Source organism: Rhizobium sp. rho-13.1 (assembly GCF_007000305.1).
Taxonomy (GTDB): Bacteria; Pseudomonadota; Alphaproteobacteria; order Rhizobiales; family Rhizobiaceae; genus Rhizobium; species Rhizobium rhododendri.
This window is the reverse complement of record NZ_SCFL01000002.1, coordinates 1-55,518: the sequence shown is the minus strand read 5'-3', so window position 1 is coordinate 55,518 and position 55,518 is coordinate 1. Positions and strand designations below refer to the sequence as shown.

Below are 55,518 nucleotides of genomic sequence, written 5' to 3'. Positions count from 1 at the left end.
ATGTCCGGCCTTTTATACGCCGCTTAAGGAAGAACCTGTGAATGCCCCCTGAGAAGAAAATCAAGCCGGCGAAAACAACGGCACAGCGGCTCGACAGCCTCATCAAGTCCGCGCGCAACAAGATGCGCAAGGACAGAGAGCTGAAGACCGACCTCACTCGGCTGCCTACGCTCACCTGGCTGATGTTCCTGAAATTCGTCGACGACATGGAGCGCGTCCATGAGGACGAGGCGGTGCTCGCCGGTGAACCGTACCGCCTCCTGATCGATGCGCCTTACCGCTGGCGGGACTGGGCTGCCGATCCGGCGGGCATCACCGGGCCGGACCTGCTTTCGTTCATCAATGGCGAGCAGTCCGTTCGCGCGGACGGTACTCAGGGCCCAGGTTTGTTCGCCTTTCTTCGCAGTTTGCGTGGCAATGGCGCCGGTCGCCAGCGTCGCGACGTGGTCTCCGCGGTGTTTCGTGACCTCCGGAATTACGCGACCAGCGGGTATGTGCTGCGGGACGTCATCAACCTGATCAACGGCATCCATTTCGACAGCACGGAGGACATTCAAACCCTCGGCCGGATGTACGAGACCATGTTGCGCGAGATGCGCGATGCCGCCGGTCAGAACGGAGAATTCTACACGCCGCGTCCCGTCGTGCGGCTCATGGTCGAGATGATCGATCCCAAGCTCGGCGAAGTCGTGGTCGATCCCGCCTGCGGCACGGGCGGTTTTCTGGCAGCGGCCTTCGATCATATGAAGCCGCAGGCCGGTACGGTCGAGACGCGCGACATCCTTCAGCGCAAGACCTTGCGAGGCGGCGAGGATTCCTCGCTTCCCTTCCTGCTCGCGCAGATGAACCTGCTGTTGCACGGGATCGAGGCTCCCGACATCGAGTTCGGCAACGCGCTGCGATTCAAGCTGACCGAGATCGGCGAACGGGACCGGGTCGAAGTCATCCTGACCAATCCGCCGTTCGGCGGTGAGGAAGAAGCCGGCATCCTCACGAACTTTCCGGACGATCGCCGGACCGCCGAAACCGCGCTTCTGTTTCTGCAGCTCATCATGCGGCGGCTCAAACGCGGTGGCCTCGGGCGTGCCGGCGTCGTCGTGCCGCACGGCATTCTGTTCGGGGACGGCATCGCGGCGCGGATCAAGGCCGACCTCCTCGAACAGTTCAATGTTCACACCGTCGTCCGGCTGCCCGAGGGCACGTTCGCGCCCTACACGGACATCCCAACCAACATCCTCTTCTTCGATACGTCGGGTCCGACGCGCGACATCTGGTATTGGGAGCAGCCGCTTCCGGAAGGCCGGCGGAAATATTCCAAGACGCTGCCGCTGCAATATGAAGAGTTCGCCGATTGCTGTGCCTGGTGGTCCGACCGGAAGGAAGGATCGCAGGCCTGGAAGGTGTTCGGTCCCGATTTGATCAAGCGCGACGACCAGGGGCGGGTCGTCGCGGTTGATTTGGACCTGCGGAACCCGCACGCGAAGGCGGTGACCGATCATCGCTTGCCGGCGGAGATCGTCGATAGCGCCATCGCCAAAGAACAGCAGGTGCTGGCCGTCCTGAACGAGATCAAGGCGCTTGTGGTGGAGCGCGCATAGGTCATGCCGAGCTTTCCGCTTGTCCCACTGGGTGAGCTCCTTACCTTCTCGCCCGATCCGCACGCCGTGGATCCCGACGGCTCCTATCCGATCGCGGGCATCTATGGCTTTGGTCGCGGGATGATTCGGCGCTCGGCGGTCGCCGGGCGGGAAATGGCTGCCACGCAGTTGTTTCGGATCCGGGCGGGCCAGTTCATCTATAGCCGCCTCAAGTCGTTTGAAGGCGCTTATGCGATCGTTTCTCCAGAGGTCGACGGCTATTTCGTCTCGAACGAATTCCCGACCTTTGATCTGCATCGTGAGCAGCTCGAGCCCGGATTCCTCGGCTGGTATTTCAAGCAGGACCGCGTCTGGCATCAACTGGCCTCAGACGGGAAGGGCATCGGCGCTCGCCGAGAGCGGCTACATCCCAGACGTCTTCTCGATCATGCCATCCCGCTTCCTCCACTCGATCAGCAACGCCGGATTGTCGCGAAGCTCGACGGCGCGGCGTTGCAACTTACGACGATGGGTCGGAGCGCCGATGCCGCGCGCGCCGAGCTCGAAGCAACAATGGAGGTGGCGTTTCGGAAGGTGGTCGCGGGCGCGCCGCGCGTCGCCATGGGGGGCATCGCACCCATAGTCCGTCGACCTGTCGAGCTTGAAGCGAATGGCGTTTACGCAGAACTTGGCGCTCGGTCCTTCGGCAAAGGACTGTTCAAGAAGCCGGACGTCATTGGCGGCGAGTTAACATGGCAAAAGCTCTTCCGCATTCACTGCGGCGACATTGTCTTCAGCAATATCAAGGCGTGGGAGGGGGCTTTCGCCGTTGCGAAAGCGGAGCACCACGGCAAGGTTGGCTCTCACCGCTACCTCACTTGCGTTGTCGATACTGAGAGGACGACACCAGACTTCCTGTGGTACTTCCTCCAGAGCGACGAAGGCCTTGGCCAAGTTCAAACGGCTTCGCCGGGCAGTGCAGATCGAAACAGGACCCTCAGCCAGAAAAAGCTGGCGGCTATCTCGGTTCCATTGCCTTCCCTGGACGCGCAGCTGTGGTTCGACGCGCTTCGTGAAAAGGCTGGTGCTGTCCAGGTGGGGCAGCGTGAGGTCGCGGCGGAACTTGGTCACTTGATTCCGGCCCTGATGGATCAGGCCTTCGGCTGAGCGCGCCGCTAATCTGCACCGATGAAGCTCACCGTGCATCGCGCAGCGCCACGATGCCGAACTCGCCAGAGATCGAGCCCGGCTGACTTCGGTTTGTGGTCTCCAGTATCGGCCCTCGGGCCATCCGCTTGGCCACCGGGGTTGACTTCAGGATAAATTAGGAGAAAATAGGTCCCAGAAAAATATGGAGGCCATGATGGCGAATCCGCAGACCTCAGCAGCGTCGACCGTGCGTTCCAGTCCCATTCACCACCTTCATCCCGTCGACGACGTCTGTCCGGTTTGCGAGCAGGCCATCCCACACGATCGCGCCGACGAGGTCGCTGAGCGGCTGCAGGCGCGTGAGCAGGCGCAGTCCGCCACTATCACCGCGCGGCTGCAGGAGAAGTTCGACACCGAGAAGACAGAGGCGCTCGAGCGTGCACGGTTAGAAGCTGACCAAAAAATCACCGAGGCCAGAGAACAGGCCCGCCTGGCTGCTGAGCTCCAGTCGAAGGCGCTGGTGGAAGCGGCGGAAGCGGCGCGTGTCGCAGCCCAGGACGCGCTTCAGGCCAAGACCGTCGAGGCCGCGACCGAGAAGGCCGACGCTGACGCGGCGAAGGTTGCGCTTCAGGGCCAACTCGAACAGGTCCAGCGTGAATCCGCCGCCGCGATCGAGATGGTGAAGGCGGACGCGGCGGCGCAGGAAGAAGCGATCCGCTCAGAGGCGGCGCGCATCGCCACGGAAGCGGCTGCGAGTCGGCTGGCGGAAGTGGAGGCTCAGAAAGTGATCGCCGAAAATGCCGGCGAGGCACTGAAGGCCGAACTGGCGCAGGCCAGACTGACCAGCGAACAAGCCCTGGCGGACGCCCAGGCAAAAGCGGCCGCACGCGAAGTGGAAGTCCGTGCTGAAGTCAGTGCGGCCGCTGAGGCCGCGGCCCAGCTGCAGATTGGCGCCGCCGAACAGGCCAAAGCTGACGCCGAAGCCAGGGCGGCCGCTGCAGAGACGACGGCGAAAAGCCTCCAAGAATCCCATGAAGCCCAACTCAATGAGCGGCTGCAAGAACAGCGTGAGGCCCTCGAGGCCGACAAGGTAGCGGCCGTCAACGCCGAGAAGTCGGCCACGTTTGAAGACCGCCAGAAGTTGGCCAACAAAGTGGAAGAACTGCAACGCGCCCTTGAGAAGAAGACCGCCGAAGAGCTCGGCGAAGGCGCCGAAATCAATCTGTTTGAAGCGCTGAAGGCTGAGTTCGATGGCGATCGCATCGTGCGCGTGACCAAGGGCCAGCAAGGCGCAGACATCCTGCACACCGTTATTCACAACGGACAGGAGTGCGGCACGATCATCTACGATTCGAAGAACCACAACGCGTGGCGGAATGATTTCGTGACCAAACTGCGGTCGGACCAGCTAAGTGCGCAGGCCGACCATGCCGTCTTGTCGTCCAGCAAGTTCCCGGCCGGCGCCCGGCAGCTGCATATCCAGGACGGCGTCGTGATCGCGTGCCCGGCGCGGGTCGTCGCCCTCATCCAGCTCGTTCGCGCCCATCTGGTTCAATCTCACACCCTGCGCATGAGCAACGCCGAACGGACCCAGAAAACCGCGGCCCTGTACAGTTTCATTACTTCCCAGCAGTGCGCCGATTCATTCTCGCGGCTGGACGAACTGGCGGAGTCGCTACTGGATATTCAGACGAAGGAGGTCAAAGCCCACGAAAACGTCTGGAAGCAGCAGGGTCTTGCCATCCGCGCCGCCATGAAAGTGCAGGCTGAATTGCGCAATCAGATCGACTCCATCATCGGTACGGCGTCCGCGCCGGAGAGCCCTCAATGAAGAGCCCGCAGGTCATCTCGGACCGCGACAATGTCATCAATCTTCAGGAGCGCCGGCTGGATCGTACAGTCCTGCGCACATACCGGACCAAGGCCGATATCGACGACATCGTGCCGAACGAAAAGCAGCCCCGCATGGGCCCGAAGATCGATGAAGAGCTGCAGCGGCAGATCGAAGCGAATGGCGGCCTCTTCGAACCCCTGCTTGTCGAGCCCCATCCTGACCTACCGGGAAAATTCCGGATCATCGACGGCGACCGCCGGTGGACCAATTCGCGGATCCTGGTGGAACAGGGGAAGGAAGATTATCGGCAGATCCCAATCGAGGTTACCGACCGAACCTTGAGCGAGGAGGACCGACTTCGCGTCTGGATTTACATCCATCGCCAGCGGAAGGAATGGGACGCCAAGGAAAAGGAAATGGTGGCCTATCGCCTGGTCGACATGATGGGCCGGTCGAGCGCCGCCAACATCCTCGGCATCACGGTGCGTGAGCTCGACAAGCTGGTCGATGTATTTGAGCTCTCAGAAAAATTCATCAGTCTCCGTGACCCGAGCGCTGCAATCACCTGGTCGCGTGAGTTGATGGGGGTGAGCAAGAAGCTACTGACGCCGGCTGTCATCGAGGCGGTGGTCAAGAAGGTCAACCAGAAGCGCATTACCAATTCGAAAGACCTTCGAAAACTCCGCACGATCTTGCCCGATCCAGTCGCGCGTTCGCAGTTTCTGAGCGATGCGGGAGATTTGGAGTCGGCGATGCTGCGTCTTGGGCCCGCGCCTAAGCCGGTCAAGGGCGGCCTATCCGGCGATCTTGAAGCTGCGGTAGACGCGATGAAAAAGGTCCCTTTCTCGACCCTGCAGGAACTCAAAGGGGACGTAGATATCTTGAAGAAGATCGACGAAGCGGAGGCGTTGTTGCAATCGCTCCGCGACGCGCTTGCCTAGAATGGGGATTGTCGGCGCGATTTCAGTAAGCAGGGCGGCTAATTTATTCAGAACAGCTAGAATTGCGAGTCGTTCCTGGCGAAAAGTCCTGCGTTATAGCTATCGGGTGTGAAGAAATATTGGTCGTCGCAAGACTGCCAGAGCGTCGACTGCGGGGGAAACTGAAGGTGATACTGACCGACAACGAAACGAAGGTCGATCTTCTTATGGGACCGATCGGGCGAGGCTCGGGGAGGGTGCCGGCATGAAGCTGGAGGCTGACGCGCACCGTGCGGACGAGGCGGCGGTGACGCCGCTGCGAAAACGGCGCCTCACCGGAGAGCTTTATGCGCGCGACCCGAAGATAGAAGCGCTCATCGCCGAACTGGCGGTCCTGCCGCGTGACGCGTTGATCGCGAGGGCCGCGATCACGAAGCGCGCCGACCCAGGCTATATCCCCAGCGAATGTCTCGTCTATTTCCTCCGCGCGAGCCGCCATGACAATAATGAGGCGGGGTTCGAGCGCCTCTATCGGATACTGACCGAACGGGTGCTGCGTAGTCTGCCTAGAGCGGAAAGCTTCGACCGCGAGACGGAGTCGCTGACGCGCGGAGTCATTCGCGACAAGGTGTTCGGCCGGTTCGTCGAGCTGCTTTCGGCGGATCGCGCCGGCTATGTCGACAAGGTCGACTATTTCGAGGTGCGCTTCGACGGCGCGCTGGCAAGTCTGCGGCGCGACGCGCAGGAGCAGGCTTGGCGCGACGAGAACCGTTCCCAGCCCCTCGAATTTGACGAGGAGAGCGGCGAGCTGTCGCCGGAGGTCGAGGCGGCCGCGGGGGTCTACGACCCGTTCGCGGCGTCGGATTTCGACGATCCGGCTTACCGGTTGCGTCTGGATGCGGCGATTGAGGCTCTACCGACAGAACAAAGCAGGATCATTCACATGCTGAGGCAAGGCTTTCCCATCGACTCCAAGGAGCCGGACGTCATGACCATCGCGAAAGCCCTGGGCCGCTCCGAAAAGACTGTTCGAACCTATCGTGACAAGGCCTTTGCCGCGCTACGGGCGGCCATGGCCGAAGGAGATGAGCGGTGAGCCCCGCTGGCGCACGTCCCTCCCGCGAATCTGTGCTCGACGCGTTTGCGGTCGAGAGCGAGCCTGGTCGGTCGACCTTGGAGCGCTATCTGCGGCTCTACCCGGAATATGCCGGGGAGCTGATCGACCTCTCGCGCGAACTCAGTCGCGAAGCCTGCGACGATGCGGCACCACTTTCCGGTGCCGACCAGGCCTTGATCGACACGGCATGGTCGCAACACGCCGCGGCTTCTTCGGCGGCGGCGGCCGACCCTTTTGCGGCGCTGACGGTCGATGACTGGCGCGCGGTGGCCCGAGGTCTGGATGTGCCTCGACAGGTCGTGACCGCATTACGCGAACGGCGGGTATCCCTCGTGAGCATCCCGCGGCGGTTTCTTCAGCGATTCGCCGAGGCGGCGAGAAGCTCCGTGGCGCAGTTGGAAGCGTCTTGGGGGCCGGGTCAGCTGGCCGGGGCGCGCAGCTACAAGGCGGATGCCAAGCCGACCGCCGGCGATCAGGTCACCTTCGAGCAAGTGCTGATCGACGCCGGCGTCCCGGCCGACAAGCGCGCCCGGCTGTTGGCGGAGGCGGACTGAGATGGACGGCGTGGAGCTCGCCAGGCAGGTCGCCGCCGAGCTCCATGCTCGCCTCGTCGCCTCGGGCGTCGATTCCTGGTCACCCTATGACTTTGCGGTCGCCGAGGCCAGGCGGCGCGGGATCGATGTCGAACCGACAGCCGTTGGCGCGGCCGTCCTCAACGGCGGCCGCGCGACCTTCGTCGCCGCCGACGATCTGATCCTTCACGAGAGCGCGGGGTCTCGCTTCGAGCAGGCCTTCCTCGTGGCGCACGAGATTGGGCATGTCGAGCTCGGCGACGATTCCGACAGCGAGCCGGCGCCGACGATCGATCCGGCGCGCGCGGCAGAGCCTTCGCCGGTCGGGATGGATCGGGTCGTCGATTATGGACGCCGGCAGCGCCGCGAGGTCCAGATGGACCTGTTCGCGCGCGAGCTGCTGCTCCCGCGCACTGTCGCGCGCGCGCTCCATGTCGACCAAGGACTCTCTGCCTCCGCCATCGCCGCGAAGCTCGGCGCGCCATTCGAGGTCGTCGCGCAGCAGCTGTTCGACGCCCTGCTCCTCCCAATCGTGCCGCCCGCCGCGGCCGCGACGCATGTGGAGCGGCCGCTCAATCCCTTGCAGGCCGCGGCCGCGGCGCATCGCGGCGAAGCCTATCTGCTCGAGGCGGGCCCCGGCACCGGCAAGACGCAGACGCTGATCGCGCGCGTCGAAGGCCTTCTGGAGGAGGGTGTCGATCCGCGGCGCATCTTGCTGCTGACCTTCTCGAACAAGGCCGCGGGCGAGATGGCGGAGCGCATTGCGCGCAAACGGCCCGAGGCTGCGGCCGCGATGTGGATCGGTACGTTCCACGCCTTCGGTCTCGATATCATCCGTCGTTTCCATGCCGAGCTCGGGCTGCCGAAAGACCCGCGGATGATGGATCGGACTGAGGCCGTCGAACTCCTCGAGGAAGAGTTCCCGCGGCTGAGGCTCGCGCATTACCGCAATCTCTATGATCCGACTCAGATCATCGCCGACATGCTGGCCGCCGTCTCTCGGGCGAAGGACGAGGTGGTCGACGCCGAAACCTACACTGGGCTCGCCGACGCCATGCTTGCCAAGGCGGCGGACGCCGAGACGCGCGAGGCCGCCGAACGCGCCGGCGAGGTGGCCCGCGTCTATGCCGCCTACGAACAGCTCAAGCGCAACGCGCATTGCGTCGACTTTGGCGATCTTGTCGCCCTGCCGGTCAAGCTGCTCGAGACCGAGGCGGCCATCCGCGCAACGCTGCAGGCGCAATATGACCACGTCCTGGTCGATGAGTATCAGGACGTGAACCGCAGCAGCGTGCGCTTGCTGAGCGCGCTGCGGCCAGACGGCCGCAATCTCTGGATGGTCGGCGACGCCAAGCAGTCGATCTATCGGTTTCGAGGCGCGTCATCCTTCAACATGACCCGGTTCGGGAAGGGGGACTTTCCCGGCGGCAAGCGCGGCCGCTTGAAGCGCAACTATCGCTCAGTGCCGGAGATCGTCGCCAGCTTTTCCGGCTTCGCGATCACGATGCGCGCGGGCGACGCGGACAGTGGTCTCGACGCGGAGCGCGACGGCAATGGCCAGAAGCCCGAGCTGCGCACGGTGCAGCGCGCCGAGCAGCAGCAAGTGGCGCTGGCCGACGTGATCGAGGCGCTTCGCGGCGAGGGATACGCCTATCGCGACCAGGCGGTTCTCTGCACCGGCAATGAGAAGCTGTCGACGATCGGGCAGGATCTCGAGCGGCTCGGGGTGCCCGTCCTGTTTCTGGGCAGCCTGTTCGAGCGGGCCGAGGTCAAGGATCTCCTCGCCTTGCTCTCCATCCTTGTCGACCGTCGGGCCATGGGCCTGGTTCGCATCGCCTGCTGGCCCGACTTTGCGACTTCTTTCGCGGACGTGGCGGCGATCTTCGAGGATCTGCGGGCGGCCGACCACGCCCCGGGCAGTTGGCTTCAGCAGGTGGATGCGATCCCTGGCGTCAGCGACGCCGGTCGCCAGGCGTTCGCCAAGCTAGCGGCCGCGCTCAGCGGCTTCGACCAAACGGCCTCGCCCTGGATCGTGCTCGCAACGCTGCTGCTCGATCGCACCCGCATCGCCGCGCGCCTTGGCGTGTCGGCGGACCTCGCCGATCGCACGCGCGGCATTGCGATCTGGCAGTTCCTCAACTTCCTGCGGGTCCAGCCGGCCAGCCGCGGCCTGCCGATCACGCGCGTGCTCGATCGGGTGCGCCGGCTGGTCCGCCTCGGTGACGATCGCGACTTGCGCCAGTTGCCGGCGGCCGCCCAGCATCTCGACGCCGTGCGGCTGATGACGATCCACGGCGCCAAGGGCCTGGAGTTCGGCGGCGTCCATATTCCAGGGCTCAACAGCGACACCATCCCGCGCACGCCGCCGGCGCCGCCCTGTCCGGCGCCCGACGGCATGATCGCGGGCGCCGAAGGCAGTGCGCTGGAGGCGTTTCGCGCGGGTCAGGCCGAGGAGCAGGAGTGCCTGTTCTACGTGGCGCAGTCTCGTGCCCGCGACCGCCTGATCCTTTATGCGCCGACCGAGAAGAGCAACGGCCACAATCGACCGCTATCGCCCTTCCTCGATCGTCTCGGGACCAACTTGACGCGCCGTTCGGTCGTGCCGGCGCGGCCGCTTCCCACGGCGGCGGAAGCCCAGGGCATCGAGTTGATCGTCGATGGATGGCTGCAGTTCGGGGCCGCGCAAATCGCCCTCTATGAGTCCTGCCCGCGCCGCTTCTTCTACACGCATGTCTTGCAGGTCGGCGGGCGGCGGACCGCGACCGCCTTCATGCACCTGCACGAGGCGGTGCGCGCGGTGGTCGAGGGGGTGATCACTTCGGATAGCCCTATAACCGAGCGCGACCTGGAGGACAGCACCGACGCGGCGCTTGCCGGCCAGGGGCTCGCCGATCATGGCTATCGCGCGGAATTCCGCGACCTGGCCCTGGCGATGCTGCGCTTCCTCCTAGCCAATCGCGCCGATGCGGTCGCCGAGGCGCCGGTCGCGCTCAGCCTCAATTTCGGCGGCGAAGAGATCATCGTTCGGCCGGACGAAGTGCTGGTGCGGCCCGACGGCGTTCGCGCCGTGCGCCGCATCCGCACGGGCCACAGGCGGTCGGCCGAGAGCAAGGATGTCGGCGCGGCGGCGCTGATGCTGGCGGTCCAGCAGGCCTTCCCTGGCGCCGTCGCCGAGCTTGTCCATCTCTCCGACGGCGAGACGCATGTGCTCGCCTTGTCGGATCGGGAGCTGAAGGGTCGCAAGGATAAGCTCGCCAAGTTTCTCGGCGACATCCGCGCTGGGCGGTTTCCGGCCGAGGTCTCGTCGCGCACCTGCCCGAATTGCCCGGCCTTCTTCATCTGCGGGCAGACCCCCGACGGCCCCCTGCAAAAAAAGTTCGCCTGACCTTACCGGTCGGCGGATCCCGCCCCGATTGGACCCTTAGAGCCGCGGCGTCGCCTCGGCAGAACCTAAGGACCCAATCTCATGAACGCCGAAGAACTGCTTGATTACGACGACCTCGGCGACGCCCTGCGCGAAGGCCGGGCGCTGCGTCCGGCGCGGGCGTATCGCTTTCTCCTCGCGCAGGGCGATCTCAACTTCCAGTCCCGTCAGGTGAGCGATCCCGTGCCGCTCGGCCGTCAGTTGCTCGAGGCCGGCACCCTGGACCCGCGGGACGGCTACAGCCTGTTCGCGATTCTGCCCTCGGGCGACTTCGAGGACGTGCGGCTGAACGAGCCCTTCGACCTGCGCGAGCACGGCGCCGAGCGGTTCGTCGCCTTCCTGACGGATCGCGACTTCAAGTTCACGCTGAAGGACGACGAGCTGCGCTGGGGTAAGCCGATCATCAGCGGCGCGGTGCTCTACGATCTCGCCAAGCCCGGCGAGGGAGAGGCTGTTTTCCTCGAGGTCCCCGGCGGCGAAGATCGCCTGATCAAGCATGGCGAGCTGATCGATCTGGCCGAGCCCGGCATCGAGCGGTTCATCACCGCGCGGGTGACGTTCGAGATCATCGTCAATTCGCGGCCGCGGACGGTGAACGCCTGCACGGTCACGTTCGAGCAGATCGTCCAGCTCGCTTTCCCGGGCCAGCACGAGCCGAACGTCGTCTTCTCAATGACCTACCGGCACGCGGCGTCGACGCCGCACGCGGGTGAACTCGGGGCTGGCGGCTCGGTCGACGTCAAGAAGAAAGGCACGGTGTTCAATGTCACGCGAACTGTTCAGTCGTAGTCCCGACCTCAAGCGGCTGCGGGACGAAGGCTACTTCGTCCTGCGGCAGGGCGGGCATCTCGTCATGCGGGAGGTGCCCTATGTCGATGCGCGTCGCGAGGTGCGCATCGGCACCCTCATCTCGAGCCTCACGCTAGCCGGCGATGCGACGCGCAGGCCCGACACCCATGTTGTCCATTGGGACGGCGACTTTCCGTGCCGCGCCGATGGGACGCCTATCCAGGGGATCTCGCATCAGGCCGGGGCCTTCGACCTCGGCCATGGTCTGAAAGCCACGCACAGCTTCTCGAGCAAGCCGGATGGCGGCTACACGGACTACCACCACAAGATGACGAGCTACGCGAACATCATCGCGGGCCCGGCCGCGGTGCTGAAGCCCGGCATGACCCCCCGCACCTTCCGCGAGCCGGAAGAGGAGGAGGACAGCGTCTTCAACTATGTCGAGACCGCCTCCGACCGTGTCGGTATCGGCATCCTGACCGAGCGGCTCGTCAACGAGCGGGTCGCCATCATCGGCGGCGGCGGCACCGGCGGTTACATCCTGGACTTCGTTGCCAAGACGCCGGTCCGCGAGATTCGGCTCTTCGACAGCGACGAGTTCCTGACCCACAACGCCTTTCGGGCGCCGGGCGCGCCGACCCTGGAGGAGCTGCGCGAGGCGCCGAAGAAGGTCGACTATCTGAAGCGCATCTACAGCCGGATGCACCGCAACATCGTGGCGCACGATGTCGAGCTCGGGGCCGACAACCTGCACCTTCTCGACGGCGTCACTTTCGCCTTCCTGTCGCTCGACGCCGGCGAAGCGAAGCGGTTGATCGTCGAGAAGCTCGAGGCGATCGGCGCCGCGTTCGTCGATGTCGGCATGGGCCTCGAACTCGACGAGGGGTCGCTCGGCGGTATCCTGCGGGTGACCGCCAGCACGCCGGAGAAGCGGGATCATGCGCGCCAGCGCATCTCCTTCGTCGGCGGTGGCGCCAAAGACATCTACGCCTCCAACATCCAGGTCGCGGACTTGAACGCCTTGAATGCGGTCCTCGCGGTGGTGAAGTGGAAAAAGATCCGCGGTTTCTACCGTGATCTCGAGGGCGAGCATCACTGCACCTACACCACCGACGGCAACATGCTGATCAACGGAGACCTCGGGTGATACGGCACAAGCGGCTAGAGCATCGTTTCGTAGAGCACATCCCGGAGCGCCTTGAGGCAGGCATTCTTTATGTCTCGATGGAATATGCGACATCGGCCCACAGCTGTTGCTGCGGTTGCGGCGAGGAGGTGGTGGCGCCCTTCACGCCGACGGACTGGAAGATGACGTTCGACGGCGAGACCATCTCGCTGCGCCCGTCGATCGGCAATTGGACGCTGAATTGCCGGTCACATTATGTGATCGACCGCGGCAAGGTGGTCGAAGCCGGTCCTTGGAGCGACGAGCAGGTCGAAGCCGAGCGCCGTCGGGATCGCACCGCCAAAGCGCGCTTCTACGGGGACTCGCCGAAAGTCGAACCTTTGGCACAGCCTGCGCCGCCCAGGGAGGAACCGGGCTTCTGGCGCCGTGTCTGGGCCCGAATATCTGGCGGATCGTAGACAACAAGCCCGGCGGTCACGCGCCGCCGGGCTTGTCAGACTTCGGTGCTGCAGGGCTGGGGCTCGGGTAGAAAGTTGCGATCCAGCGCTGCTTGAGCTTGGCGAAGGCGAGCCGGCTCGGAAGGCCCTGCGGCCAGTCGGCCGGAAAGAAGAGGTTGAGCTGTTCGCCAACCTGGATCGCGAGGCGGCCCATTTCGGAGACGACGGCCTCCAGGGTCGTCGCCTCCATGAACGGGCCGATGGCCGCGTCGCCGTCGCGCTGCGGGCGCATCATGAAGGCGGACTTCATTGTGGGATGCCCGGCGAGCTCGGAGAACATTTCGTACATTGCGAAGCGCTTCTTGTCGGTGAAACCGTCGCGGGCGTCGAGGGCCTCGCGAACCTTCACTGGTCCGAAGTCCCTTAGGCGCGCCTTCTTGTCAGCGAAGCGCCAGCGCTCGATCAGGGTCCGGTCACCGGCGAAATAGTCGATCAGAAAGACCGTCTCCAGCACGTCACGCAGGATGAGCGCGCTGTTTTGGCTGTAGCCCGATAGAGCAAGCTTCACGCTCGCGCCGAAGGCATTGAAGGTGCGCATGCCGAGGAGCTGGACGACCTTGAGGTCCTCGTCGGCGGTGTCGAACTGGCGGAGGACATCTGCGAGATCCATGGCCGCTTCGGTGATGGCCAGGTGCAGCCGCAGGCGCTCGTCGCTGGCGATAAGGCCGATCGCCTTGCTGCGCAGGAATTCTTCGCCGGCATGAAGGCTGGCGAGGTTTGGCGGGATGGCGTCGTTGGTGTCGGGCATGGACAGCTCCGGCCGTCGGGGGCGTGCGCGGGCGCTCTTATACGTCAGCGAGCGCGCCGTGCAGTTCGAGCACCTTCATGAGCACATCGTTCGCGGTGCTGAAATTGCCGAGCTGGCCTTGCAGCTTGTACTGCCACTTCACCCCGTGGAAGAGGTTGTTGCGGTAGCGGAAGACGATGATGAGGACGGCCGCGACGCGGCTGCATGGGTCGTTGTCGCCGCCGTCGATCACGACGCGCACCAGGGCCTCTCGGTCGGGATTCCTGAAATGCAGATGGTCGAAGTGATAGGTGAAGGCGCCATCGGCGTAATAGCGTTGCCGGAAATAGGCGAGTTCGGCGTCGAAGGCGTCAGCGTCGAGCATCCCGGCGTTCTGCCAAGCCTCGACTGTATCGCAGATCGCCTTGACATTGCCCTGGGTGTTGAGGACCCGCGACTCGAACAGGCTCCAGAGTAACGCGAAGTCAGTAATCGCGGCCTGCTCGTCTTTGGCGAGATGATTGAATCCGGGCGCATTCGCCTGCAGCCATTTCATGCTCTTGGTCATGGGCTGGTCTTATCGCAATATTGCGGGATCGTGTAGAGAGCGGCGGCTTGATACAACAGGTATAGAGCGTCGCGGCATCGATGCCGATCCCGACGATTTTGCTGCGGACCGGACGCGAAACCGGCTGGTGGATGGGCTTAGCGCACCGAGCCATTACGCCGCTGCCTTCTCGTCACCATCTCGGACCTTTGCTGGCCATGTGTCCTTCCACATCGCCGCAGCCAGAGGCGTTTGCCTATCCGCTCATTCGCTTTGCATCAAGTCACCCGGCCCAGGGAGTAGATCCGGAGGGGGAGAGACGTTGAGTGCATGGTGAGTACGAACGTCCTGTGCTATGAACGGTGACGGTCTTTTCTCGCATCGGCGCGTAGTGCCCTGAATGGGTGATGGCGCGAAAAATTGACCGATCGTTGTCGATAGACGATGAAACCGCGCTAAATCCAAATCGCGCGAATTTCCCTTTGAAATCAAAAGCGAAGAATTTTGACGGTTCGACGGTCGGGCTTTGACCGTCAGAGGAAAGATTTTGCGCTTATAAATCAGCGCGTTACGATGGTTTGAGAGAATCGAGTGGGAATGAGATCACTCGCCTGGCTGGTTCGTTTGAAGGAAGCTGCCTAAACGTCGATCCGCCAGTCAGCGAACCGAGTAGATTGTCTAGTGTTTCGATCCTATGAGCTCGAACTTAGCGACATAACAAATTTGCGCGCATAGATATATTACAGCTTAGTCCGGTCCGATCCGTCTCACAGCGCTACCGCCCGCTTCATATCATCATGCTCGAATGCGCTTGCCATCCGGGTCACGTCCGCGGAGTGGGCGCGCTTACGTATCGAAGTAAGCGTCTGAGAATGTTTCAAGTCCCTTCGAACCTCTGACCTGCAGACATCTAGCCTGCGAGCAAGCGCAGTCTTGCCGTCCCCGGAGACAGCGGTGCGGCGGTCTTTCTCCCTGATATCCCGCTTGGGATGCGCACTACCCGAGATAGTGGATGTGCGGCCTCTGGGTGTGCGGCGACAGTTCCACCCTGGCGTCGACGGAGAATACGTCGCGCAGCAGCGTCTCCGTCAGCACCTCCTCGGGAGTGCCTGAGGCCACGACCTTTCCTCGCTCCAGGACGATCAGTTCATCGCAGAACATGGCGGCGTGGTTCAGGTCGTGGAGTGCGATGATGCTGGTCATCGGCAGGCTGGAGACGAGCCTGAGCAGGCCGATCTGGTGCTGGATATCAAGGTGGTTCGTCGGCTCGTCGAGGATGAGCTCTTTCGGCGATTGTGCCAGCGCCCTGGCGATCTGGGTGCGCTGCCGTTCACCGCCGGAGAGGCTATGCCAACGGTCCTGGCGCTTCTCCCCCATGCCTGTGCGCGCTAGGGCCGCTTCCACCGCCTCCTCGTCTGCGATCGACCAGCCCGAAAACATCGAACGGTGGGGAAAGCGGCCGAGCTTGACCACATCGATGACCCGAAGACCGGCATTGGTGGTGGCATGCTGCTCCACGAAGGCGACGCGCTGGGCGATGTTGCGACGGCTGACCGTGCCGATGTCCTGCCCGTCGAGTGTGACTTGCCCCGTATCCGGTTGCTTGAGGCCCGCCAGCAGGCGCAGGAGGGATGTCTTGCCGGAGCCGTTGGGGCCGAGCAGGCCCAGCATCTTGCCTGATCGGGCACTGAAAGAGATCCCGTCCAGGATCGTCTTCCTGCCAATGCTCCAGATGAGATTTTCAGCTGCAATGCTCATGATGCCCGCTGGAACCGGTAGAGAATGAAGGAAAATACGGGCACGCCGACGAGCGCGGTGACGACGCCGATCGGTAGCACCTGATGGGGGATCAGCACACGCGAAGCGATATCCGCCAGCACCATGAAGATCGCACCGAAGATGGCGCAGGCTGGCAGCAGCCGGATATGCAGCGGCCCGACGATGAAGCGTGCAGCGTGGGGCACCACGAGGCCGACGAAACCGATCGAGCCGACCATGCTGACGATCGTTGCCGTCATGACCGCCGTCAGGGCAAACAGGACAATCCGGGCGCGACCGACGTTCACTCCCAACGATGAGGCTGTCTCGTCGCCGAAGGCGAAGGCATCCAGCACGCGCGCATAGGCAAGGCAGGCAACTAGCGAGATGCCGATGACGATCGAAACCAGCGTCAGTTCCGGCCAGCGCACGCCGCCAAAACTGCCGAGCAGCCAGAACATCACGTCGCGCGCCTGCTGCGCGTTGCCCGAGGTGGTGACGATGTAGGATGTGGTGGCATTGAAAAGCTGCGAGGCGGCGACGCCAGCAAGGATCGTGCGATCGGCGCCGCCGCGCGCGCCGTTCGACAGTAGCGCCACGAACAGGAAGGCCGCGAAAGCGCCGGCAAAGGCGCCCGAGGATAGCGACACCGCGCCCGATCCGATGCCGAGAATGACGATGGCAACTGCGCCTGTGGAGGCGCCGGCCGAAATCCCGAGCACATAAGGTTCTGCCAGCGGATTGCGCAGCAGCGACTGCATGATGGCCCCTGACAGAGCCAGCCCCGCACCGCAGAATGCCGCCACCAGCGCCCGGCTGAGGCGGTAATCCCAGATCACGGTTTCATGGATGCGGTTGAGTTCGATCGCCGTCATGCCGAGGCGGTTGGTGACAGCGGCAAACGTCGTCGCAAGCGGGATCGGCAGATCGCCGATGCCGACGCTGATGCCGACCACCAGGCCGATGGCGGCGAGCGACGCCAGCACAAGCAGGCTGACTGTCGCCAGCTGTCTTAGAGACCGGCGCGTCACGGTCACTTCAGCAGGCCGACGGCTTTCAGCTGGGTCTCCACCTGTTCGGCACCATAGATGGTGCGGATTGTCGGGTTCATCGCCTGACCGTCCATGACAACGATGGCCTTGTTCCTCACGGCTGCGATCTGGCTGACGGCAGGATCGCTGGTGAGGAACTTGATCTTCGCTTCCGGCTTGTCGAGTTCCCAGCGATTACGGTCGAGATTGGCGACGACGATGACGTCCGGGTTGGCAGCGATGATGCTCTCCCAGCCAAGCGTTGGCCATTCGGCTTCCGCCTCGATTGCGTTTCGGCCGCCCAGCGCATCGGCAATGAAGCCGGATGCGCCGTTCTTGCCGCCGACATAAGCGTCTGCCGAAGGGCTGGGGCTGGAGAACCAGAAGACGTAGGACAGCTTTTTTCCGTCCTTTGAAACGCTGGCGCGCAGGGCTGCTTCACGCGTCTTCAGATCGGCAATCAGCGCCTGGCCACGATCTGCGACATCGAAGATCTGGGAGAGCTCGTCGATCTCCTTGTAGAGCAGATCCATGTTCCACAGCTGGTCGCGGCTGCCATATTCGTTCTTGACCTTCTCGGTGCTGAGGCAGGTGCTCGGCGAAAGGTATGTGGGCACGCCGACCTTGTCGAAATCCTCGCGCTTGGCGACCTTGCTGCTCGGCCCGATCAGGCTCGGCAGGGCGGCGGCCACAAAATCGGGATTTTCGGCGAGGATCGATTCAAAGGTCGGGAACTCTACCGTCAGGAGTTTTACCTTGGCGTTGGCCTCGGCGAGCTGGGGAAGGACCTTGCTCGGCCAGAACGCGGTACCTGCCATCCTGTCCTGCAGGCCGAGCAGCAGCATGATCTCGGCGCTGTTTTGCCCGAGCCCGATAGCCCGCTGCGGCGCCTTGCTGATCGTGATCTTCGCACCGCAATTGTCGATCGTAAGCGGATATTTCGTTGCCGCGGCGAGCGCCGGCTGGCTGACGAAAACCTGCACGAGGCAGACGCCAATTGCGGTCAGGAACGATCTGAATACGGTCACGGAAAACATCCTGCTCTTGGCCTTGCGGCAATGTGAGATTGTCAGCGCGGTATAACCATTCCGTCGGGATAAAAACAAGAGTTGTGCGCTCATATTTACTCCAGTTTAGCAGCACCACCTCAGCTGCCTGCCCGATTCATACCGAAAGCGCTTGTCGGCGGGGGAGCCTGCTTGCTATTGAACCTCTCGTCATCAGCCAGGGAGCCGCATCTATGGACGTTACCGAGATCGTCATCGAGGGCGATACGCCGGGCATCGCCTGGAAGCTGCCGGTGCTGCATTTTGCCGGCTCCGATGCTTCTGCGCCAAAGGTCTATATCCAGGCGGCGCTGCATGCCGGCGAATTGCCGGGAACCGCGCTGTTGCATTTTCTCTGCGAGAAACTGCGGGCGGCGGAGGCCAGCGGCGGCATCCAGAGCGACATCGTCGTCGTCCCGCATGCCAATCCCATCGGTGCTGCCCAATCGCTGTTCGGCGGCATGGAAGGCCGCTTCGAGCTCGGCTCGCGCACCAATTTCAACCGTGACTTTCCGCTGATCGCACTTGGCGACCGCGACAAGTTGCTGGAAAACCTCGACCGCCTGCCGGCCGTGGTGCGGCTGAAGCGCCAGCTGATCCACATGGCGCTCGGCGCAGATCTGGTCATCGATCTCCATTGCGATGATGAATCGCTGCAATACGCCTATATCGACAGCGCCTTCTGGCCGGAGTCTTCCGACCTTGCCGCAGCGCTCGAGATGGAGGCGGTGCTTTTGTCCGACGGGGAAAGCTCCGCCTTCGAGGAGGCGGTGAGCTATGCCTGGAAATACGAGGTGCCGGGCGAAAAGAAGCAGCGGCTCCCAGGGAAACTGTCGGTGACCGTCGAGCTGCGCGGTACCCGAGACGTCTATCCCGAGATGGCGAGAAAAGATGCCGATGGCCTGTGGAATTTCCTTGCAGCCCGCGGCATCGTCCGCGACGACGATGTCCGTCTTTCCGCCTTTACCGGGCCGGCCGTTCCGCTCGACAATATCGAAATGATCCGAACCCCTGTCGCCGGCACGGTGCTCTTCCACCGCAATATCGGCGAGCGCGTTGAAAAGGGAGACCTTCTGGCGACGATCATCACTGCACCCGGCATGCCCGACAGTACGCTGGATATCGTCGCGCCGCAGGGCGGACTGATCGTCACCCGCGTCTCCGACCGCCTGGTGCGGCGCGGCGCAGACCTCATGAAGATCGGCTGCGACGCCCCGAGCAGCGTCGTTCGCAAGCCCGGCACATTGGAGGACTGAGCGTGAGCGTCACGATCTACGGTATCAAGAACTGCGACACGATGAAGAAGGCGCGCAGCTGGCTGGACGCCCACGGCATCCCGTACCGTTTCCATGACTACAAGGCCGAAGGCATCGACCGCGAACATCTGCAAGGCTGGATCGGGCAAGCCGGCTGGGAGACGTTGCTCAACCGCGCCGGTACCACCTTTCGCAAGCTCGACGAGGCCGACAGGACCGGTCTCGACGCCGAAAAAGCCATTGCGCTGATGCTGGCCCAGCCCTCGATGATCAAGCGGCCGGTGCTGGAAGCTGAGGGTAAATTGCTGGTGGGATTCAGGCCTGGCGAATACGACGCCCTTTTCAAGGTTTGATCCATGTCAAAAACCACCCGGGCGACGCAGGTCCTTAGCCAGGCAAAGATCGCTTTCACTACCCATGTTTACGACTACGACCCGAACGCCGAGCGTATCGGACTGCAGGCGGCGGAAGCCTTGGGTGAGGAGCCGCATCGGGTTCTGAAGACGCTGATGGCGGAAGTCGATGGCAAGCCGGTTTGCGTTGTCGTACCCTCGGATCACGAAGTCAGCATGAAGAAGCTGGCCGCTGCCTTCGGCGGCAAGCCGGCCCATATGATGAAGCCTGTCGATGCCGAGCGGCTGACCGGCTACCACGTTGGCGGGATCAGCCCTTTCGGCCAAAAAAAGCTCGTGCCGACGGCCATCGAAGTCAGTGCCATGGACGAGGCCTATGTTTTCATGAACGGCGGACAACGCGGCCTGCAAGTTCGGCTCGATCCGAAGGATGCTCTGGCGGTTTTGAAAGCCGTTGCCGTGCCGCTGGTCGCCTGATTTTTTTCTGCCGATACCGCTGGCGATTTGGCAGCCAGCAAGCTTCATTTTCGCCGCAATGGGGTTTAAGTCTTCTGCCTTCGCATTTCCCAGCAGGCAGGTTCCCATGACATCCGTTTCCCAGAGCGCCCACACCATTGATCCCGTCAAGCTCGACAAGCTTGCCGAAGTGGCCATCAAGGTCGGATTGCAGCTGCAGAAGGGCCAGGATCTGGTCATCACCGCGCCGGTCGCCGCCATGCCGCTGGTCCGCCGTATTACCCGGCACGCCTATATCGCCGGCGCCGGGCTGGTGACCTCCTTCTATGCCGACGAGGAAGCAACCCTTGCCCGCTATGAAAACGGCAGCGACGAAAGCTTCGACCGCGCCGCAGGCTGGCTTTATGACGGCATGGCCAATGCCTTTGCCAACGGTGCTGCCCGGCTCGCCGTCTCCGGCGACAACCCGATGCTGCTTTCCGGCCAGGATCCGGCCAAGGTAGCCCGTGCGAACCGCGCCAATTCGACGGCATACAAGCCGGCGCTCGAGAAGATCTCCAATTTCGACATCAACTGGAACATCGTTTCCTACCCGAACCCATCCTGGGCACGACTGGTATTCCCCAACGACCCCGAGCCGATTGCGGTTGCCAAGCTCGCCAGGGCGATCTTTGCCGCCTCGCGCGTCGATGTCGAGGATCCGATTGCCGCCTGGGCGGAGCACAATACCAACCTGCGCGTCCGCTCCAGCTGGCTGAATGACCAGCGCTTTGAAAGCCTGCATTTCGTTGGCCCGGGCACCGATGTCACCATCGGTCTTGCCGACGACCATGAGTGGCATGGCGGCGCCTCGACGGCGAAGAACGGCGTGACCTGCAACCCGAACATCCCGACGGAAGAGGTTTTCACCACGCCGCATGCCCTGCGAGTGGACGGCTACGTCTCGAGCACCAAGCCGCTGTCGCATGGCGGCACGCTGATCGACGATATCCGGGTGAAATTCGAAGCGGGCCGGATCGTCGAGGCCAAGGCCAGTCGTGGCGAGGAAGTGCTCAACAAGGTGCTCGACACCGACGACGGCGCGCGACGGCTGGGTGAAGTGGCACTGGTGCCGCATTCGTCGCCGATTTCCGCCAGCGGCATCCTGTTCTACAACACGCTGTTCGACGAGAACGCATCCTGCCATATCGCGCTTGGCCAGTGCTACTCGAAATGCTTCCTCGACGGCGCGTCGCTGACGCAGGAACAGGTCAAGGCGCAGGGCGGAAATTCCAGCCTGATCCACATCGACTGGATGATCGGCTCGGACAAGGTAGACATCGACGGGGTAAAGCCGGACGGCACGCGCGTACCTGTGATGCGCAAGGGCGAATGGGCCTGATTTAAGAGCGTTGCGCGCGTCATTTCGGCCCTTGGGCACGAGACGCGCGCTGGCTTGCCCAGACGCTGGCCAGCACGACGGCAACACCGGCCAGTTGCACCGCATCGAGTGCTTGTCCCAGCAGGCTCCAGCCGAGAAGGACTGCCACGAGAGGGCTCAGGAAGCCTAGCGCTGATGCCGCCGGCGCGCCGATGAGGCGGAGGCCGCGAAACCACAGGATATAAGTGAAGGCCGCGCCGACCAGCCCGAGATAGAGAAACCCGGCAAGATTTGCGATCGTCAGCGGCGGCAAACCCGGCTCCAGCAGAAGTGCCGCAGGTGCCAGCATCAGACCGCCAGCTGTGAGTTGCCAGGCCGTGAAGGTCAGCGGTGATACAGGCGGCTTCCAGTGGCGACTGAGGACCGTGCCGAAAGCCATTGAGAGAGCGCCGGCAAGTCCCGCAGCGATGCCGATAGGATCGAGCGACGCACCCGGCCGCAGCACCAGCAGTGCGACGCCGCAAAGTCCCGCCATGCCGGCCACGATGGCAATTGGGCGCACCGAGGTGCCCATGACGAGGCGCGAGAGGCCGATGACGATCAATGGCTGCACCGCTCCCACGGTCGCGGCCACGCCGCCGGGCAAGCGGTAGGCGGAGACGAAGAGAAAAGCCCAGAACAGCGAGAAATTGAGCAGACCGAGCACGAGGCTTTTCCACCACCATGCGCCCTGCGGCAATTCCCTCACCATTACCAGCAGCAGAAGCCCTGCCGGCAAGGCACGCAGCGTCGCTACCGTCAGCGGCACTCCTGCCGGCAGCAGTTGCGTCGTGACGATGTAGGTCGAACCCCAGATGGCGGGAGCAAGCGCCGTCAGGCCAATATCGCGGAGGCGGGACACGGCATATCTCTATTTATCTTGACTTCAAGATAGATCCATAAATCTTGACGTCAAGATAAATTTTGCCATAGTGGCTGCATGGATCATGTCGATAGAATTCTGGAACAGTGGAGCCGAGAGCGGCCGGATCTGGACACCGCGGCCATGGGCCTGCTGGGGCGTCTCGGTCGCCTTCACAGCCATCTCATGCGCGAGGTCGAGACGACCCTTGCCGAACATGGCCTGTCACCCGCGAGCTTCGACGTTATGGCGACGCTCCGGAGAGCTGGTGCACCCTATCGTCTTTCTCCGGGCGATCTGATCGCCGCCACCATGGTGACGTCAGGAACCATGACAAACCGCATCGACCAACTGGAGAAGCAGGGCCTTGTCGCCCGCCTTTCCAACCCGCAGGACGGCCGAAGCGTGCTGATAGGCCTAACGGACAAGGGACTGTCGGTGATCGAGGATGCCGTGACGGCGCATGTGGCGAACCAGCAGAGGATCATCGCATGCCTTAGCGCGGAGGAGTTTGCAGCGCTGGACGGACTTCTTGCTCGCTATCTCGCGCATTTCGAAAGGGCCGCTGTGGAGTAGCGACGCAAATCTCAGAACAAGGTACCCTGTTTCTCACCATCGGCAGGTATCGCCGCCGGTTTTGCGGCGCGCTTCTTCGTCGGAGGAACAGGCGCGGCGGGCGGCGGCATCGTATCCATCCCCTCCCCTGCGGTGGCAGCCACACGGCCGTCTGCAAACTCCAGCGAGATCGCCTGGCCGGCCGAGATCAGCGCTGCCGACGAGAGCGGGCGATCCTCCTCATCGCGCACGACAGCATAGCCGCGCTTCAGGACATTCTTGTAGGACAGCGACTGCAGCATGCGGTCCTGCGCAGAGATGGCACCCTTGGCCATGCTGAGCCTGTGCAAGATGGCAGTATCGGAATGCCGGCCGAGATTGGCCAGGCGGTCGCGAAAGCTGCGGGTCTGGGCGGTCAACCGCGCGGGCACGCCGCGCATCGCAACATCGGCGTTGGAAATACGCTTGTGGCCGTCGAGGAGCAGGCGCTCGACGCGACGCTCGGCGCGCACCATCCGCTCGTTGAGTTTCTGACGCTTCTCGGCAATCCGGGTCGACAGCACCTCGGGGCGCAAGTGAGCGGCAGCGCGCTCGAAACTGCGGCGCTTGTTGAGGGTATTCAGTTCGAGACCGCGTCCAAGGCCTGCGGCCGTCTCGTCGAAGCGGCGACGCGGCAATGCCAGCAGTTGATCGAGCGACGGAAGGGCGCGCACCAGCGCCCGCACCGACTGGCCGTGATGATCCATATGGCGACGGATGCCTGTCTGCAGACGGGCGGAAAGGCCTGCTGCCTGCGCCTCAAGGTCGGCTTTCACCGGCACGGCCATCTCGGCAGCGCCTGTCGGGGTCGGCGCGCGCACATCGGCCGCATAATCGATCAGCGTCCAATCGGTCTCGTGGCCGACGGCAGAGACCAGCGGGATGGTGCTCTCGGCTGCAGCACGCACGACGATCTCGTCGTTGAAACTCCAGAGATCCTCGAGGCTCCCTCCGCCCCGCGCAACGATCAACACATCCGGACGCGGCATCGCTCCGCCGCGTTCGAACGCATTGAACCCACGGATGGCGTTGGCGACTTCCGACCCGGATCCCTCGCCCTGGACCTTGACTGGCCAGACGAGCACATGCACCGGAAAGCGATCGGCGATGCGGTGCAGAATATCGCGGATGACGGCACCGGTTGGCGAGGTGACGACGCCGATCACCTTCGGCATGAAGGGCAGCGGCTTCTTGCGATCGGCGTCGAACAGGCCTTCGGCGCCAAGCTTGCGCTTGCGTTCCTCGATCAACGCCATCAGGGCGCCGGCGCCGGCCGGCTCCAGGGTCTCGATGACGATCTGGTATTTCGAGGATCCGGGGAAGGTGGTGACCTTGCCGGTGGCAATGACTTCCATACCCTCTTCCGGGCGGAACTTGAGTTTGGAGAAGCTTCCCTTCCAGATGACCGCGTCTATGCGTGAACGGTCGTCCTTCAGCGAAAAATAGGCGTGCCCGGAAGAATGTGGACCGCGATAGCCGGAGATCTCGCCGCGAACCCGCACCTGGTCGAAGGCATTTTCGACCGTACGCTTGATCGAGCCGGACAATTCGGAGACCGAATATTCCGCGAGGTTCGATGGCGAATCATTTTCGAATAAGCTGCTCATGCATTCTTTTAGCGCAACTGTGCGCCAAGATCAGCCATCCGACCGCCTTCACCCGCAGTTTTCAGCCATCCGGCAAGCCATTAACAAGATCAGAAGATTGGGCTTGTCCTGTTATAGAACGACGCAGTTTTCAGCCGTTGCAAACACTTTGAACGAGCTGTTTCAGTGTTTCTTAGTGAGATCCGGGTATATCCGGGACTATCTTCTACAGGAGTTTCCCAGATGGTCTTCGTGGTTGCCTTGGCAATCGGCGTTGCCGTGTCCCTGACACGGTCCGTTGCAAGCATAGTGCTTTCGGCCGCCTTGATAGGTGTCGCCTTCGCTGCCGCGGCATTGCTGTCTCCGGCAGGAGCTTCCCTTGTTTCATTGTTGCTGGCGATTGCAGGCTTCAATTCAGCCTTTGCAGGGCAGGTTGCCCTGCTTCTCCTGCTGCAGAAGCCCCGCGTCGCCTAGGTTGGCCGACGCCATCGGAAAACCGGAATTCAGGGCTGCCTGACGCGAAAGAACTTTATGTCCGGACCCTGTTTTACCGAGAGTGGCTCCAGATAGGCAGGCACGTTACCCTTTGCTAGTTGCGCATAGAGGCCGTCAGGGCTCCGCTGCGAGAGCTTTTCGACTTGCGGATCAATTGCGCAATAGGCAAGCAGCGTCACACCGGCCTGCTGCAACAGGGCCTGCGCATCCTTCGGCGTGGCAAGGCCGATCTTCATTTCCGCCAGCATACCATCGGCGTCCCGATGGTATGGGCCCGACAGCGTACGATGCCGCGTAAAGCGCAGGATCGGTGAGCCCAGGTTGGAGGCCGCGACGACCACGCCCGGATCGAGCGCTGCGAGCGGAGCGAGGGCGTCCTTCGAGGAGCATTTGCTCTGGTCGGCTGCGACATCTGCAATGGCCGGCGTCTTCGAGAAGATATTGCCGACATTGCTATCGGCAAGGCCACCGCCGACCGCCCAGACCGCAGGTACCGAGATCAACACTCCGACCACGTAAAAGAATGCTGCGCGAATGTCCTCGGAATCGGCATTGGAAACACGCCTGAGGTCGAGGACGAAAAGCGTCAGCGGCGGAATGGCGAGCAGGTTGGCAAAGACTGCGCCGCGCACCTGCACCAGCGCAATGATCCAGTTGACCGCGAGCAGCGCCAGCAAAACAGCGTGCAGTTGCGGCCTCTCATGGCGGACAATCCTGAGGACGCAGACCGCGATTGCGAGCAGGCCGACGGCGTAGAACGCGCCAAGCGCTGTCGGTTCTGTAACGCTGAGCGTCACGATGGACTGCGCCTCGCTGACGCTGTTGAGCCAGAGTTCGACCAGCATCGGATCGAGGCCACCCAGCGGGTTACCTAGGCACTGCGGGGCAAGCAGCACTGTGGCGACTGCCACGGCAACACCGTTTGCAACCAAAACTGCAAACCGTGCCTGGCGTGGCAGGTGGCTGGCAAACAGCGCTGAGAGCAGCAGACCCACCCCGCCGACAGCAGTGATGCCGTAAAAGCCGAGCGAAAGATTGTCGCAGGTGACCATGGAATAGAAATGCGGTGGCACCGTTGCAAAGAACGCAGCGCTGATGGCGACGGTCAAGGTCAGCGCAAAGGCTGCGGCGGCCGGTGCGAAAACTTTTCCCTCCCAGGCCCAGAGCGTTGCGACCACGATGCAGGCGACGGCAACGAAAGGCGTCGTTTCGGCGCCTATGCCGATGGCGAGGGCCGAGGCCAGCGCAGCAATGGCGAAGCTCGAGGCTCGAAACCGCTCGTCGACCAGCATGGCGACGATCAGTGCGACAAGGCCAAGTTGGACGTTGTCGTGATCGATCGACCCCGGCAGGTAGCGAACGGAGGTGATGATCAAAAATGCGGTCTGGACGAGCGTGACGTGCAGGCCTGGCAGTCCGCCCAGCCGACGCCCGAGAAGCGCCATGCTGCCCATGAACGGCAACACAAGGAACAACGGCCAGACAGTGACGGCGAGCACCTCTGCCCGCTCCGGGGATACAAACAGACGGAATAAAACGATCAGGCTCGCAATCGGCAAGTCTATGAAGCGGGACCAGTGCATCAGCGTCCCACCGTCGAGGCCTAGCCGGTATTGCATCATGTCGAACCAGCCCTGGCCGCCAAGCAGGTCGCGGACTTCGACGAGGCGCATGGCATCGTCGTTGTCGGCACCGATATAATCGACGGCATTGCGGTTGAGGAACAGCAGGACGAGAATAACCACCAGACTGTAGGCCAGCATCACGAACCAGGCGCTCGACCAGAGCGACGCGGTTGCTGTTTTTCCGTCGATGCCTTCGATCGGCCGCATATCCGTCACACCAGTCATGTCGTGATCCCGTACCCTTACTTGCTGCAGAGACGAAACTACCGTTCCAGCCTCAAGAAAGCGTAAAGTTGCCGGCCATCATCCGTCAGGAAATATTGACAAATTGGTGGGATGGTCAGGGGAGACACTGGTTGCCGAGACGCTTTGTATCGGCCACCGCACCAACGACGTTATGAATGAGCGACCAAGCCGATGCTCCAGCCGTTGACCACCGATATCACCAACCCTCGCCCGGCACCCGATTTCAGCTGCAGCGGTGCAGCATGAAAAAACTGTTTTGGTTTGCCATCGCCGGCAGTATCGGCTTCGTCGTCGATGGTGGCCTGCTGATGCTGCTCCTGCATTTCACCCCGATTGGGCCTTTTGGCGCCCGTGCCATCAGCATTCCGTCGGCGATGCTGGCGACCTGGTTCTTCAACCACAGCTTTACCTTCGAAAAATCCAGCCAGTCGCTGGCCGTCGAGGGGTTTAGGTACGGCTCGGTGGGAGTTGTTTCGGCGCTGATCAATTACGGCATCTATTCCGGGCTGCTGATCACCATCCCGATCCTGCGTCCGACCTTTGCCTTGGTAATGGCCTCGGCGGCGGCGACGGCGTTCAGCTTTTTCGGCTATTCCCGCTTCGTCTTCCGCCGCTGAGTTTTATCGATGGATCAGACTGTTTCCCAGCCGTCTTTTTCGCTGGCGCGGTAGATCGCGTCGATCATCGCTTGGTTCTTCTTCGAGCTTTCCAGCGTCACCACCTCTGAAGCCCCACCGGTAGCAGCATCGGCGAAGGCCTCCGCCTCCAGCTTGTACTGGCGGCTGTCGGGGAAGCGGAAGATCTGCGACTGCCCGTGGCTGCGGTTGGCAAGCTCGACCTCTTCAGCGCCGTAGCGGTCAGCATTGAACGGCGATTTCACCTCGATGAAGCCGTCCGTGCCGTGGAAGACCATGATCTGCCGGCTGGCCATCTGCGTCGAGATGTAGAAGCTCATCTCGAAGTCGCCGAAATCGGCCTTGACGCTGGAGTACATGTCAGTGCCGAACTCGGGATCGCGCTCGGTGACCGCCTGGATGCGCTGCGGCTCCTTGCCCGTGGCAAAGCGTGTGGTGATCGACGGGTAGACGCCGATATCAGGGAGGCCGCCGCCGCCGAGTGCTGGAATGTTTCGCATGTTGCCGGCATCGCGATTAAAATAGGTGAAAGCGCCCTGCACATGCCGCAGGCGGCCGATGGCGCCCTCGGCAAGCAGTTCCCTCACCTTCTTCCAGACCGGCGTATACACCACCATGTAAGCTTCGCTCACCAGCACCTTGTTGCGATCACGGGCAGCAATCAGGCTGTCGATCTCGGCAGCCTTGAGGGCGATCGGCTTTTCGCAGAGCACGTGCTTGCCTGCATCGGCGGCCTTGATCGACCACTCGACATGCTGCGATGTCGGAAGCGGAATGTAGACGGCGTCAATCTTGTCGGAGGCGAGCATCTCCTCGTAGGAGCCGAAGGCGTGCGGAATGGAGAAGCGGTCCGCCATTTCTCGAGCGCGAGCGAGCTCGCGGCTGGCAACGGCGGTGACTACGCAGTTTTCCGCATCCTGAATGGCCGGCACCACGAGTTCGCGACCGATCTTGGCCGTCGACAGAATTCCAAAACGCAACATCGATATCTCCTCATCCTCTTTCGCCTGATCATAGGCAGCGTTGAGGTAGCGCGCAACGGCGGCGGGGCAATTCACCGACGTCCGGTTTCCTTAGCGACGTCCAGGCCCTACATAGGCAGGGCGGCTTAGCGCTGCGCCAATTTTTCAGCGTCCCACTTCATTCAGGAGAGCGGCATGCAGATGCGCCCACTCGGTAAAACAGGACTTTCAATTTCGCCAATCGTCTTCGGCGGCAATGTCTTCGGCTGGACTGCCGATGAGAAGACGTCCTTCGACATTCTCGACGCCTTCTTCGGCGCCGGCTTCAACACCATCGATACGGCCGACGTCTATTCGCGCTGGGTGCCCACCAACAAAGGTGGCGATTCTGAAGAGATCATCGGCAAGTGGCTGAAACAGGGGCATGTGGCGCGCGACAAGGCGATCATCATCACCAAGGTGGGCTCAGAAATGGGCCCCGGCAAAAAGGGCCTGAAGGAAAGCTACATCCTGAAGGCGGTGGAAGATTCGCTGAGGCGGCTGCAGACCGACTACATCGACCTCTATCTATCCCATTGGGCCGACCCGGAGACGCCGTACGAGGAAACTCTGGGTGCCTATGCCAAGCTGCGCCAGCAGGGCAAGATCCGCGCGGTCGGCTGCTCCAATCTCGACGCGGCGCAATTGCAGGCCTCGCTGGATGCTGCAGAAAAGGCCGGCGTCCAGCGCTACGACGTGCTGCAGCCGGAATACAATCTCTATGATCGCGGGAGTTTCGAAGGCCCGCTTGCCGACCTCTGCATGCGTGAAGACATTGGCGTCATCACCTATTTCAGCCTGGCGTCGGGCTTCCTCTCCGGCAAATACCGCAGCAAAGCCGACACCGAGGGCAAGGCACGCCAGGACAGGGTAGCAAAGTATCTGGACGACAAGGGACTTCGAATCCTGTCGGCGCTCGATACCGTCGCCAAGGAGACAGGGGCAACCCCCGCGGAGATTTCGCTCGCCTGGCTGCAGCAGAAAAAGGCCGTGACGGCGCCGATTGCTTCAGCGACCAGCCTTGCGCAGCTGGAGGCTTTGGTGAAGTCTGCGCAGCTGACATTGTCGCCTGAGGCGATGGCCCTGCTCGACAAGGCAGGCGCATAACGAGGACGACGAAATGACGGTGACGATCCGAGAAGCCAGGCCTGAAGACGAGGTCCGCTGGCGCGCACTCTGGGCCGACTACCTCGCTTTCTATGGCGTTGGCATCTCGGACGACATCACCGATCTCACTTGGCGCCGGGTTTTCGACCCGGCGTCGGCGATCTTCATGCGAGTGGCCGTTGTCGATGACGTGGTGATGGGCTTCGCCCTTTGCCTGACCCACGAAGGTACGTGGACCTCAGGTCTCGATTGCTACCTCGAAGACCTGTTCGTCGACGCGGAAGTGCGTGGCAGGGGCGTAGGTCAGGCACTGCTCGACGACCTCGTGGCACTTTCCAAAGCCAGCGGCTGGACGCGGCTCTACTGGCACACGGACGAGACCAACAGCACTGCGCGCAAGCTATACGACCGCTTCGTCCAGAGCGACGGCCACATACGCTATCGCATCACACTCTGATCCGCGGAAAGCCGTCATACGACCGCGAATGATCGTCCAACCAGTTGGCCATACCTTCCCGGGTCAGGATGCCGCGCGGCTCGGCATAGCTGTTGATCGATCGCTTCGGGCGCTCATGCCAAGAAATGTTGACGGCCCAGAGCTTCGGGAAAAATTGCAAGGAGGCGTATGGCAGATGGTCTTGGATCCACCATGCCAGCTTTTGCCAGTCGCCCGGTGCCTGATAGCGATCCCACACCCAGGGGACGACGACGCAGGCCGTCGCGCCCATATAGCCATTGGAATCCCTGAGGTCCCAGACATGGCCGGCGGCGTCATTGCGAGCGCAGTTCAGATTGTTGTCGTTTCCGAACCGGTTAAGCGCCTGCGAGCGGTAGCCTGAGCGAAGATGCAGCCTTCCGAAGGTCGCTTGCAGGGGCTCCAGCAGGTCGGCGCAAAGCCGACTGCCGGCCGCGATGGCAAGGGCGGGGTCATCAGGGATATTGGGGATGCCGTAAAGGCTGTCTATTTCGGAATACAGGAAATCGCGAAGGAAGAAGTTTTCGGACAGCCGCACCCGCCCCAGGTCTTCCAGCCCGCGCATAGATGCCGGTTTTCTCATGCCGCTCTCCTCCCCGCCAGGGTAAGCGGCATTTTCATGCCGGCCACCCGAAATGCTGCATCTCAGCCGCCGACCTTGAAGAAATCGATGAAGGCGCGCAACGCCGGACGCAGTTGCCGGCGGCTCGGGTAATAAAGGAAGGGACCGGGATAGGGCTGGCACCAGTCCTCCAGCACTCTGACCAGCCGCCCGCCGGCCACCTCGTCCTCGACGCGGATGTTGAAGAGATAGGCTAGACCGGCGCCGCTGAGCGCTGCCAGTAGCGCAAGCCTATCCTCACCGACGATGAGCGGCCCGTCGACCGCGACCACCAGAGCCTCTCCGTCCTTGTCGAACTCCCAGCGATAGATCGAGCCGTTCGAAAAGCGGCGCTTGATGCAGCGGTGTGCGACGAGGTCGCGGGGATGGACGGGGATCGGATGCTTTGCGAAATAACCGGGCGAGGCGGCGATGACTGTGCGCATCTCAGGCGAGATGCGCACAGCGATCATGTCGGCATCGAGGCTTTCCTCCATCCGGATGCCCGCGTCATAGCCCTGGTCGACGATGTCGATGAAGCCATCCTCGTTGGCGATTTCCAGCGTGATATCGGGATAGGCATTGAGGAAATCGCCGATGCGGGGTCCAAGCAGGATGTCCGAGGCGAACCGGGGCGCGGTGATGCGCAGGTTGCCGGCGGGCCGGTCGCGCGCGTCGATGGCCGCCTCCAGCGCAATACCGATCTCGTCGAGCGCCGGGCGCAGGCGTTCCAGCAGGCGTTGCCCCTCCTCCGTCGGCGCGACGCTGCGGGTGGTGCGGGCCAGCAGGCGGACGCCGAGGCTCGCCTCCAGGCTGGATATGGCATGGCTAACAGCCGACGGCGCGATCGCCAACTCCTTGGCGGCGTCACGAAAGCTGCGATGGGCGGCCACGGAGGCAAAGACCGCCAGTTGCGAGAGCTGTGTTCTGTTCATTGATCGAAATGATAGAACAGTGCATTGCAATTTGCACCCATATTCAAAAGCTTTCCCGCGCCCTATCTCTTGGGTGTATTGCGTCGCCTGCAGGGCTGACCGTTCCCAAGGAGAGATTTCATGAAGACCCGCAAACTCGGAACAGAACTCACCGTCTCGGCCATCGGCCTCGGCTGCATGGGAATGAGCCACGCCTATGGTGGCCAGGACGAGCAGGATGCCATCCGCACCCTGCATCGCGCCGTCGAGATCGGCGTCACCTTTTTCGACACGGCCGAGGTCTATGGCCCCTTCGCCAACGAGATCCTGGTCGGCAAGGGCCTGAAGAGCGTCCGCGACAAGGTGACTATCGCCACCAAATTCGGCTTCAAGATCGATCCGGCCAAGACGGATTCGCAGGCCATGTCCGGGCTCGACAGCCGGCCGGAGCATGTGCGCGAGGTGGCGGAGGCCTCGTTGAAGCGGCTCGGCGTCGAGGTGATCGATCTGTTCTACCAGCACCGCCCCGACCCGGAAGTGCCGATCGAAGACACTGCCGGTGCCGTGGCCGATCTCATCAAAGCCGGCAAGGTCCGCGCTTTCGGCCTCTCGGAAGCGAGCGCTGAGCACATTCGCCGCGCCCATGCCGTGCAGCCGGTCTCGGCGCTACAGAGCGAGTATTCGCTCTGGACCCGCGATCCCGAAGGCGAGATCCTCGATACGTGCCGCGAACTTAACATCGGTTTCGTACCGTTCAGCCCGCTTGGACGCGGCTTCCTGACAGGCAAGATCCAAAACACCTCCGAGTTCGGGGAAGGCGACTTCCGCAAGAACCTGCCACGCTTCGAAGCCGAGAACATGGCTGCCAACTTGGCGCTCGTGAAGCTCGTGGAGGAGATGGCAGCTGAAAAGGGAGCCACTGCCGCGCAGCTGGCGCTCGCCTGGGTTCTGGCCAAGGGCGATTTCATCGTGCCCATTCCCGGCGCCCGCAAGATTACCCATCTGGAGCAGAACACTGCTGCGGCCGACGTCGTGCTGACGGCCGAAGACGTGACGAGACTGGATGACATGCTGTCGCCGGACAAGATCGCCGGGGCGCGCTATGGCAAACCTGCGGCCTGGAATGCAAAGCGCTGACGGAACCTGGCCTCCTCAAGAACGTTAAGAGAACAAACAAGGAGGCTAGCAATGATAGACGAGCACAATCCAAAGACCGATCCGGACCCTTCCTCCAACACGGAAAAGGATCCGGACGACTGGGTCACCGGCGACGAACCGATGACCGGTGCCCAGAAGTCCTATTTGAAAACGTTGACGGAACAGGCGCACGAGCCGGATGCTTTTTCCGAAGAGCTCTCCAAGGCAGAGGCGTCCAAGCGTATCGACGAGATCAAGAGCCGGATGCAAAAACAACACTGAAGCAGTTCGCTGCATACAATGGAAAAGCGCGATACAACGAGGCGACGTCAGCGAGAGCAGACGCCGCCTTTTCCATTGCGGATCCGGTCATCGGCATCGAAAATTCAGCTCCTGCAGTAACGCCAGAATGAGCGTCTTTAGTTGATGGAGCGGGGTTTGTCTGATGCACGCACGGGATCATCGCTATGCCGGCTCCGGATGCGCCGGACCGTAAGCCAGACGCCGACAATCACGAACGGCACCGAGGCACCCGTCAGCGTATCGGACGAAATATTGAGACCGATGGCGTGGATGACCTTGGCGAGATAGCCGACCAGGCCGATGACATAATAGGAAATGGCAGCTACCGACAGGCCTTCCACCGTTTGCTGCAAGCGCAGCTGCAGATGCGCCCGCTTGTCCATCGATGCCAGAATTTCGGTGTTGAACTTCTGCAGGTCGACGTCGATCCAGCTGCGCAGCAGGCCGCTGGCGCGCGCCAGTTTGCTCGAGAGGTTGGCCTGCCGCACTTCAACGGACTGGCATGTTCGCATGGCCGGCGCCAGGCGCCGCTGCAGGAAAGCACCGAGCGTCTCGTTGCCGGGCAATCCCTTCTCCGCCAGCATGGCGACACGATCAAGGACGATGTCGTAATAGGCGCGGCTGGCGCCGAATCGATAGAGGCTCAGCGCCGCATTTGCCTCCAGTTCGGCAGCAAGGCGGGTGATCTCGGCGAGCATCGCATCGGCTTCGTCACGCGCGTGCTGCTTCATGCCCTGGGTGATGGCGGTGAAGCTGTTCTCGATCTGGCGGATCTCGGGGGAAAGGGTCTGCGCAAGCGGCAAACCCATCATCGCCAGCGTGCGATAGGTCTCGATATCGAGAATACGCTGAGTGAGCATGCCACGGGCGGCATCCGTCATACCGCGGTCGAGGATCAGGAACTTGGTGAGGCCATCACCATCTTGGCGGAAGTCGGTCACGATCGTCGCCTTGCCGTCCGCCACGGTGCTCTGACAGAGACTGGTCAGGTCGAAATTCTCGATCACATCAACCGATACCTCTGTGGCAGGCCGGATCTCGATGCGGACACCGGAGATGAACGGACCGGGCGCTACAAAGCGGGATCCAAAGGGATTGATCGGGATATCGCCGCCGAATTTCGCGGGAGCCGGGGTGTCCCAGAAATAGGTCGAGAATTCCGTATGACGCTCCCAGCGCAACGTGCCGCCACCCCAGGTCATCGTATGATGGCTGGAATCGGCAGCCGGAGCCGGAACACCCTGCCCTAGCGACAGATCCGTGAGGATTGCGTGGTCGGCAGTGAAATTTGCTTCCGTCAGGAAGGCAATCTGGAAGACGACGCGCGGAAGTGCGAGCAGCGTATAGGGCCTCGAATGGATCTCACCGATCGCCTTTGCGCGAATCTCGGCACTGGGGAAGGAAAAACTGCGCTTCGACACTTCGCTGCCCTCGAGCGGCCGTGATGGCCAGCACCATTCCTCGCTATGCGCAAATGCGCTCATGGACAAGGGGTCGAGGTTTGGTGCATCGCAAAAATATGATGCAATGCACCAAACGTGCCCTCACCCGCCGTCAGAACGTGCTGGCGGGTGAGGCGCTTGCGGGTTGACTGTATCAGCCGCGCAAGACGCCACCGGTCGTCTTGGTGACGTTGGCGACGATCTTCTGGGTCAGCGCGTCGAAATCCTGATCGGTCAACGTGCGCTCAGCCGGCTGAATCTGCACTTCGATGGCAACGGATTTCTTGCCATCGCCGAGCGAAGCCCCTTCGAACACGTCGAAGACGTTGACCGACGTTACCAGCTTGCGATCTGCGCCGGATGCCGCCCGGATGATCGCTCCAGCTTCCACCGTCTTGTCGACGACAAATGCGAAGTCACGCTTGACCACCTGCAAGGGCGAAAGCTCGAGCGCCGGCTTGGTCCGCGTTGGCTTGCGCTTCGGCTCGGGCATGACGTCGAGGAACACCTCGAAGCCACAGAGAGCGCCAGACACATCGAGTGCCTCCAGCGTCTTCGGATGGAACTCGCCGAAATAGCCGAGCACGACCTTTGGGCCCATCTTGATGGTACCTGAGCGACCCGGGTGATACCAATCCGGCCCGCCATGCTCGATCTGGATATTGCCCATCGGCAGCCCGCAAGCCTCGATGACGGCCAGGGCATCGGCCTTGGCATCGAACACATCGACCGGCTTGCCACCGCCCTTGGTGGCGTTGGACCAGAGGCGACCGGCGCCTGAAAGCGTCGCCGTGCCCCGGCGAATGCCGCCGGCGACACGCCGCTGGCCTTCCGGCCGGTCGTTCTCGTAGGTGCCGGAAACTTCGAACAGCGCGACGTCGCCGTAGCCCTTGTCGGCATTTCTCTGGGCAGCGCTCAGCAGGCCCGGCAGCAGCGACGGGCGCATATCGGACATATCGGCGGCGATAGGGTTCGCGAGCCTGAGGGTATCGGATCCGCCGCCGAACAGCTTAGCCTGGTCCGTCGAGATGAACGACCACATGACCGCTTCCAGCATGCCGCGCGAGGCCAGCGCACGCTTAGCGGTGCGGGTGCGAATCTGCAGCGTCGTCAGGATCTTGCCGTTGACGGCGGCATGGCTTTCGAGAGGCGTCGGCTTGATATTATCGACGCCGTGGATACGCATGACCTCTTCGACGAGATCAGCCTTGCCATCGACATCCGGGCGCCAGGAGGGGACGGCAACCGAGACGCGCTCGCCGGAGCCCGAGACCTTGAAGCCAAGGCGCGTCAGGATTTCGGTGCTCTCGGTGGTGGAGACCTCAAGCCCGGTCAGCCTCTTGATTTCGGCGAAGGGGAACTCGACGATCTTGGGCTCGTAGGGCGTGTAGCCGACGACATTGGCCTTGGCAGCAGTGCCGCCGCAGATCTCCAGCACCAGTTCCGTGGTGCGCTCGAGACCCGGCAGCATGTATTCGGGATCGACGCCGCGCTCGAAACGATAACGGGCATCGGTGATGATGCCGAGGCCGCGGCCGGACTTGGCGATGTTCATGGCATCCCACAGTGCGGATTCGATCAGCACGTCGGTGGTGTTCTCGTCGCAGCCCGAGTGCTCGCCGCCCATGATGCCACCGATGGACTCGATACCGTTGTCGTCAGCGATGACGACATTGTTGCCGGAAAGCTTGTATTCTCGGGTATCCAGCGCGAGGACGGATTCTCCGTCGCGGGCACGGCGCACGGTCAGGTCGCCCTTGACCTTGGCAGCGTCGAAAACGTGCATGGGACGGCCTTGGTCAAAGGTCATGTAATTGGTGATATCGACCAGCGCGCTGATCGGCCTGAGGCCGATCGCCATCAGCCGCTGCTGCATCCAGGCCGGGCTCGGGCCGTTCTTCACGCCACGCACCAGGCGGAGCGCGAAGCCGGGGCAAAGCCTGGGGTCATCGAGATCGAGCGTCACCTTGACCGGCGTTTCGCCCTCGATGGGGAACGCAGGCGCCGCGCGGGTCTTCAGCGTGCCGAGGCCGGAAGCGGCGAGATCGCGGGCAATGCCGTAGATCGAGGTGCAATCCGGCCGGTTCGGCGTCAGGTTGACGTCGATCATGGCATCGTCAAGGCCGGCGTAAGTGGCATAGCTCGAACCGACCGGTGCATCTGCTGCCAAGTCGATAATACCGTCATGATTGTCGGAAATCTGCAGCTCCTTCTCGGAGCACATCATGCCATGGCTTTCAACACCACGGATATTGCCAACCGTCAGCGTCACATCGATGCCGGGCACATAGGTACCGGCGGGGGCGAAGGCGCCGATCATCCCAGCCCGAGCATTCGGCGCGCCACAGACGACCTGCACGGGCTTGTCCGCGCCGGTATCGACCATCAGCACCTTCAGCCGGTCGGCCTGCGGATGCTTTTCAGCCGACAGCACCTTGGCGATAACGAACGGCTTGAACGCCGCCTTGTCATCGACAGCATCGACTTCAAGCCCGATCTCGGTCAGGCGCGTACAGATCTCATCAAGCGTCGCCTCGGTGTCGAGGTGATCTTTCAGCCAGGAGAGCGTGAATTTCATTGTTGCACCCTTATAAAATCGAGCGGGTTTTCTGGCAGACCCCGAGCCACATCAAATAGTTTCGAAAGGAGTGACGCATAACCGCGTGCGTCATCGATAGCCTTGTGGGTATGCGGATGATGACCAAGCAAGTCATCGGGAAATTTGTCTGCACCCGACTGAGGCTGAGTTTTGCCAAATACACCCAAAAGATAAGTCCCGATATCCAGTGGTCCCGCGTTAAAAACGCATTGGCCCCAATAGGGGACATCCAGCAGAAAACGGTCAGCAAATGTCCTCAAATAGTGGTCGATCCAGAGACCATCGAACATGAGCGGGCGCGCAGCGAATGCGCGCTCTCCGGCAAAGCCTTCAATCCATTCCACGAACCGCACCATAACAGCCGCTGGATCTTCTGGATCAGCAGTTGCCGCCTCCCATGCCTCCGGTTGCGTCCCCCACCAGGCCATGGTCCGCTCATCCGTTCCTCGATCCACGCGGGGCATCAGAACCGCCTCGAACTCACCGCACGCGACCCCATCAGAACGCAACGCAACTGTCGCGAAACTCAACATCGAATGACGCAAAGGATCCGGACCGTTCGTCTCGACGTCCGTGACGAAGTAATAGGTGGGCCGTTGTTCCGTCACTCAGGCCACCTTCTGCGGAGCCTTCGCCCCCGGTGCCTTGACGCCACGGAACATGCTCTGGACAGAGATGCCCTCGTCCACTTCCGGCCACCAGACGCCCTCATACATCAACTCGATATCGTTGAGCGCGGATTGATCGAGATCAAGAAGAAACGGATACCACCAGAGCGGAGCCGAAATGGTACGGCCGTCTGCCAACGTTACATGGACCTCATCCGCAGAGCACCAGGCTTTGATGGGGCGCATATCCTCGGTTTCAAACTCCAAAGAAGTCATTCGACGCACGCCTCGATCCATTGATCCCTGTGTTCTGCAATCGCCGCAAGAAGGCGGTCAACATCCCGCTCATTGTAACCAACATTCCGCGCAACCGCCACGCTTTCCAGCCAGACCTTCAACGACTTCCCCTACTTCACGACGTGAGTATGGGGAGGTTCGCCCATATCCAGCGCATAGAACCGGAACTCGTATCCATGCCAGACCAGCAGGGTTGGCATTTAAACGCTCAAGCCCCCAAACAGCGTCGGCATGTCGAGGGGGCGGAAGCCGTAGTGGGAGATCCAGCGGACGTCGGCGTTGAAGAAATCGCGCAGGTCCGGCATGCCGTATTTCAGCATGGCGATACGGTCGAGGCCCATACCCCAGGCAAAGCCCTGATATTCGTCCGGATCGAGCCCACCGTGGCGCAGCACGTTCGGATGGACCATGCCGCAGCCCAAAATCTCCATCCAGTCGGTGCCTTCGCCGAACTTGACGCTCGGGCCGGAGCGGTCGCACTGGATGTCGACCTCGAAGGACGGCTCGGTGAAGGGAAAGAAGGACGGGCGGAAGCGCATGGTGACGCTGTCGACCTCGAAGAAGGCCTTGCAGAACTCTTCCAGAACCCAGCGCATGTTGCCGACATTCGCCTTTTTGTCGACCACCAGGCCTTCGACCTGATGGAACATCGGCGAATGGGTGGCATCCGAGTCCTGGCGGTAGGTCTTGCCGGGAATGATGATGCGGATCGGCGGCTTCTGGGCTTCCATGGTGCGGATCTGCACCGGCGAGGTGTGGGTGCGCAGCACCTTCCGCTCGCCGTTCTCGTCCGGCTGGAAGAAGAACGTGTCATGCATTTCGCGGGCCGGGTGGCCTTCCGGGAAATTCAGCGCCGTGAAATTGTAGTGATCGGTCTCTACGTCGGGACCTTCGGCAATCGAGAAGCCCATGTCGCCGAAGATGGCCGTGATCTCGTCGACGATCTGGCTGATTGGATGGATTCGACCGCGCTCGGCCGGCGAGGAGCGCACCGGCAGGCTGACATCGACTGTCTCCGCCTTGAGCTTCTCCGTGATCGCGGCGTCCTTCAGCTCTGCCTTGCGGCTGACGATGGCCTCGGTCACAACGGTTTTCAACGCATTGATGGCGGCACCGCGCGTCTGGCGTTCCTCCGGCGACATTCCGCCCAGCGTCTTCAGCAGTTCCGAGACCGAGCCCTTCTTGCCGAGCGCTGAAAGCCGGACGGCTTCGATGGCCGCCTCGTCGGATGCGGCATGGACGTCGGAAAGCAGCTGCTGTTGCAATGTATCGAGTTCGGTCATGGTGTCCTGCCTTGCGGGCGTTCTTCGTGGGTCGTGCTGGAGCGACTATCGGACGGCACCGTCGCCAGATAGCTCGTGGCGACAATGAAGCGCCGCAGATCACTACCCATGCGGACGCGGCCAATCAACCGGGCAAAGGACAAAAAATGCCCGAGGAAGCCCGTCATGCGTCGCAATTCGGCAATCGCTGCCGCTGGCGCCCGCGCCGACCACGCGTTGTAGGCAGCGTCGAAGGTGTCGGTACCGCGCCGGGCCGTGCTGGCGATCTGCAGAAACAGCAGCCATATGTCGCGCGCCTGGGCAACCGGCAGCGGCATGACGCTTTGCGGCTCCTCCTCGAAATCCATGAAACCGAGCCTGTCGCCGGCAAAGAACATGTCGCGCGGGTAAGGCCTTCCATGGCAGAGACCGGCGGCATGGAGACGCCCAAGTTCCTCGGCGCAGGCAACCAGCAGCCCGTCGCGGACCGTATCGTCGTCCGACTTGCGCAGGCGCGCCTGCACCGTCTCGCCGACATGGGTCAGCACGATGGCGCTTCTGGAGGCATAGAGGATCTGGGGAGCGGCGATGCCGCTGGCAGCAAACAACCGGATGCGCCGCTGTTCGCGCTCTGCCATCTCTCGTGGTGTCAGATAGGGTGAGGGCCTGAGGTAATCGACGGGGATCAATCGTGAAACAAAAGCCTGCAGGTGACGCCACCATGTCGGCTTCTCCGTGCCGTAGCGCTTGATCCAGACAGTCCGCTGAGACAGGACGACCCGCTGAACGCGCTTCTTGCCAGAAACCAGCACCGCAAGCAGCGTCTCGATGTCGCTGGCGGTCAGATCCGGTAGAGAACGCAGGTAATCTTGCTGGTCTTCCACTTTGCGATCCTGTCTTGCGGGCCTGGCGCGCCGCTCAGAGACTGGGTTGATGAAAAAACGGGGTGACGAAAACGCGAAACCCGCGCCAGCTTGCCGGCGCGGGTTTCAAACCTGGAACACAAAGGGTTCGTCGCGCCGTTACTTAACGACCGCTTCGAATTCGTTCTTCGTGCCGGCATCCTTCAGATAGTCCAGCGCCTTCTTCGAGGCAGCAACCAGGGCGCCGAATGCTTCGACTTCATGGATCGCCATGTCAGACAGAACCTTGCGGTCGACTTCGATGCCAGCCTTGGTGAGGCCGTCGATGAAGCGGCCGTAGGTCAGGCCGTGCTCGCGGACGGCAGCGTTGATACGCTGGATCCAGAGGGCGCGGAAATTGCGCTTGTTTACCTTGCGGTCGCGGTAAGCGTACTGCTTGGAACGATCGACCGCTGCCTTGGCGGCGCGGATGGTGTTCTTGCGGCGGCCGTAGAAACCCTTGGCCTGCTTCAGAACCTTCTTATGCTTGGCGTGCGAGGTGACGCCTCTTTTGACACGTGCCATGTCATGATCTCCTTAATAATAGCGGGCGAAGGGTCTTAGCGACCGTTCGGCAAGTAATTCTTGATGACCTTGCGACCATCTGGCTCGGAAAGAACCATGGTGCCGCGTGCATCGCGAATGAACTTGTTGCTACGCTTGATCATGCCGTGGCGCTTGCCAGCAGCGGCGGCCTTCACTTTGCCGGTTGCGGTGATCTTGAACCGCTTCTTGGCAGAGGACTTCGTCTTCATCTTGGGCATTTTGCTACTCCTTCTATGCCCCCGGTCGCGCTCTTTTTGAAAAAGGCGCCTCTCGCAGGTCCGGCATGCCGGGCTTGCACAAAGTGCGGGTGGCTTGGTTGTTGAACTGCAGGTGCGGTGACGAACCGTTCTGCAAGCATTCTGAACTGCCACGGCATGCCCTGCCGGTCAGTTCGGACGGGGTCCTATAACCGCAGTCCCGCCAAAGTGCAACGGGGCCGCAGCTGAATCTTTCGAACGCAGCCCTGACAAAAGAAAAAGCCGCCCGGACGGACGGCTTCGACTTCCAGTGTGACGGTCCGCACCTTACTTCGGCGCGAGCACCATCATCATCTGGCGACCTTCGAGCTTCGGTTCGGCTTCGACCTTGGCAAACTCGATCGTGTCGACCTTGACCTGCTGCAACAGCTTCATGCCGAGTTCCTGGTGGGCCATTTCGCGGCCGCGGAACTTCAGGGTCACCTTGACCTTGTCGCCTTCATCGAAAAAGCGGCTCATGGCCTTCATCTTCACCTCGTAGTCATGGGTGTCGATGTTCGGACGCATCTTGATTTCTTTGATTTCGACGATCTTCTGCTTCTTGCGCGCTTCGGCCGCCTTCTTCTGGTTGGCGTATTTCAGCTTGCCGAGATCGAGAATCTTGCAGACGGGCGGCTCTGCGTTAGGGGAAATTTCCACTAGGTCGAGACCTGAGTCTTCCGCCATCTTCATTGCTTCGTCTGTGGGGACTATGCCCAGGTTTGCGCCGTCCGCTCCGATGAGCTGGACTTTCGGGATGCGAATTTCCCGGTTTGAACGCGGCCCGTCCTTAACGGGAGCGTCGGTTTTAAAAGGTCTGCGAATGGTCGTATTCTCCACGAATTGTTTAAAGTGTTTGCGGCCCCAAGCTCCCGTCGGCGCGGTTGGCGGCAATGTGCTCAAAGCGGCAGCGATGTCAATAGCACAGTGTATGGCAGAAATCACCTCCTGTCAGCCCGGAAGCGAATCTGTTTTAAAAGCGGCCAAACAGGAGCTCAGCCTATGTCCGAAACCGCAAATGCCCTTCCGCTCGAGACAATCACTGTCGGCAGCGGCGATGGTGCCCGTCCGATTGCCATGCGACTTCGCGAGACCTCGAACCCCGAAAAGCAAGCGACAATTCTCTGGCTGTCCGGCTATCGCTCCGACATGGGGGGCTCCAAGGCAGTCGAGGTCGATGCGCTGGCCGAGCGGCTGGGTCTTGGATGCATCCGGTTCGACTATTCCGGTCACGGCGTCTCGGGCGGCGAATTTCGCGATGGCACGATCTCGCGTTGGCTGGAGGAAACGCTGGCGGTTGTCGATCACGCCAATCCGCAACGCCTCGTGATCGTCGGCTCGTCTATGGGCGGCTGGATCGCGCTACGGCTGATCCAGGAGTTGCGCGCCCGGAAGAGCGCGCCAGATATCAAGGGCCTGGTGCTGATCGCCCCGGCACCGGACTTTACGATCGACCTGATCGAACCAAACCTGAAAGATGTCGAGCGCCAGGCTTTGGCGGAGAAAGGTTTTTTCGAGGAGCCGTCTGCCTACAGCCCTATCCCCAATATCTATACGCGGAAGCTGATCGAGGACGGCCGGGCGAACCAGGTGCTGTCAGGCATGATCGAGACTGGCTGCCCGGTCCACATCTTGCAGGGCATGCAGGACAAGGACGTACCCCACGCCCACGCGATGAAACTGGTGGAGCATCTGCCGGCCGACGATGTGGTGCTGACGCTCATCCGCGATGGCGACCATCGCCTCTCCCGCCCACAGGATCTGGAGAGGATGCTCGGTGTGATCGCGGCGTTCGCAACGGTTTAGAGGTCCTTGGCGGCCTTAAACCAACATCGATTTCTGTTGCATTTTAACCATGTTGCACGGTTCACCCTGTTAACGTTTAAGTAACGATTGACCATGCGGCCTCGCGTCCATTAACAATTTGTTAAGAATTAGGGACGGTACGAGGTTGCTGGCGTGGATTTCAAGGGCATCTTTCTAGCCTTAGTGGCGATATTTGCCATGTCGACATCGGCTATGCCGGCGTCCCAGAGTGGGCCTTCGATGGTTGTCGGCGGCACCACCTCGCAGCCAATCGGCCATTATGATTTCTGTCAGCGCTACCGCAGCGAATGCGGCCCCAATTCGGATCTGATGCCCGTCAAGATGACCGATGCAAACTGGGCAACGGTCAAGCAGGTCAATTTGCAGGTTAACACCACCATCATCCCGGCCACGGACATGGAAGTCTATGGCAAGGAAGAATACTGGGCCTATCCGGTCACCGCTGGCGATTGTGAAGACTTTGCACTGCTGAAGCGCCGTATCCTGATCCAGCGCGGCTTTTCTCCGTCCAACCTTCTCATGACCGTCGTCCGCAAGCCGGATGGCGAAGGTCACGCCATTCTGACGCTGCGCACCGCCCAGGGCGATTACGAGCTCGACAACCTCACCGATGAAGTGAAGATCTGGTACCAGACGCCTTATTCCTACATCAAACGCCAGGCGAGCTATAATGCAGGCCGCTGGGTGACGATCGAGAATGGCCGTGACGTACTGGTCGGCGCCTTGAAGTAAGGCGGGACTGCATCCGGAAGCCTGCGGATGCAGCGGCTCGACCGGAGCCGGGCAAGATATTTCGTCGCCATGACCCGTTTGTTCATACCGCCTCACAAACGCATCGAAGCATTCCGTGCACGCGGATGGAACTTCGGCGGGTCAGCTGCATTAGAACGTTCAGAAATACAAATTGCCTCGGCTGCGAATTGAAAACCTGTTTTCATTCCCGGATCCGAGTGTGGGGAGAAATAAATGAAAATCAGATCATTGCTGTTAACGGCCGTTATGGGTCTCGCGACCCTCACTCTTGCCGGTTGCGTGGAAGGCGGAGGCTACAGCGGCGCCTACGTCACCACCTATGACGCGCCTTATTACGGTGGAGGCTATTATGGTGGCTACCGTGACGGAGGCTACTATCGCGGTTACCCGGGCTACCGTCGCGACGGCGGATATCACAGGCGAGATTATGCGGATCGTCGCCGGGATAACGACAGGCCCCGCGGTCCAGGACGCGGTGACGGCAGGCCCGACGGCCCAAGAAGAGACTACAACCGCGACCGCCCCGACAACAACCAGATCATCGTGCCTAATCCAGACTCGCCGCGCGGCCCCATGTTCAGCCGCGGAGGAAACTGAGCCCGGCGCCCGCCGTCAGGTGATTTCCGAATACAAACATGGGACCGAAGCCGGATGGCTTCGGTCCCATTTTCATTGCTGGTTCAGGTAAGATCTGTCGGAGCGAAATATCGTCAGACATTGCCGATCAGAATACCTGCCGCCAGGACGAGACCGCCACCGAGGACGACCTGGAAAGCGGCACGCAGGAATGGCGTTTCCATGAACTTGTTCTGGATAAAGGCAATCGCCCAGAGCTCGAAGAAGACAACGACGCCAGCGGTGATAGTGGCCGTCCAGAAATCCGGGATAAGGTAGGGCAAGGCATGTCCGAGGCCACCGAGTGCCGTCATGATGCCGCAGGCCAGACCGCGCTTGATCGGCGAGCCACGACCAGAAATCTTGCCATCGTCATGGGCAGCCTCTGTGAAGCCCATCGAAATGCCGGCACCGACGGACGCTGAAAGGCCGACCAGGAATGTCTGCCAGGTGTCCTGGGTGGCGAACGCTGCGGCGAAGATCGGCGCCAGCGTCGAGACCGAGCCGTCCATGAGGCCTGCCAGGCCCGGCTGCACATAAGTGAGCACCATCTGCCGACGGGCATCGGCATTTTCGTTCTTCTTGACGTCCTCCGGCGTATGCTTCTCGCTCAGCATTGCGGCGACGTCTTCGTGGCCCTGCTCGGCCATGGCGAGATCGTCGAGCAGCTGACGCGTCCCGGCATCGGAGGTCTGCTTGGCCGCCTGGAGATAGAAGCGATATGCCTGGCCCTCCATCGTCTCGGCCTCCTGGCGCATGGCTTCCAGAGACAGCGTGTTGCGCAGCCAATCCGGCTTGCGCTCGTAGAAGCCCTGTACATGCTCGCGGCGAATAAGCGGAATGCGCTCGCCGAACCGCTTGCGATGCATCTCGATCAGCATCTTGCGGTGCGTGCTTTCGACTTCGGCCATGTCCTCGAAGACCTTGGCAGACGCGGGATACTTCGGCCTCAGGGTGTCGGCATAGGCGAGGTAGATGCGGGAATCGTCCTCTTCTGCCGCGATTGCCACGGCAAGGACTTCCTGCTCCGTCAGGGACTTGAACGGGCGCTTGGACGATCGGAACAGGCGGGTCAGCATGGGTGTCTCCACTTTAGAATTAATCTAAATCTAAAGTGCGATATGGCACGGGTCAAGATCTTGGCAAGGGCAATCGTGCAATTTGAGCAAAGCTGCCGGGCATGGCCTTCTGTATCCTCTGCAACGCGGCTATACCGGCTGTTCTTACGCGGCCTCCATGGCTGCAGGAGCGGCTGCGGCAGGAGCGAAACCGAATGACCAACGAGTTGCAGGGCCGCGCCGCCCAGATCGCCGCGATGCGCGAGCGTGCCGAGGCGGACATGCTTCGCATCGGCATCGATGCCGCATTCATAGACAAGTTGGTCGAAGAGTTTTACCAACGGATCCAGGTGAACTCGCGACTTGGGCCTGTCTTCGAGGCGCGGCTTTCCGGTCGCTGGCCGGAGCATATGGAAAAGATGAAGCGCTTCTGGTCGTCGATCCCCTTGAAGACCGGCGCCTATGGCGGCAAGCCCGTGCAGGCGCATGCATCGGTGGAGGGGCTGGTGCCGGAGATGTTTCCGGAATGGCTGGGGCTATTTGCTGCGACGCTCGAGGATATCGCGCCGACGCCAGAGGCCCGTGACTGGTTCATGACAACGGCCGAGCGGATCGCCAAGAGCATGTTCCTGGCGCTTTTCTACAGTTCGGCCAACGACGCCCCGGCCGGTCCTCCTCCAGCCTAGGGCGCGAGAGTGGCGCCTACGCTGGCTGCGACGACAAAGGCCGTGCCTAGCATCTGCAGCAGTGTCATCGGCTGAGACAGCACCAGGAAGCCTGCGAGCGCGCCGAGCGCTGGCTCCAGGCTCATCAGGATGCCGAAGGAGGCTGTCGGCATGCGCCGCAGCGCCACCATTTCCAACGCGTAGGGCAACAGCGGCACGAGGATGGCGAGGCCGAGCATTTCGCCCAGACCTTCCCAGGAGAGAGCCCCGATCGAGGCCGGCAGGCCGAAGGGCGTGGCCAGCAGGGCCGCCACCATGAGCGACATTGCCAGACCCTCGAAACCCTTGAAGGCGGCACCGACTTTCTTTGTGAGGATAATGTAGATCGCCCATCCGACGGCCGAGGCGAGCGCGAACATGACGCCCGGCAGGTTGCCCACCCAGCCCTGTCCGTCGCGCGCCAGAAACAACACGCCGATGCCCGCCACCAGCGGCCAGGCCAGCCGCCAGCCGATGCCATAACCGAAAGCTGCCACGGAAAGCGGCCCCAGGAAGTCGATCGCCACGAGCAGCCCGAGCGGGATGCGCTGGACTGCCGCAAAGAACGACATCGTCATACAGGCCGTTACCGTGCCCAGCAACAAGGCGCCCAACCATTGCCGGCGGCTGTAGCGAGAGATCGGAGGGCGGACGATGGCGACAAGAATAAGGGCTGCGAAGCCAAGCCGCAGCCAGCTGGCGCCGGCTGCCCCATAGAGCCCGATGGCCGGCGACGAAAAAGCCGCGCCGAACTGGATCGACGTCATCGACAGCAGGCACATCAGCGCGCCTGCGGCCATGCCGCCCTGCGGCGCCTTGTCCGGTACGGGCATCAACGGCGCACCGCCATCGCTTCCCATCGTCGCTGCGTTCTGATCCATGCCACTCCCCCTTTGCCACCGCTCCTAGCGGGCGGCGGGCATGGCGGCAAACGCCAAATTGTCATGCTGACATCAGGAAAACCGATGGCTACGGATCAGGCTTCCAGGCCCATCAGAACATTGGCGACGTTGAGGCCGATTTCCGGAACGCCGTAGCCGCCCTCCATGCAGGTGATCACCGGCAGGCCGGCCGCCGCGATCATCGCTCCCATGCGGCTGAAGTCCTCGGAGGTCAGCCTGAAGAAGGAGATCGGGTCGCGCTCGAACGTATCGACGCCGAGCGACAGAACGATCGCCTCTGCACCTGACGCCTTGATGCGGGCGAGCGCATCGGCGAGCGCTGCAGACCAGGCCTGCCAGGCAGTGTCGCGCGGCAGCGGATAATTGGCGTTGCACCCTTCGCCAGCGCCTGCCCCGATTTCGTCGGCGTAACCCCAGAAATAGGGGAACGCATTGGCCGGCTCGCCGTGCAGCGAAGCAAAGAAGATATCGCTGCGCTGGTAGGTGATGTCCTGCGTGCCGTTGCCGTGGTGAAAATCGACGTCGAGGATGGCGACCTTTTTCGCGCCATGCTCGATCAGCCGCTCGGCGGCGACGGCGGCATTGTTGATGAAGCAATAGCCGCCGAAAAGATCGATACCGGCATGATGACCGGGCGGGCGGCAGAGCGCGAAGGCAAAGCGGTTACCGGCATTCAGCCAGTCCGCGCCATCGAGGGCGCAACGCATGGCGGAAAGCGCGGCCTCATAGGTACCATCGGTGATGGAGGTCTCGGTAGCGTTGGCATAGTAGCCGAGCATTCCGTCGATATCGTTGGGAATGCGCTGGGTGGAGCGGCGCACCGGCAGCGAGGTCGCGATCGCCTCGCCTTCCGCCCCACTTGCCTTCCACAGGCGCCAGACCTTCGACAGAAAATCGAGGTAGCCGGCATCATGGACCTTTAACGCGGTCTCAAGTCCCTGCGGACGCGGCGATACCACGTCGGAAAAACCGGCCTCCCGCACCGCCGCGAGGATCCACTCAGCGCGGAACGGCCCCTCGAACGGGGTCACCAGCAAGCCGCCATGGAGTTCCGTCTTTGCATCGCGCAGCTTGTGGTCTTCGGAATAGAAAATGCGCATTGGAGGTCCCCAATTGTCGTCCGGGAGGATAGAACGGGGACGAGGCCACCGCTGTCAAGCAGCAGGAAGCCCTATCCGCTTGTAGAACAGCGTTACATCGCCGAGGCCACCCTGGGGCCAGGCGGCATAGTCCGGAATGATGCCGACCCTGTTCCATCCGAGGCGGGGGTAGATGGCTTCTGCCGGGCTGCCGGTTGCGGTATCGAGCACCAGCAGGCTCTTGCCATGCCGTGCCGCCTCCTGCTCGGCGGCTTCCGTGAGCAGCCGGGACACGCCCTTGCCCCGCGCCGAGCGGTGGACGAGCAGCTTCTTGAGGTCGCCGCGATGGCTCTGGTTTGGCATGCTGGCAAAGCCGATCTGCACCGTACCGACCATCTCACCATTGATCTCGGCGACAAACAGAAGCGTCTTGCCGGATGCCACGTCATCGGCGACGCCAGCCCAGAAGGGCAGCGCATCCGAGACGCCGAAGGGGTGCATGAAACCGAGGGAGGCGCCGTCTTCGACGCAATCCACCAGGATTTCGGCAAGCTGCTGCCCTGCACTGCGAGCCTGGTCGGCATCGAGCATGCGGATATCGATCATTGTTTTCTCCAGATGTTGGTCATCGGCCGCTCTGGTCGAGCACGATGCAATAGCGCGCGGGGCGTTCGGTCGGATTGTGAAAGACGTGGCCCTCGCCAATGGGCATGAACAGGCAATCGCCAGCCTGTAGCGGCTGGACACAATCGGCGGTAATCACCTCCATCTCGCCCTCGAACAGCCATACGTGCTGAGTGATGCCACGGCCGGCAGCATGCGGTGGAAAACTGACGCGGGCGCCGGGCGGAAACGAAATCTCGACGATTTCGACGGGCGAAGCGGTGCGCGCCGGCGAGACTGCGCGCCTGACATAGCCCGTCTCCGGATCCCGCCAGACCGGCTGCTCCTCGCGCCTCGCCAAGGGCGACGCGGCCCTGCCCTCGTCGGCAAAAAAGGCGGAAAGAGACAGACCGAGAGCCGCGCAAAGGCGCGCCAGCAGCGACGCGGTCGGGCTCGCCTCGGCGCGCTCGATCCGCGAGATCATGGCACGGCTGACGCCCGAGGACCGGGCCAACTCATCCAGCGTCAGCGCCTTATCGATTCGCAACTGTCGGATCCGGGCGCCAACTGCAATGTCGAGCTCCTGTTCCATGACACCCTCTTTTTCTACTATTAGGGAATATATTATTCATATAATGGAATCGACCCCTGTCAAGCTTAGAGATTTACCGCCTCGGGTGCTTTGCAAATTGCCGCAAAGCCCTGCACTGCACCCGTTTTCCGCTTTGCGGCTGAGGACGGCGCTGCTATATGGCGCGCATGAGCACCGATCCGAACCGCATCCCACTCGACCATATCCGCAACTTTTCCATTGTCGCCCATATCGACCATGGCAAATCGACGCTTGCCGACCGGCTGATCCAGTCGACGGGCGGCCTTGCCGAACGCGACATGTCGGAGCAGGTGCTCGACAGCATGGACATCGAGCGCGAACGCGGCATCACCATCAAGGCTCAGACCGTGCGCCTGCACTACCAGGCCAACAACGGCGAAAAATACGTCCTCAACCTGATCGACACACCCGGGCACGTCGACTTCGCCTACGAAGTGTCGCGCTCGCTGTCGGCCTGCGAAGGATCGCTGCTGGTGGTCGACGCGTCACAGGGAGTCGAGGCGCAGACCCTTGCCAACGTCTACCAGGCCATCGACAACAACCACGAGATCGTCACCGTTCTCAACAAGATCGACCTGCCGGCCGCAGAACCCGACCGCATCCGCGAGCAGATCGAGGAAGTCATCGGCATCGACGCCAGCCAGGCCGTGCTGATTTCGGCCAAGACCGGCTTCGGCATCCCCGAGGTTCTGGAAGCCATCGTCCACCAGCTGCCGGCGCCGAAAAGCGAGATGGGCGAAAAAGGCCCGCTGAAGGCGCTCTTGGTCGACAGCTGGTACGACACCTATCTCGGGGTCATGGTTCTGGTGCGTATCCTCGACGGCGTGCTGACCAAGGGCCAGACCATCCGCATGATGGGCACCGACGCAAAATACCAGGTCGAACGCGTCGGCGTGCTGACGCCGAAGATGCTGGCGGTCGACAGCCTCGGCCCGGGCGAGATCGGCTTCTTCACCGGCTCGATCAAGGAAGTGGCAGACACCCGCGTCGGCGACACCATAACCGAAGACAAGAAGCCGACGGCCAAGGCGCTGCCAGGCTTCAAACCGGCCCAGCCGGTCGTCTTCTGCGGGTTGTTCCCCGTCGATGCGGCCGACTTCGAGGATCTGCGCGCTGCCATGGGCAAGCTGCGCCTCAACGACGCCTCGTTCTCGTTCGAAATGGAATCGTCCGCAGCTCTCGGCTTCGGTTTCCGATGCGGCTTCCTCGGGTTGCTGCATCTCGAAATCATCCAGGAACGCCTCGAGCGCGAGTTCGATCTCGACCTGATCGCGACGGCACCGTCGGTGGTCTACAAGCTCAACATGACCGACGGCAGCGAGCGCGAGCTGCACAATCCGGCCGACATGCCGGATGTCGTGCGCATCTCGGAAATCCACGAGCCTTGGATCAAGGCAACCATCCTTACCCCGGACGATTATCTCGGCGGCATCCTCAAGCTCTGCCAGGATCGCCGTGGCGTCCAGACCGAGCTTACCTATGTCGGCAAGCGCGCCATGCTGACCTACGAGCTGCCGCTCAACGAAGTCGTGTTCGACTTCTACGACCGGCTGAAATCGATTTCCAAGGGCTATGCCTCCTTCGACTACCATCTCGACGGCTACAAGGAAGGCAACCTTGTGAAAATGTCGATCATGGTCAACGGCGAGCCGGTCGACGCGCTGTCGATGCTGGTACACCGGACCGCCGCCGAAAAGCGCGGTCGCGACATGTGCGAAAAGCTGAAGGACCTGATCCCGCGGCACATGTTCAAGATTCCGATCCAGGCGGCCATCGGCGGCAACGTCATCGCCCGCGAGACGATCTCGGCAATGCGCAAGGACGTGACCGCCAAGTGCTACGGCGGCGACGCCTCCCGCAAGCGCAAGCTGCTTGACAAGCAGAAGGCTGGCAAGAAGCGTATGCGCCAGTTCGGCAAGGTCGACATTCCACAGGAAGCGTTTATTGCGGCGCTGAAGATGAGCGACGAGTGAGGGGAAGCCCTTTCAAGGCATATGATTGAGGGCGCCGAGGCGCCCTTTTTGCTGTCTGGTTTGCGGCAAACGTGCGCTTCGGCTCAAGCTTGATCCATTGCCTAACCTCCCGGCTTGCTGCAATACGCGATTGGCTCTATGCCTTCGCATAGCGATCGCTGGGCCAGTCCTTATGAAGTCCTTTCTGAAAACCATAGGATTGATGGCCAACGACCTCGGCGCGAGCCTGCTTTTTGTCATCCTCTTCTCTTTAACGCAGAACGCAGTGCTGTCGGCTTGTCTCGGCATGCTGTTCGGTGCCTGCCAAATTGCTGTCCAGGTCTCAAGGAGGAAGCCTGTCGACAGCATGCAGTGGCTAAGCCTGTTTCTGGTTTTCGCTTCCGGTACGGCAACGATGGTGACGGACGATCCCCGTTTCGTGCTCTTCAAGCCGAGCGTGATTTATGTGATTGTCGGTGCCGCGATGCTGAAGCCCGGATGGATCAATCGCTACCTGCCTGCGATTGCCCGCGCCGTTTCGGCCGATATCGGCATCGCGCTCGGCTTCGTGTGGTCAGGCCTTATGTTCACCACCGCAGCGCTCAATGCGTACCTCGCGCTCAGCACTGAAATCAAAACCTGGGCACTGACGATGGCGATCTTTACCATCTCCAGCAAAGTGCTTCTCGTCTTGGCGGGGTTTGCCGCGATACGCCTGGTAACGCAAAGCCGACTGCGCGCCATGCCAGCCAAGCAGCGCGAGTCCCTGCTGGTGACGACCGGATGGAACACTAAGTCACCAGTGCCCGCTTCGCGATAAACGTTTAGCCGTTGTGACATGGGGCCCACGTCCCTAGACTGCGGGTCGCACAGGAGAACCGACATGACCGCAAAACCCCGCATCAGCATCCTCTACTGCACCCAGTGCAACTGGCTGCTGCGCGCCGCGTGGATGGCGCAGGAACTGCTCCAAACATTTGGCGACAGTCTCGGCGAGGTGGCCCTCCTGCCCGGCACCGGCGGCAATTTCGAGATCCGGGTGGACGGTGAGCTGATCTGGGAACGCAAGCGCGACGGTGGTTTTCCGGGCCCGAAGGAATTGAAGCAGCGGGTCCGCGACATCATCGAACCCGAGCGCGATCTCGGCCACACCGACCGGGAGCGCAGCGAGAGCTGGAGCGATCAGCGGCGCTCCGGCAGGACGCAGCGCACCGGCCTTCCGCCCGGCGCCTTGTAGCTGTCGGTCAACGGGTCGTAGGAGCGGTAACGGTTCATGCAGCTTTGGCGGTGAAAGCTCGGATCGGCGGCAGGCACCCGGACCTGCGGCGGCAGCCTCGGGGGCTGGGGTCGGAAGATAAAGCGAGGCGGCCGTGCGCCGGGACTATAATATCGGGGTCCGGTCTGGCCGAGCGGACGATAGTTTGGCCGCTGATAGCTCTGGCGCGGCCCGAATGTGAAACAACCGCGCGTATCGCACACCGTCGAGATCTCGATCAAAGCCGCCGAAGGCTCTATCTTGGCGACGGCTGTGAGAGGCAAGGCTTGAGCTGACATTGCAGTCAGCGAAGCCATGGCTACCACAGCCATCGGAACGAGGTTACGAAACCGTGCGGCACCACCTCCCCTTGGAGCGCCGGGGCTCCTTGCGGTAAATTTCATCATTTCCCGTGCCGCTTTCTTTCGCGCGTCATATGGTAGGCTATATAGGACACCATCATGTCCTGCCCAAGTGCGCAGGGCCAAACCTGGTGCGTCCGACCGTTTGCGTCGGTTGATCGATCTTCGGTCCTGCGCCATAAAGCCTTATCAATGTCGGGAGTTATCGCGTGAGCAGTCTGAAATTTGGAACGAGCGGCCTTCGCGGCCTTTCTGTCGATCTCGAAGGCCGCGCCTCGGCTCTCTATTCAACGGCGTTTGCCCGTCATCTCCTGAAGAGCGGCCATGCCAAGCCTGGTGACCCCGTTCTCGTCGGTCGTGATTTCCGCGAGTCGAGCCCATCAGTTGCTGCGACCTGCATCGGGGCGCTGGGGCGCGCGGGCCTCGTACCGATCGATTGCGGCGCCATCGCCACGCCAGCGCTGGCACTCTATGGCCTGGAACTCGGAGCCGCCAGCCTGATGGTGACCGGCTCTCATATTCCGGCTGATCGCAACGGCATCAAATTCTACCGCCCGGATGGCGAAATCGACAAGCAGGACGAAGAAGCCATCACAGCGGAAGCGGCCGCCATCGGCGACAGCGCCATCGACGCCTCGCCTGCCAGCGCGGAGAAGCGCGGCGAGCAGGCTGAGGCACAGTTCTTGAGCCGCAACGCAGCACTCCTGCCGGCAGGCAGCCTTGTGGGCTTGACCGTCGGCGTCTACGAGCACAGCACGGTCGCCCGCGACCTGCTGGGGCAAGTCCTGGATCATTACGGCGCCCGCGTCGTGCCGCTCGGTCGCTCCGACAGCTTCATCCCGGTCGATACCGAAGCCGTTTCTGCCCAGACCGTCGAACTGCTCCGCGGATGGACGAACGAACACCGGCTCGATGCCATCGTCTCCGCCGATGGCGACGGCGACAGGCCACTGGTCTCGGACGAACACGGCGAGCCGCTGCGCGGCGACCTTCTCGGTCTCATCGCCGCCAATTTCCTCGGTGCCGGTGTGCTCGTTACGCCTGTCACCTCTAATTCCGGTGTCGAGACCGCCGGCCGCTACAGCGTTACCCGCACCCGCGTTGGCTCGCCCTATGTGATCGCTGGCATGAACGCCGCGCTGGCGGACGGCCGGCCGGGCGTCATGGGTTTCGAGGCCAATGGCGGCACGTTGACGGCAAGCGCCTTTACCGTCAACGGCACGACCATCCAGCCCCTGCCGACGCGCGATAGTTTTCTGCCGATCCTTGCCACGCTCCATGCGGCAGCGGCTTCGAAGAAGACCCTGTCTCAGGTCGCCGCCGGCTACAGCCTGCCCTTTGCCGCAGCCGACCGGCTGGAGAATTTCGCACTAGAGACCAGCGGCGCGCTGATGGCGCATCTGCGCGCCTCGGAAAGCAATCTGGCTGCGTTTCTGGCACCTGTTGGATCGGTGGCCTCAACGAGCGACATAGACGGCCTGCAGGTCATGCTGGAGGACGGCCGGATGATCCATTTCCGTCCCTCGGGCAATGCCCCGGAAATGCGCTGCTATGTCGAGGCGGCCAGCGAAAACGAGGCAAAGTCGCTTTTGGTCCAAGGACTTGATCTGGTCCGCGCCTTCGCCCGAACAGCGCAATAAGTCGCTTTTTCGGGGAATGACATCAAAACTTCAAAAACGTTGTTGACAGCAGCGGACGACCCCCTTACATGCCTGACCGTCGCCCAGATGGCGGAATTGGTAGACGCGCCAGCTTCAGGTGCTGGTACCCGAAAGGGTGTGGAGGTTCGAGTCCTCTTCTGGGCACCATTCCATTTTTGATCTCTGCCAGATCAACAGCTTAGCTTTCATAGTAATTGTTAGCGGACGCCCCTTCGGGGGTGTCTTTTGCTGTCGTTACGCTGTGCGAAAACTCGGTGTCGGACAGGTCAGCGATTACGATTGTTATATTGCCAGTAGCTGTAGTTGGGTGGGCGGGTGCTTTCGGAAATGACGCCGTTCTGGTCGCAGAAGTAGACCAGGCGCGGGTAGTCGCGGTAGAAGCTGCGATAGCCGAAATCGAGGTCGGCCAAGCGCGTCCAGCACTTAAACTTTTCCTGAAATGCCTGTGGTGCCGTGACGCCTGGCAAATCCTTGTAGGGATAGATCGGCTTATTCCATGTGAGTTTGCCCTCACCTTCGGCAAAGCCGTTGTAGGGTGTCAGGGCAAGCAGCGTGGCTCCGACCAGAGCAACTCTCATTATCCACATGAACGCCAACCCTTCTGCTGGGCGGAGCATTGCGCAACACCCCGTGCTATCCGCATATAGTCATTACAGGAACCGAGGGAAAGCCTGAGCGGCTTGCAAAAGGCAGCGCGGCCTCATCACATCTTGCTGAAACCGATGTCCCAACGTAACAGCCTGTCACAAATGGCGATCCCGGACGCGCTTGAACTCGCTCGGACGACATGGCATTAGTTAGAGCGGGAACAAAGTTGCGATCGCTGTACTGCATCTGTCCAATCTTTTCCGGTTTTATGACGTTTAAGTCGTGCTGATCTGTCGGGAGTTGAGTGAATGCTTGAACGGGTCGAGCGAAAGGATGCCTGTCGCGGGATTGACAGGGCAGTACCCGCGTCTCCGCTCCTCATTTACGTTATCAATCTGGATCGCTGCATCGAGCGCTGGGATCGCCTCCGCACCCAGGCCGTCCAGCATGGCCTGAACCTCGTTCGGGTCGCAGCCGTAGACGGCCAATCTGTGC

Annotated in this window: 59 protein-coding genes and 1 tRNA gene (1 of these 60 only partly in view); 31 read left to right on the top strand and 29 right to left on the bottom strand. The window is 61.9% G+C overall.

The genetic code is table 11. The annotated features are described in order from the left end of the window. From EQW76_RS06725 to EQW76_RS06675, 11 genes are all read left to right on the top strand, one after another. A protein-coding gene (locus EQW76_RS06725) for a DEAD/DEAH box helicase family protein (RefSeq protein ID WP_244616936.1) crosses the window boundary here: on the top strand, positions 1-27 show its 3' end. 2,235 nt of this gene lie to the left of the window's left edge; only the last 27 of its 2,262 coding nucleotides appear in the window; its start codon lies beyond the left edge, outside the window; it ends in the stop codon at positions 25-27. A 14-nt stretch (positions 28-41) separates the two neighbouring features. Beyond that, positions 42-1,598 carry an N-6 DNA methylase gene (locus tag EQW76_RS06720; protein ID WP_142823670.1) on the top strand — a complete coding sequence of 519 codons (1,557 nt, stop codon included), beginning with the start codon at positions 42-44 and terminating at the stop codon, positions 1,596-1,598. Positions 1,599-1,601: 3 nt separating this feature from the next. Beyond that, the gene (locus tag EQW76_RS06715; protein WP_142823669.1) at positions 1,602-2,744 is read left to right on the top strand and encodes a restriction endonuclease subunit S; all 1,143 of its coding nucleotides are present in this window, start codon (positions 1,602-1,604) and stop codon (positions 2,742-2,744) included. Positions 2,745-2,940: 196 nt separating this feature from the next. After that, positions 2,941-4,557, top strand: coding sequence for a DUF2130 domain-containing protein (locus tag EQW76_RS06710; RefSeq protein WP_142823668.1), 1,617 nt, complete (start codon positions 2,941-2,943; stop codon positions 4,555-4,557). Then, the gene (locus tag EQW76_RS06705; protein ID WP_142823667.1) at positions 4,554-5,501 is read left to right on the top strand and encodes a ParB/RepB/Spo0J family partition protein; all 948 of its coding nucleotides are present in this window, start codon (positions 4,554-4,556) and stop codon (positions 5,499-5,501) included. Before EQW76_RS06710 ends, EQW76_RS06705 begins: the two co-directional genes overlap by 4 nt. 244 nt (positions 5,502-5,745) lie before the next feature. After that, on the top strand, positions 5,746-6,576 hold the full coding sequence (locus tag EQW76_RS06700; RefSeq protein WP_142823666.1) for a response regulator transcription factor: 831 nt from the start codon (positions 5,746-5,748) through the stop codon (positions 6,574-6,576). Further along, on the top strand, positions 6,573-7,151 hold the full coding sequence (locus tag EQW76_RS06695; RefSeq protein ID WP_142823665.1) for a hypothetical protein: 579 nt from the start codon (positions 6,573-6,575) through the stop codon (positions 7,149-7,151). Before EQW76_RS06700 ends, EQW76_RS06695 begins: the two co-directional genes overlap by 4 nt. A 1-nt stretch (position 7,152) precedes the next feature. Then, positions 7,153-10,554, top strand: a complete 3,402-nt coding sequence (locus EQW76_RS06690; protein WP_142823664.1) for a UvrD-helicase domain-containing protein — start codon at positions 7,153-7,155, stop codon at positions 10,552-10,554. An 81-nt stretch (positions 10,555-10,635) separates the two neighbouring features. Next, positions 10,636-11,382: a multiubiquitin domain-containing protein gene (locus EQW76_RS06685; protein WP_142823663.1), complete on the top strand. Its 747-nt coding sequence runs from the start codon at positions 10,636-10,638 to the stop codon at positions 11,380-11,382. After that, positions 11,357-12,529: a ThiF family adenylyltransferase gene (locus EQW76_RS06680; RefSeq protein WP_142823662.1), complete on the top strand. Its 1,173-nt coding sequence runs from the start codon at positions 11,357-11,359 to the stop codon at positions 12,527-12,529. The genes EQW76_RS06685 and EQW76_RS06680 overlap by 26 nt, the downstream gene beginning before the upstream one ends. Then, a complete protein-coding gene (locus tag EQW76_RS06675; protein ID WP_142823661.1) occupies positions 12,526-12,966 on the top strand; it encodes a DUF6527 family protein in 441 nt (146 codons plus the stop codon). Before EQW76_RS06680 ends, EQW76_RS06675 begins: the two co-directional genes overlap by 4 nt. A 16-nt stretch (positions 12,967-12,982) precedes the next feature. Here the strand turns inward: EQW76_RS06675 and EQW76_RS06670 are convergent, their stop codons facing one another. From EQW76_RS06670 to EQW76_RS06650, 5 genes are all read right to left on the bottom strand, one after another. After that, complete coding sequence (locus tag EQW76_RS06670; RefSeq protein WP_142823660.1) at positions 12,983-13,753, bottom strand: hypothetical protein; 771 nt, start codon at positions 13,751-13,753, stop codon at positions 12,983-12,985. Positions 13,754-13,790: 37 nt separating this feature from the next. After that, on the bottom strand, positions 13,791-14,300 hold the full coding sequence (locus EQW76_RS06665; RefSeq protein WP_203452793.1) for a hypothetical protein: 510 nt from the start codon (positions 14,298-14,300) through the stop codon (positions 13,791-13,793). 975 nt (positions 14,301-15,275) lie between these two features. Further along, entirely contained in the window at positions 15,276-16,037 is a 762-nt protein-coding gene (locus EQW76_RS06660) for an ABC transporter ATP-binding protein (RefSeq protein ID WP_142823659.1), read from the bottom strand. Continuing rightward, positions 16,034-17,074, bottom strand: coding sequence for an iron chelate uptake ABC transporter family permease subunit (locus EQW76_RS06655; protein ID WP_142823658.1), 1,041 nt, complete (start codon positions 17,072-17,074; stop codon positions 16,034-16,036). The genes EQW76_RS06660 and EQW76_RS06655 overlap by 4 nt, the downstream gene beginning before the upstream one ends. Further along, complete coding sequence (locus tag EQW76_RS06650; protein ID WP_224140244.1) at positions 17,071-18,096, bottom strand: ABC transporter substrate-binding protein; 1,026 nt, start codon at positions 18,094-18,096, stop codon at positions 17,071-17,073. Before EQW76_RS06650 ends, EQW76_RS06655 begins: the two co-directional genes overlap by 4 nt. A 212-nt stretch (positions 18,097-18,308) precedes the next feature. Between EQW76_RS06650 and EQW76_RS06645 the strand changes: the two genes are divergently transcribed. The 4 genes from EQW76_RS06645 (at position 18,309) to EQW76_RS06630 (ending at position 21,560) form a co-directional block, all read left to right on the top strand. Then, entirely contained in the window at positions 18,309-19,370 is a 1,062-nt protein-coding gene (locus EQW76_RS06645; RefSeq protein ID WP_142823657.1) for a succinylglutamate desuccinylase/aspartoacylase family protein, read from the top strand. Between the two features lie 2 nt (positions 19,371-19,372). Beyond that, on the top strand, positions 19,373-19,723 hold the full coding sequence (locus tag EQW76_RS06640; protein WP_142823656.1) for an ArsC family reductase: 351 nt from the start codon (positions 19,373-19,375) through the stop codon (positions 19,721-19,723). Positions 19,724-19,726: 3 nt separating this feature from the next. Next, a complete protein-coding gene (gene ybaK / locus EQW76_RS06635) occupies positions 19,727-20,200 on the top strand; it encodes a Cys-tRNA(Pro) deacylase (RefSeq protein ID WP_142823655.1) in 474 nt (157 codons plus the stop codon). 106 nt (positions 20,201-20,306) lie between these two features. Beyond that, entirely contained in the window at positions 20,307-21,560 is a 1,254-nt protein-coding gene (locus tag EQW76_RS06630; protein WP_142823654.1) for an aminopeptidase, read from the top strand. A 19-nt stretch (positions 21,561-21,579) separates the two neighbouring features. Here EQW76_RS06630 and EQW76_RS06625 read toward each other — a convergent pair whose 3' ends face one another. Continuing rightward, entirely contained in the window at positions 21,580-22,440 is an 861-nt protein-coding gene (locus EQW76_RS06625) for an EamA family transporter (protein WP_142823653.1), read from the bottom strand. A 78-nt stretch (positions 22,441-22,518) separates the two neighbouring features. Between EQW76_RS06625 and EQW76_RS06620 the strand changes: the two genes are divergently transcribed. Next, a complete protein-coding gene (locus tag EQW76_RS06620) occupies positions 22,519-23,016 on the top strand; it encodes a MarR family transcriptional regulator (RefSeq protein WP_142823652.1) in 498 nt (165 codons plus the stop codon). An 11-nt stretch (positions 23,017-23,027) separates the two neighbouring features. Here the strand turns inward: EQW76_RS06620 and xseA are convergent, their stop codons facing one another. Further along, positions 23,028-24,641, bottom strand: coding sequence for an exodeoxyribonuclease VII large subunit (gene xseA, locus EQW76_RS06615; RefSeq protein ID WP_142823651.1), 1,614 nt, complete (start codon positions 24,639-24,641; stop codon positions 23,028-23,030). 222 nt (positions 24,642-24,863) lie between these two features. Between xseA and EQW76_RS06610 the strand changes: the two genes are divergently transcribed. Continuing rightward, positions 24,864-25,094 (top strand): hypothetical protein, encoded by a 231-nt coding sequence (locus EQW76_RS06610; protein WP_111216129.1) that lies wholly within the window; start codon positions 24,864-24,866, stop codon positions 25,092-25,094. 29 nt (positions 25,095-25,123) lie between these two features. On the opposite strand, the gene EQW76_RS06605 is transcribed toward EQW76_RS06610, so the two are convergent. Then, positions 25,124-26,965, bottom strand: a complete 1,842-nt coding sequence (locus EQW76_RS06605; RefSeq protein ID WP_142823650.1) for a hypothetical protein — start codon at positions 26,963-26,965, stop codon at positions 25,124-25,126. Positions 26,966-27,228: 263 nt separating this feature from the next. Here EQW76_RS06605 and EQW76_RS06600 point away from each other — a divergent pair, with 263 nt between their 5' ends. After that, complete coding sequence (locus tag EQW76_RS06600) at positions 27,229-27,603, top strand: GtrA family protein (RefSeq protein WP_142823649.1); 375 nt, start codon at positions 27,229-27,231, stop codon at positions 27,601-27,603. Positions 27,604-27,617: 14 nt separating this feature from the next. Here EQW76_RS06600 and EQW76_RS06595 read toward each other — a convergent pair whose 3' ends face one another. Beyond that, positions 27,618-28,604, bottom strand: coding sequence for a Gfo/Idh/MocA family oxidoreductase (locus EQW76_RS06595; RefSeq protein ID WP_142823648.1), 987 nt, complete (start codon positions 28,602-28,604; stop codon positions 27,618-27,620). Between the two features lie 174 nt (positions 28,605-28,778). Here EQW76_RS06595 and EQW76_RS06590 point away from each other — a divergent pair, with 174 nt between their 5' ends. Beyond that, entirely contained in the window at positions 28,779-29,729 is a 951-nt protein-coding gene (locus EQW76_RS06590) for an aldo/keto reductase (protein ID WP_142823647.1), read from the top strand. 13 nt (positions 29,730-29,742) lie between these two features. After that, on the top strand, positions 29,743-30,186 hold the full coding sequence (locus EQW76_RS06585; RefSeq protein WP_142823646.1) for a GNAT family N-acetyltransferase: 444 nt from the start codon (positions 29,743-29,745) through the stop codon (positions 30,184-30,186). Here the strand turns inward: EQW76_RS06585 and EQW76_RS06580 are convergent. Both EQW76_RS06580 and EQW76_RS06575 read right to left on the bottom strand, forming a co-directional pair. Further along, entirely contained in the window at positions 30,176-30,787 is a 612-nt protein-coding gene (locus tag EQW76_RS06580) for a hypothetical protein (RefSeq protein WP_142823645.1), read from the bottom strand. The genes EQW76_RS06585 and EQW76_RS06580 overlap by 11 nt on opposite strands. Positions 30,788-30,849: 62 nt before the next feature. Further along, positions 30,850-31,740, bottom strand: a complete 891-nt coding sequence (locus EQW76_RS06575) for a LysR family transcriptional regulator (protein ID WP_142823644.1) — start codon at positions 31,738-31,740, stop codon at positions 30,850-30,852. A gap of 120 nt (positions 31,741-31,860) precedes the next feature. On the opposite strand from EQW76_RS06575, the gene EQW76_RS06570 reads away from it, so the two are divergent. Further along, positions 31,861-32,856, top strand: coding sequence for an aldo/keto reductase (locus tag EQW76_RS06570; RefSeq protein WP_142823643.1), 996 nt, complete (start codon positions 31,861-31,863; stop codon positions 32,854-32,856). A gap of 51 nt (positions 32,857-32,907) precedes the next feature. Then, entirely contained in the window at positions 32,908-33,138 is a 231-nt protein-coding gene (locus EQW76_RS06565; protein WP_142823642.1) for a DUF3072 domain-containing protein, read from the top strand. A gap of 137 nt (positions 33,139-33,275) precedes the next feature. On the opposite strand, the gene EQW76_RS06560 is transcribed toward EQW76_RS06565, so the two are convergent. The 10 genes from EQW76_RS06560 to infC form a co-directional block, all read right to left on the bottom strand. Further along, positions 33,276-34,580, bottom strand: a complete 1,305-nt coding sequence (locus EQW76_RS06560) for a DUF3422 family protein (protein WP_142824422.1) — start codon at positions 34,578-34,580, stop codon at positions 33,276-33,278. A gap of 175 nt (positions 34,581-34,755) precedes the next feature. Then, positions 34,756-37,179 carry a phenylalanine--tRNA ligase subunit beta gene (pheT, locus tag EQW76_RS06555; protein ID WP_142823641.1) on the bottom strand — a complete coding sequence of 808 codons (2,424 nt, stop codon included), beginning with the start codon at positions 37,177-37,179 and terminating at the stop codon, positions 34,756-34,758. Next, entirely contained in the window at positions 37,176-37,808 is a 633-nt protein-coding gene (locus tag EQW76_RS06550) for a 3'-5' exoribonuclease (protein ID WP_142823640.1), read from the bottom strand. Before EQW76_RS06550 ends, pheT begins: the two co-directional genes overlap by 4 nt. Continuing rightward, a complete protein-coding gene (locus tag EQW76_RS06545; RefSeq protein WP_142823639.1) occupies positions 37,809-38,054 on the bottom strand; it encodes a DUF2442 domain-containing protein in 246 nt (81 codons plus the stop codon). 26 nt (positions 38,055-38,080) lie between these two features. Then, positions 38,081-38,206, bottom strand: coding sequence for a hypothetical protein (locus EQW76_RS30135; protein WP_257625652.1), 126 nt, complete (start codon positions 38,204-38,206; stop codon positions 38,081-38,083). Between the two features lie 99 nt (positions 38,207-38,305). Beyond that, a complete protein-coding gene (pheS, locus tag EQW76_RS06535) occupies positions 38,306-39,388 on the bottom strand; it encodes a phenylalanine--tRNA ligase subunit alpha (RefSeq protein ID WP_142823638.1) in 1,083 nt (360 codons plus the stop codon). Continuing rightward, positions 39,385-40,251 carry a serine/threonine protein phosphatase gene (locus tag EQW76_RS06530; protein ID WP_142823637.1) on the bottom strand — a complete coding sequence of 289 codons (867 nt, stop codon included), beginning with the start codon at positions 40,249-40,251 and terminating at the stop codon, positions 39,385-39,387. Before EQW76_RS06530 ends, pheS begins: the two co-directional genes overlap by 4 nt. Positions 40,252-40,389: 138 nt before the next feature. After that, positions 40,390-40,794 (bottom strand): 50S ribosomal protein L20, encoded by a 405-nt coding sequence (rplT, locus tag EQW76_RS06525; RefSeq protein ID WP_111216103.1) that lies wholly within the window; start codon positions 40,792-40,794, stop codon positions 40,390-40,392. 35 nt (positions 40,795-40,829) lie between these two features. Continuing rightward, positions 40,830-41,033, bottom strand: coding sequence for a 50S ribosomal protein L35 (gene rpmI, locus EQW76_RS06520; RefSeq protein ID WP_111216101.1), 204 nt, complete (start codon positions 41,031-41,033; stop codon positions 40,830-40,832). A 306-nt stretch (positions 41,034-41,339) separates the two neighbouring features. Then, positions 41,340-41,876 (bottom strand): translation initiation factor IF-3, encoded by a 537-nt coding sequence (gene infC, locus EQW76_RS06515; RefSeq protein WP_202617140.1) that lies wholly within the window; start codon positions 41,874-41,876, stop codon positions 41,340-41,342. A 177-nt stretch (positions 41,877-42,053) separates the two neighbouring features. On the opposite strand from infC, the gene EQW76_RS06510 reads away from it, so the two are divergent. The 3 genes from EQW76_RS06510 to EQW76_RS29320 all read left to right on the top strand — a co-directional run bounded on the left by EQW76_RS06510 (position 42,054) and on the right by EQW76_RS29320 (position 44,228). Continuing rightward, on the top strand, positions 42,054-42,857 hold the full coding sequence (locus tag EQW76_RS06510) for an alpha/beta hydrolase (protein WP_142823636.1): 804 nt from the start codon (positions 42,054-42,056) through the stop codon (positions 42,855-42,857). A gap of 153 nt (positions 42,858-43,010) precedes the next feature. Next, positions 43,011-43,610 (top strand): transglutaminase-like cysteine peptidase, encoded by a 600-nt coding sequence (locus EQW76_RS06505; RefSeq protein WP_111216096.1) that lies wholly within the window; start codon positions 43,011-43,013, stop codon positions 43,608-43,610. Between the two features lie 234 nt (positions 43,611-43,844). Further along, positions 43,845-44,228, top strand: coding sequence for a hypothetical protein (locus tag EQW76_RS29320; protein WP_202617122.1), 384 nt, complete (start codon positions 43,845-43,847; stop codon positions 44,226-44,228). 113 nt (positions 44,229-44,341) lie between these two features. Here the strand turns inward: EQW76_RS29320 and mbfA are convergent, their stop codons facing one another. Continuing rightward, positions 44,342-45,325, bottom strand: coding sequence for an iron exporter MbfA (gene mbfA / locus EQW76_RS06495; protein WP_142823635.1), 984 nt, complete (start codon positions 45,323-45,325; stop codon positions 44,342-44,344). A gap of 194 nt (positions 45,326-45,519) precedes the next feature. Between mbfA and EQW76_RS06490 the strand changes: the two genes are divergently transcribed. Beyond that, the gene (locus EQW76_RS06490; protein ID WP_142823634.1) at positions 45,520-45,990 is read left to right on the top strand and encodes a group III truncated hemoglobin; all 471 of its coding nucleotides are present in this window, start codon (positions 45,520-45,522) and stop codon (positions 45,988-45,990) included. Here EQW76_RS06490 and EQW76_RS06485 read toward each other — a convergent pair. The 4 genes from EQW76_RS06485 to EQW76_RS06470 form a co-directional block, all read right to left on the bottom strand. Then, positions 45,987-46,868: an EamA family transporter gene (locus EQW76_RS06485; RefSeq protein WP_224129483.1), complete on the bottom strand. Its 882-nt coding sequence runs from the start codon at positions 46,866-46,868 to the stop codon at positions 45,987-45,989. The genes EQW76_RS06490 and EQW76_RS06485 overlap by 4 nt on opposite strands. Positions 46,869-46,984: 116 nt before the next feature. Next, positions 46,985-48,010 carry a histone deacetylase family protein gene (locus EQW76_RS06480; RefSeq protein ID WP_142823632.1) on the bottom strand — a complete coding sequence of 342 codons (1,026 nt, stop codon included), beginning with the start codon at positions 48,008-48,010 and terminating at the stop codon, positions 46,985-46,987. Positions 48,011-48,064: 54 nt separating this feature from the next. Beyond that, positions 48,065-48,595, bottom strand: a complete 531-nt coding sequence (locus EQW76_RS06475) for a GNAT family N-acetyltransferase (protein WP_142823631.1) — start codon at positions 48,593-48,595, stop codon at positions 48,065-48,067. Positions 48,596-48,614: 19 nt separating this feature from the next. Further along, the gene (locus EQW76_RS06470; protein ID WP_142823630.1) at positions 48,615-49,184 is read right to left on the bottom strand and encodes an XRE family transcriptional regulator; all 570 of its coding nucleotides are present in this window, start codon (positions 49,182-49,184) and stop codon (positions 48,615-48,617) included. Between the two features lie 158 nt (positions 49,185-49,342). On the opposite strand from EQW76_RS06470, the gene lepA reads away from it, so the two are divergent. The 3 genes from lepA (at position 49,343) to EQW76_RS06455 (ending at position 52,394) form a co-directional block, all read left to right on the top strand. After that, positions 49,343-51,178: a translation elongation factor 4 gene (gene lepA, locus EQW76_RS06465; RefSeq protein WP_142823629.1), complete on the top strand. Its 1,836-nt coding sequence runs from the start codon at positions 49,343-49,345 to the stop codon at positions 51,176-51,178. A gap of 172 nt (positions 51,179-51,350) precedes the next feature. Beyond that, positions 51,351-51,977 carry a septation protein IspZ gene (locus EQW76_RS06460; protein ID WP_142823628.1) on the top strand — a complete coding sequence of 209 codons (627 nt, stop codon included), beginning with the start codon at positions 51,351-51,353 and terminating at the stop codon, positions 51,975-51,977. A 63-nt stretch (positions 51,978-52,040) separates the two neighbouring features. Next, positions 52,041-52,394 carry a SelT/SelW/SelH family protein gene (locus EQW76_RS06455; protein ID WP_142823627.1) on the top strand — a complete coding sequence of 118 codons (354 nt, stop codon included), beginning with the start codon at positions 52,041-52,043 and terminating at the stop codon, positions 52,392-52,394. Here EQW76_RS06455 and EQW76_RS30215 read toward each other — a convergent pair. Further along, the gene (locus EQW76_RS30215; RefSeq protein WP_224129485.1) at positions 52,340-52,711 is read right to left on the bottom strand and encodes a BA14K family protein; all 372 of its coding nucleotides are present in this window, start codon (positions 52,709-52,711) and stop codon (positions 52,340-52,342) included. The genes EQW76_RS06455 and EQW76_RS30215 overlap by 55 nt on opposite strands. 281 nt (positions 52,712-52,992) lie before the next feature. On the opposite strand from EQW76_RS30215, the gene EQW76_RS06445 reads away from it, so the two are divergent. Continuing rightward, positions 52,993-54,414, top strand: a complete 1,422-nt coding sequence (locus EQW76_RS06445) for a phosphomannomutase (RefSeq protein ID WP_202617139.1) — start codon at positions 52,993-52,995, stop codon at positions 54,412-54,414. 81 nt (positions 54,415-54,495) lie between these two features. Beyond that, positions 54,496-54,582 (top strand) — tRNA-Leu (locus tag EQW76_RS06440). A gap of 119 nt (positions 54,583-54,701) precedes the next feature. Here the strand turns inward: EQW76_RS06440 and EQW76_RS06435 are convergent. Then, the gene (locus tag EQW76_RS06435) at positions 54,702-55,052 is read right to left on the bottom strand and encodes a hypothetical protein (protein WP_142823625.1); all 351 of its coding nucleotides are present in this window, start codon (positions 55,050-55,052) and stop codon (positions 54,702-54,704) included. A gap of 246 nt (positions 55,053-55,298) precedes the next feature. Continuing rightward, positions 55,299-55,518 (bottom strand): hypothetical protein (locus tag EQW76_RS29315; protein ID WP_203452792.1); only part of this gene is annotated, 220 nt, incomplete at its 5' end.

Excerpts from the sequence above, each read along its gene's own strand:
- EQW76_RS06575 (WP_142823644.1), bottom strand. The coding sequence starts at position 31,740 with ATGAACAGAACACAGCTCTCGCAACTGGCGGTCTTTGCCTCCGTGGCC.
- EQW76_RS06480 (WP_142823632.1), bottom strand. The coding sequence starts at position 48,010 with ATGCGCATTTTCTATTCCGAAGACCACAAGCTGCGCGATGCAAAGACG.
- EQW76_RS06710 (WP_142823668.1), top strand. The coding sequence starts at position 2,941 with ATGGCGAATCCGCAGACCTCAGCAGCGTCGACCGTGCGTTCCAGTCCC.
- EQW76_RS06435 (WP_142823625.1), bottom strand. The coding sequence starts at position 55,052 with ATGCTCCGCCCAGCAGAAGGGTTGGCGTTCATGTGGATAATGAGAGTT.
- EQW76_RS06705 (WP_142823667.1), top strand. The coding sequence starts at position 4,554 with ATGAAGAGCCCGCAGGTCATCTCGGACCGCGACAATGTCATCAATCTT.
- EQW76_RS06490 (WP_142823634.1), top strand. The coding sequence starts at position 45,520 with ATGACCAACGAGTTGCAGGGCCGCGCCGCCCAGATCGCCGCGATGCGC.
- EQW76_RS06595 (WP_142823648.1), bottom strand. The coding sequence starts at position 28,604 with ATGTTGCGTTTTGGAATTCTGTCGACGGCCAAGATCGGTCGCGAACTC.
- EQW76_RS06620 (WP_142823652.1), top strand. The coding sequence starts at position 22,519 with ATGGATCATGTCGATAGAATTCTGGAACAGTGGAGCCGAGAGCGGCCG.
- EQW76_RS06690 (WP_142823664.1), top strand. The coding sequence starts at position 7,153 with ATGGACGGCGTGGAGCTCGCCAGGCAGGTCGCCGCCGAGCTCCATGCT.
- EQW76_RS06680 (WP_142823662.1), top strand. The coding sequence starts at position 11,357 with ATGTCACGCGAACTGTTCAGTCGTAGTCCCGACCTCAAGCGGCTGCGG.
- EQW76_RS06590 (WP_142823647.1), top strand. The coding sequence starts at position 28,779 with ATGCAGATGCGCCCACTCGGTAAAACAGGACTTTCAATTTCGCCAATC.
- EQW76_RS06720 (WP_142823670.1), top strand. The coding sequence starts at position 42 with ATGCCCCCTGAGAAGAAAATCAAGCCGGCGAAAACAACGGCACAGCGG.
- EQW76_RS06630 (WP_142823654.1), top strand. The coding sequence starts at position 20,307 with ATGACATCCGTTTCCCAGAGCGCCCACACCATTGATCCCGTCAAGCTC.
- EQW76_RS06660 (WP_142823659.1), bottom strand. The coding sequence starts at position 16,037 with ATGAGCATTGCAGCTGAAAATCTCATCTGGAGCATTGGCAGGAAGACG.
- EQW76_RS06510 (WP_142823636.1), top strand. The coding sequence starts at position 42,054 with ATGTCCGAAACCGCAAATGCCCTTCCGCTCGAGACAATCACTGTCGGC.
- EQW76_RS06685 (WP_142823663.1), top strand. The coding sequence starts at position 10,636 with ATGAACGCCGAAGAACTGCTTGATTACGACGACCTCGGCGACGCCCTG.
- mbfA (WP_142823635.1), bottom strand. The coding sequence starts at position 45,325 with ATGCTGACCCGCCTGTTCCGATCGTCCAAGCGCCCGTTCAAGTCCCTG.
- EQW76_RS06485 (WP_224129483.1), bottom strand. The coding sequence starts at position 46,868 with ATGGGAAGCGATGGCGGTGCGCCGTTGATGCCCGTACCGGACAAGGCG.
- EQW76_RS06470 (WP_142823630.1), bottom strand. The coding sequence starts at position 49,184 with ATGGAACAGGAGCTCGACATTGCAGTTGGCGCCCGGATCCGACAGTTG.
- EQW76_RS06565 (WP_142823642.1), top strand. The coding sequence starts at position 32,908 with ATGATAGACGAGCACAATCCAAAGACCGATCCGGACCCTTCCTCCAAC.
- EQW76_RS06605 (WP_142823650.1), bottom strand. The coding sequence starts at position 26,965 with ATGACTGGTGTGACGGATATGCGGCCGATCGAAGGCATCGACGGAAAA.
- EQW76_RS06670 (WP_142823660.1), bottom strand. The coding sequence starts at position 13,753 with ATGCCCGACACCAACGACGCCATCCCGCCAAACCTCGCCAGCCTTCAT.
- EQW76_RS06460 (WP_142823628.1), top strand. The coding sequence starts at position 51,351 with ATGAAGTCCTTTCTGAAAACCATAGGATTGATGGCCAACGACCTCGGC.
- EQW76_RS06665 (WP_203452793.1), bottom strand. The coding sequence starts at position 14,300 with ATGACCAAGAGCATGAAATGGCTGCAGGCGAATGCGCCCGGATTCAAT.
- pheT (WP_142823641.1), bottom strand. The coding sequence starts at position 37,179 with ATGAAATTCACGCTCTCCTGGCTGAAAGATCACCTCGACACCGAGGCG.
- rpmI (WP_111216101.1), bottom strand. The coding sequence starts at position 41,033 with ATGCCCAAGATGAAGACGAAGTCCTCTGCCAAGAAGCGGTTCAAGATC.
- EQW76_RS30215 (WP_224129485.1), bottom strand. The coding sequence starts at position 52,711 with ATGTCAGCTCAAGCCTTGCCTCTCACAGCCGTCGCCAAGATAGAGCCT.
- EQW76_RS29320 (WP_202617122.1), top strand. The coding sequence starts at position 43,845 with ATGAAAATCAGATCATTGCTGTTAACGGCCGTTATGGGTCTCGCGACC.
- EQW76_RS06715 (WP_142823669.1), top strand. The coding sequence starts at position 1,602 with ATGCCGAGCTTTCCGCTTGTCCCACTGGGTGAGCTCCTTACCTTCTCG.
- EQW76_RS06570 (WP_142823643.1), top strand. The coding sequence starts at position 31,861 with ATGAAGACCCGCAAACTCGGAACAGAACTCACCGTCTCGGCCATCGGC.
- rplT (WP_111216103.1), bottom strand. The coding sequence starts at position 40,794 with ATGGCACGTGTCAAAAGAGGCGTCACCTCGCACGCCAAGCATAAGAAG.
- EQW76_RS06610 (WP_111216129.1), top strand. The coding sequence starts at position 24,864 with ATGGTCTTCGTGGTTGCCTTGGCAATCGGCGTTGCCGTGTCCCTGACA.
- EQW76_RS06645 (WP_142823657.1), top strand. The coding sequence starts at position 18,309 with ATGGACGTTACCGAGATCGTCATCGAGGGCGATACGCCGGGCATCGCC.
- lepA (WP_142823629.1), top strand. The coding sequence starts at position 49,343 with ATGGCGCGCATGAGCACCGATCCGAACCGCATCCCACTCGACCATATC.
- EQW76_RS06545 (WP_142823639.1), bottom strand. The coding sequence starts at position 38,054 with ATGCGCCCCATCAAAGCCTGGTGCTCTGCGGATGAGGTCCATGTAACG.
- ybaK (WP_142823655.1), top strand. The coding sequence starts at position 19,727 with ATGTCAAAAACCACCCGGGCGACGCAGGTCCTTAGCCAGGCAAAGATC.
- EQW76_RS06600 (WP_142823649.1), top strand. The coding sequence starts at position 27,229 with ATGAAAAAACTGTTTTGGTTTGCCATCGCCGGCAGTATCGGCTTCGTC.
- xseA (WP_142823651.1), bottom strand. The coding sequence starts at position 24,641 with ATGAGCAGCTTATTCGAAAATGATTCGCCATCGAACCTCGCGGAATAT.
- pheS (WP_142823638.1), bottom strand. The coding sequence starts at position 39,388 with ATGACCGAACTCGATACATTGCAACAGCAGCTGCTTTCCGACGTCCAT.
- EQW76_RS06475 (WP_142823631.1), bottom strand. The coding sequence starts at position 48,595 with ATGATCGATATCCGCATGCTCGATGCCGACCAGGCTCGCAGTGCAGGG.
- EQW76_RS06700 (WP_142823666.1), top strand. The coding sequence starts at position 5,746 with ATGAAGCTGGAGGCTGACGCGCACCGTGCGGACGAGGCGGCGGTGACG.
- EQW76_RS06580 (WP_142823645.1), bottom strand. The coding sequence starts at position 30,787 with ATGAGAAAACCGGCATCTATGCGCGGGCTGGAAGACCTGGGGCGGGTG.
- EQW76_RS06455 (WP_142823627.1), top strand. The coding sequence starts at position 52,041 with ATGACCGCAAAACCCCGCATCAGCATCCTCTACTGCACCCAGTGCAAC.
- EQW76_RS06585 (WP_142823646.1), top strand. The coding sequence starts at position 29,743 with ATGACGGTGACGATCCGAGAAGCCAGGCCTGAAGACGAGGTCCGCTGG.